Annotated in this window: 49 protein-coding genes and 1 pseudogene; 24 read left to right on the forward strand and 26 right to left on the reverse strand. The window is 72.5% G+C overall.

The annotated features are described in order from the left end of the window. From GGE06_RS38300 to GGE06_RS38335, 8 genes are all read right to left on the reverse strand, one after another. On the reverse strand, window positions 1-404 hold a 404-nt coding region (locus GGE06_RS38300), incomplete at its 3' end, for a GPR1/FUN34/YaaH family transporter (protein WP_221518992.1). A 13-nt stretch (window positions 405-417) separates the two neighbouring features. Continuing rightward, complete coding sequence (locus tag GGE06_RS38305) at window positions 418-2,304, reverse strand: amidohydrolase (RefSeq protein WP_246533018.1); 1,887 nt, start codon at window positions 2,302-2,304, stop codon at window positions 418-420. Beyond that, window positions 2,301-3,254 (reverse strand): alpha/beta hydrolase, encoded by a 954-nt coding sequence (locus GGE06_RS38310; protein ID WP_116157569.1) that lies wholly within the window; start codon window positions 3,252-3,254, stop codon window positions 2,301-2,303. Before GGE06_RS38310 ends, GGE06_RS38305 begins: the two co-directional genes overlap by 4 nt. A gap of 46 nt (window positions 3,255-3,300) precedes the next feature. Next, window positions 3,301-4,122 (reverse strand): alpha/beta fold hydrolase, encoded by an 822-nt coding sequence (locus GGE06_RS38315; protein WP_116157570.1) that lies wholly within the window; start codon window positions 4,120-4,122, stop codon window positions 3,301-3,303. Between the two features lie 79 nt (window positions 4,123-4,201). Further along, a complete protein-coding gene (locus GGE06_RS38320; protein ID WP_184932985.1) occupies window positions 4,202-5,626 on the reverse strand; it encodes a dihydrolipoyl dehydrogenase family protein in 1,425 nt (474 codons plus the stop codon). Then, on the reverse strand, window positions 5,626-6,204 hold the full coding sequence (locus GGE06_RS38325) for a Dps family protein (RefSeq protein ID WP_116157572.1): 579 nt from the start codon (window positions 6,202-6,204) through the stop codon (window positions 5,626-5,628). The genes GGE06_RS38320 and GGE06_RS38325 overlap by 1 nt, the downstream gene beginning before the upstream one ends. 90 nt (window positions 6,205-6,294) lie before the next feature. Further along, window positions 6,295-6,804: a DoxX family membrane protein gene (locus GGE06_RS38330; protein WP_116157573.1), complete on the reverse strand. Its 510-nt coding sequence runs from the start codon at window positions 6,802-6,804 to the stop codon at window positions 6,295-6,297. Window positions 6,805-6,809: 5 nt separating this feature from the next. After that, window positions 6,810-7,472, reverse strand: coding sequence for a hydrolase (locus GGE06_RS38335; protein ID WP_116157574.1), 663 nt, complete (start codon window positions 7,470-7,472; stop codon window positions 6,810-6,812). 376 nt (window positions 7,473-7,848) lie between these two features. On the opposite strand from GGE06_RS38335, the gene GGE06_RS38340 reads away from it, so the two are divergent. Then, window positions 7,849-8,934, forward strand: a complete 1,086-nt coding sequence (locus GGE06_RS38340; RefSeq protein WP_184932986.1) for an aldose epimerase family protein — start codon at window positions 7,849-7,851, stop codon at window positions 8,932-8,934. A 97-nt stretch (window positions 8,935-9,031) separates the two neighbouring features. Here the strand turns inward: GGE06_RS38340 and xylB are convergent, their stop codons facing one another. Further along, complete coding sequence (gene xylB / locus GGE06_RS38345; protein ID WP_184932987.1) at window positions 9,032-10,513, reverse strand: xylulokinase; 1,482 nt, start codon at window positions 10,511-10,513, stop codon at window positions 9,032-9,034. Window positions 10,514-10,690: 177 nt separating this feature from the next. Here xylB and xylA point away from each other — a divergent pair, with 177 nt between their 5' ends. Both xylA and GGE06_RS38355 read left to right on the forward strand, forming a co-directional pair. Next, on the forward strand, window positions 10,691-11,860 hold the full coding sequence (xylA, locus tag GGE06_RS38350; protein ID WP_116157577.1) for a xylose isomerase: 1,170 nt from the start codon (window positions 10,691-10,693) through the stop codon (window positions 11,858-11,860). Between the two features lie 81 nt (window positions 11,861-11,941). Next, on the forward strand, window positions 11,942-13,261 hold the full coding sequence (locus GGE06_RS38355; protein ID WP_220378521.1) for an ROK family transcriptional regulator: 1,320 nt from the start codon (window positions 11,942-11,944) through the stop codon (window positions 13,259-13,261). Here GGE06_RS38355 and GGE06_RS38360 read toward each other — a convergent pair. Beyond that, on the reverse strand, window positions 13,258-14,289 hold the full coding sequence (locus GGE06_RS38360; protein ID WP_116157578.1) for a LacI family DNA-binding transcriptional regulator: 1,032 nt from the start codon (window positions 14,287-14,289) through the stop codon (window positions 13,258-13,260). The two genes, GGE06_RS38355 and GGE06_RS38360, sit on opposite strands and share 4 nt — an antisense overlap. Window positions 14,290-14,441: 152 nt before the next feature. On the opposite strand from GGE06_RS38360, the gene GGE06_RS38365 reads away from it, so the two are divergent. From GGE06_RS38365 to GGE06_RS38380, 4 genes are read left to right on the forward strand one after another with little or no spacing between them, the layout of a single operon-like run. Next, the gene (locus GGE06_RS38365) at window positions 14,442-15,749 is read left to right on the forward strand and encodes an ABC transporter substrate-binding protein (protein ID WP_184932988.1); all 1,308 of its coding nucleotides are present in this window, start codon (window positions 14,442-14,444) and stop codon (window positions 15,747-15,749) included. 18 nt (window positions 15,750-15,767) lie between these two features. Further along, on the forward strand, window positions 15,768-16,715 hold the full coding sequence (locus GGE06_RS38370) for a carbohydrate ABC transporter permease (RefSeq protein ID WP_116157580.1): 948 nt from the start codon (window positions 15,768-15,770) through the stop codon (window positions 16,713-16,715). Next, window positions 16,715-17,524: a carbohydrate ABC transporter permease gene (locus tag GGE06_RS38375; RefSeq protein WP_184932989.1), complete on the forward strand. Its 810-nt coding sequence runs from the start codon at window positions 16,715-16,717 to the stop codon at window positions 17,522-17,524. The genes GGE06_RS38370 and GGE06_RS38375 overlap by 1 nt, the downstream gene beginning before the upstream one ends. Beyond that, window positions 17,521-19,908, forward strand: a complete 2,388-nt coding sequence (locus GGE06_RS38380; RefSeq protein WP_116157582.1) for a beta-xylosidase/alpha-l-arabinosidase — start codon at window positions 17,521-17,523, stop codon at window positions 19,906-19,908. Before GGE06_RS38375 ends, GGE06_RS38380 begins: the two co-directional genes overlap by 4 nt. 76 nt (window positions 19,909-19,984) lie before the next feature. Here GGE06_RS38380 and GGE06_RS38385 read toward each other — a convergent pair whose 3' ends face one another. Next, window positions 19,985-20,986 carry a Gfo/Idh/MocA family protein gene (locus GGE06_RS38385; RefSeq protein WP_116157583.1) on the reverse strand — a complete coding sequence of 334 codons (1,002 nt, stop codon included), beginning with the start codon at window positions 20,984-20,986 and terminating at the stop codon, window positions 19,985-19,987. A gap of 290 nt (window positions 20,987-21,276) precedes the next feature. Between GGE06_RS38385 and GGE06_RS38390 the strand changes: the two genes are divergently transcribed. Further along, window positions 21,277-21,810, forward strand: a complete 534-nt coding sequence (locus GGE06_RS38390; protein ID WP_116157584.1) for an EF-hand domain-containing protein — start codon at window positions 21,277-21,279, stop codon at window positions 21,808-21,810. 67 nt (window positions 21,811-21,877) lie between these two features. Here the strand turns inward: GGE06_RS38390 and GGE06_RS38395 are convergent, their stop codons facing one another. From GGE06_RS38395 to GGE06_RS38410, 4 genes are read right to left on the reverse strand one after another with little or no spacing between them, the layout of a single operon-like run. Beyond that, a complete protein-coding gene (locus GGE06_RS38395) occupies window positions 21,878-22,837 on the reverse strand; it encodes a class I SAM-dependent methyltransferase (protein ID WP_184932990.1) in 960 nt (319 codons plus the stop codon). Continuing rightward, window positions 22,834-23,946, reverse strand: a complete 1,113-nt coding sequence (locus GGE06_RS38400; RefSeq protein WP_184932991.1) for an NAD(P)-dependent alcohol dehydrogenase — start codon at window positions 23,944-23,946, stop codon at window positions 22,834-22,836. The genes GGE06_RS38395 and GGE06_RS38400 overlap by 4 nt, the downstream gene beginning before the upstream one ends. After that, window positions 23,943-25,352, reverse strand: coding sequence for an aldehyde dehydrogenase family protein (locus tag GGE06_RS38405; protein WP_116157587.1), 1,410 nt, complete (start codon window positions 25,350-25,352; stop codon window positions 23,943-23,945). The genes GGE06_RS38400 and GGE06_RS38405 overlap by 4 nt, the downstream gene beginning before the upstream one ends. An 8-nt stretch (window positions 25,353-25,360) precedes the next feature. Then, a complete protein-coding gene (locus tag GGE06_RS38410) occupies window positions 25,361-26,116 on the reverse strand; it encodes a (5-formylfuran-3-yl)methyl phosphate synthase (RefSeq protein ID WP_116165188.1) in 756 nt (251 codons plus the stop codon). 335 nt (window positions 26,117-26,451) lie between these two features. Between GGE06_RS38410 and GGE06_RS38415 the strand changes: the two genes are divergently transcribed. Then, window positions 26,452-27,783, forward strand: a complete 1,332-nt coding sequence (locus GGE06_RS38415) for a DUF1254 domain-containing protein (protein WP_184932992.1) — start codon at window positions 26,452-26,454, stop codon at window positions 27,781-27,783. 30 nt (window positions 27,784-27,813) lie between these two features. Here GGE06_RS38415 and GGE06_RS38420 read toward each other — a convergent pair whose 3' ends face one another. Then, on the reverse strand, window positions 27,814-29,430 hold the full coding sequence (locus GGE06_RS38420; protein WP_184932993.1) for a purple acid phosphatase family protein: 1,617 nt from the start codon (window positions 29,428-29,430) through the stop codon (window positions 27,814-27,816). Between the two features lie 176 nt (window positions 29,431-29,606). On the opposite strand from GGE06_RS38420, the gene GGE06_RS38425 reads away from it, so the two are divergent. Then, window positions 29,607-30,230, forward strand: coding sequence for a TetR/AcrR family transcriptional regulator (locus GGE06_RS38425; protein ID WP_116157590.1), 624 nt, complete (start codon window positions 29,607-29,609; stop codon window positions 30,228-30,230). A gap of 68 nt (window positions 30,231-30,298) precedes the next feature. Here the strand turns inward: GGE06_RS38425 and GGE06_RS38430 are convergent, their stop codons facing one another. Beyond that, window positions 30,299-33,514 (reverse strand): bifunctional cytochrome P450/NADPH--P450 reductase, encoded by a 3,216-nt coding sequence (locus GGE06_RS38430; protein ID WP_184932994.1) that lies wholly within the window; start codon window positions 33,512-33,514, stop codon window positions 30,299-30,301. Window positions 33,515-33,765: 251 nt separating this feature from the next. Between GGE06_RS38430 and GGE06_RS38435 the strand changes: the two genes are divergently transcribed. Next, entirely contained in the window at window positions 33,766-34,827 is a 1,062-nt protein-coding gene (locus GGE06_RS38435) for a zinc-binding dehydrogenase (protein WP_184932995.1), read from the forward strand. 82 nt (window positions 34,828-34,909) lie between these two features. On the opposite strand, the gene GGE06_RS38440 is transcribed toward GGE06_RS38435, so the two are convergent. Further along, window positions 34,910-35,809: a sodium:solute symporter family transporter gene (locus GGE06_RS38440; protein ID WP_184932996.1), complete on the reverse strand. Its 900-nt coding sequence runs from the start codon at window positions 35,807-35,809 to the stop codon at window positions 34,910-34,912. A gap of 292 nt (window positions 35,810-36,101) precedes the next feature. Here GGE06_RS38440 and GGE06_RS38445 point away from each other — a divergent pair, with 292 nt between their 5' ends. The 3 genes and pseudogenes from GGE06_RS38445 (at window position 36,102) to GGE06_RS38455 (ending at window position 39,726) form a co-directional block, all read left to right on the forward strand. Beyond that, window positions 36,102-38,255 (forward strand): SpoIIE family protein phosphatase, encoded by a 2,154-nt coding sequence (locus tag GGE06_RS38445; protein WP_184932997.1) that lies wholly within the window; start codon window positions 36,102-36,104, stop codon window positions 38,253-38,255. Between the two features lie 331 nt (window positions 38,256-38,586). Further along, window positions 38,587-38,712 (forward strand): annotated as a pseudogene (locus tag GGE06_RS38450) (lycopene cyclase family protein); the annotation flags it as partial. A 138-nt stretch (window positions 38,713-38,850) separates the two neighbouring features. After that, window positions 38,851-39,726 (forward strand): MBL fold metallo-hydrolase, encoded by an 876-nt coding sequence (locus tag GGE06_RS38455; RefSeq protein WP_184932998.1) that lies wholly within the window; start codon window positions 38,851-38,853, stop codon window positions 39,724-39,726. An 82-nt stretch (window positions 39,727-39,808) separates the two neighbouring features. Here the strand turns inward: GGE06_RS38455 and GGE06_RS38460 are convergent, their stop codons facing one another. Then, window positions 39,809-40,774 carry a pirin family protein gene (locus GGE06_RS38460; RefSeq protein WP_116157596.1) on the reverse strand — a complete coding sequence of 322 codons (966 nt, stop codon included), beginning with the start codon at window positions 40,772-40,774 and terminating at the stop codon, window positions 39,809-39,811. Window positions 40,775-40,850: 76 nt separating this feature from the next. Here GGE06_RS38460 and GGE06_RS38465 point away from each other — a divergent pair, with 76 nt between their 5' ends. The 4 genes from GGE06_RS38465 (at window position 40,851) to GGE06_RS38480 (ending at window position 43,517) form a co-directional block, all read left to right on the forward strand. Continuing rightward, the gene (locus GGE06_RS38465; protein WP_184933026.1) at window positions 40,851-41,222 is read left to right on the forward strand and encodes a tetratricopeptide repeat protein; all 372 of its coding nucleotides are present in this window, start codon (window positions 40,851-40,853) and stop codon (window positions 41,220-41,222) included. A gap of 51 nt (window positions 41,223-41,273) precedes the next feature. Next, window positions 41,274-41,693, forward strand: coding sequence for a DUF6153 family protein (locus tag GGE06_RS38470; RefSeq protein ID WP_184932999.1), 420 nt, complete (start codon window positions 41,274-41,276; stop codon window positions 41,691-41,693). Between the two features lie 99 nt (window positions 41,694-41,792). Next, a complete protein-coding gene (locus GGE06_RS38475) occupies window positions 41,793-42,437 on the forward strand; it encodes a DUF305 domain-containing protein (RefSeq protein ID WP_184933000.1) in 645 nt (214 codons plus the stop codon). A 228-nt stretch (window positions 42,438-42,665) separates the two neighbouring features. Further along, window positions 42,666-43,517: a F510_1955 family glycosylhydrolase gene (locus GGE06_RS38480; RefSeq protein ID WP_184933001.1), complete on the forward strand. Its 852-nt coding sequence runs from the start codon at window positions 42,666-42,668 to the stop codon at window positions 43,515-43,517. 6 nt (window positions 43,518-43,523) lie between these two features. On the opposite strand, the gene GGE06_RS38485 is transcribed toward GGE06_RS38480, so the two are convergent. Both GGE06_RS38485 and GGE06_RS38490 read right to left on the reverse strand, forming a co-directional pair. Further along, window positions 43,524-45,185, reverse strand: coding sequence for an amidohydrolase (locus tag GGE06_RS38485; protein ID WP_184933002.1), 1,662 nt, complete (start codon window positions 45,183-45,185; stop codon window positions 43,524-43,526). Between the two features lie 33 nt (window positions 45,186-45,218). After that, a complete protein-coding gene (locus GGE06_RS38490; protein ID WP_116157602.1) occupies window positions 45,219-46,625 on the reverse strand; it encodes a purine-cytosine permease family protein in 1,407 nt (468 codons plus the stop codon). A 161-nt stretch (window positions 46,626-46,786) separates the two neighbouring features. On the opposite strand from GGE06_RS38490, the gene GGE06_RS38495 reads away from it, so the two are divergent. After that, entirely contained in the window at window positions 46,787-47,407 is a 621-nt protein-coding gene (locus GGE06_RS38495) for a TetR/AcrR family transcriptional regulator (protein ID WP_116157603.1), read from the forward strand. Between the two features lie 42 nt (window positions 47,408-47,449). Here GGE06_RS38495 and GGE06_RS38500 read toward each other — a convergent pair whose 3' ends face one another. Continuing rightward, window positions 47,450-48,892: a dihydrolipoyl dehydrogenase family protein gene (locus GGE06_RS38500; protein WP_116157604.1), complete on the reverse strand. Its 1,443-nt coding sequence runs from the start codon at window positions 48,890-48,892 to the stop codon at window positions 47,450-47,452. Between the two features lie 114 nt (window positions 48,893-49,006). On the opposite strand from GGE06_RS38500, the gene trxA reads away from it, so the two are divergent. After that, window positions 49,007-49,372, forward strand: coding sequence for a thioredoxin (gene trxA / locus GGE06_RS38505; RefSeq protein ID WP_116157605.1), 366 nt, complete (start codon window positions 49,007-49,009; stop codon window positions 49,370-49,372). Window positions 49,373-49,441: 69 nt separating this feature from the next. Here the strand turns inward: trxA and GGE06_RS38510 are convergent, their stop codons facing one another. From GGE06_RS38510 to GGE06_RS38520, 3 genes are all read right to left on the reverse strand, one after another. Beyond that, the gene (locus GGE06_RS38510; protein ID WP_184933003.1) at window positions 49,442-50,629 is read right to left on the reverse strand and encodes a thiolase family protein; all 1,188 of its coding nucleotides are present in this window, start codon (window positions 50,627-50,629) and stop codon (window positions 49,442-49,444) included. 143 nt (window positions 50,630-50,772) lie between these two features. Continuing rightward, entirely contained in the window at window positions 50,773-51,042 is a 270-nt protein-coding gene (locus GGE06_RS38515; RefSeq protein WP_184933004.1) for a hypothetical protein, read from the reverse strand. A gap of 272 nt (window positions 51,043-51,314) precedes the next feature. Next, complete coding sequence (locus GGE06_RS38520) at window positions 51,315-52,349, reverse strand: LacI family DNA-binding transcriptional regulator (protein WP_116157608.1); 1,035 nt, start codon at window positions 52,347-52,349, stop codon at window positions 51,315-51,317. A 156-nt stretch (window positions 52,350-52,505) separates the two neighbouring features. Between GGE06_RS38520 and GGE06_RS38525 the strand changes: the two genes are divergently transcribed. The 4 genes from GGE06_RS38525 (at window position 52,506) to GGE06_RS38540 (ending at window position 56,304) form a co-directional block, all read left to right on the forward strand. Then, window positions 52,506-53,759, forward strand: a complete 1,254-nt coding sequence (locus tag GGE06_RS38525; RefSeq protein ID WP_184933005.1) for an MFS transporter — start codon at window positions 52,506-52,508, stop codon at window positions 53,757-53,759. An 87-nt stretch (window positions 53,760-53,846) separates the two neighbouring features. Then, entirely contained in the window at window positions 53,847-54,554 is a 708-nt protein-coding gene (locus GGE06_RS38530) for an alpha/beta fold hydrolase (RefSeq protein WP_184933006.1), read from the forward strand. Window positions 54,555-54,595: 41 nt separating this feature from the next. Then, window positions 54,596-54,799, forward strand: a complete 204-nt coding sequence (locus GGE06_RS38535) for an NfeD C-terminal domain-containing protein (RefSeq protein ID WP_403537084.1) — start codon at window positions 54,596-54,598, stop codon at window positions 54,797-54,799. A gap of 83 nt (window positions 54,800-54,882) precedes the next feature. Further along, window positions 54,883-56,304 (forward strand): flotillin family protein, encoded by a 1,422-nt coding sequence (locus GGE06_RS38540; protein ID WP_116157611.1) that lies wholly within the window; start codon window positions 54,883-54,885, stop codon window positions 56,302-56,304. 73 nt (window positions 56,305-56,377) lie between these two features. On the opposite strand, the gene GGE06_RS38545 is transcribed toward GGE06_RS38540, so the two are convergent. Next, window positions 56,378-56,548: a hypothetical protein gene (locus tag GGE06_RS38545; protein WP_181924426.1), complete on the reverse strand. Its 171-nt coding sequence runs from the start codon at window positions 56,546-56,548 to the stop codon at window positions 56,378-56,380. Window positions 56,549-56,607 lie beyond the last annotated feature (59 nt).

Raw genomic sequence — 56,607 nt, forward strand, 5'->3', positions numbered from 1 at the left:
CAGAGGAGCGCCAGGTTGAAGACGCCGAGCACCTTCAGGCCGTCGGCGGCGCCGCTGAGCATGATGAGCGAGTAGGGCAGCCAGCTGCCGGCGAACACCGCCATCAGGGTCGCCGCGATCACGTCACGGGCACCGAAGGCCAGGAAGCTGACCAGGAGTTGGAGGACGAAGGCCGGCAGCACGGTGAAGGCGACGGCGGTCCGGGCCTCCTCGCCGAGGATCCCGAGCTGGAGGCAGCCCGTCATCACGGACGCGATGGCGATCGTGAAGAAGCCGAGCGGCATGGGTGAGGCGATGGGGCGCAGGTTGATCCGGGTCATCGACCGGAGGTCCGGCTCGAAACGGCGTCCGGGCGGGGTGTCCGGGGCGTCGTCTCCGTCGGCGGCCGGGGAGGCTGTACTCATCGTGGGGTCTCTTTCAGTGCTCGAAGCAGGGGTCGACGAACGACGGCTGTGTGTCGGGGAGGGAGCCGCGCGCGACGCGCCACCGGCGGTGCTGCTCGGACTCGGCGACGGCCTCGGCCACGAGCGAGGCCTGGCGGGCACCGCTCTGGTAGCCGCCGAAGTGGGCCACGGGGCTCCACTCGGGGCTCACCGGCGGGACGGCCTCGTCGAGACCCTCGTACTCCGCGGTCGCGTAGACGATGCGGCCGCCGACGACGGTGAGGACGGACTCGATGTCGGGGATGACGTCCTCGGGCACGGTGAGGTAGTCGTCGGACAGGATCGCGAGGTCGCCGTACGAGCCTTCTCGCAGGGTTCCCTTGACGTCCTGCTCGCCGGTGAGCTGCGCTCCGCCCCGGGTGTAGAGGCCGAGGGCGGTCTCGCGGTCGAGCAGGTTCCCCGCCGGATGGAGCGCGGTGCCGCCGACGGTGCGCCCGGTCACCAGCCAGTGCAGTGCGACCCAGGGGTTGTACGAGGAGACGCGGGTGGCGTCGGTTCCGGCGGCGACCGTCAGGCCGCGGTCGAGCATGGCCCGGACCGGTGGGGTGTGGGCGGCGGCCTCGGCGCCGTAGCGGTCGAGGAACGCGGCGCCCTGGAAGGACATCCGGTTCTGGACCGAGACGGCGCCGCCGAGGGCGGCGATCCGGTCGAGGCTGCCGGCCGAGACGGTCTCCGCGTGGTCGAAGAGCCAGCGGTTCCCGCCGGGGAACAGCCCCTCGGCCGCGAGCTTCTCGAAGACGGCCAGGTCGCGGCGGATCGTCTCGTCGTAGGTCGCGTGGAGCCGGAAGCCCCAGCCGTTCTCTAGCAGGAGCCGTACGGCGCTCTCGAACTCGGTCTCGTAGCCCGCGGCGAGCTCGGGCCGGGGCTCGGAGAAGTTCTCGAAGTCGGCTGCGGCCCAGGTGAGGTTCTCACCCGCTCCGTTCAGTCGGAGCCACTCGTCCCCGTCCCCGGGCTTGACCGTCTCGGTCCAGCGCTTCAGGTCGGCGAGTTCCTGCCCGGCCGTCTGCGGGAAGAGGTGGTAGGCGATCCGGAGGGTCAGCTCCCCCGACCCGGCGAGGTCGGTGACCGTCGCGTAGTTGTCGGGGAAGTTCTGGAAGCCGCCGGCGGCGTCGACCGCGGACGTCAGTCCGAAACGGTTCAGCTCGCGCAGGAAGTGACGCGTCGACGTGCGCTTGTCGGCCTCGTCGAGGGCGGGTGCCTTGGCCAGCGTCGAGTACAGGACGAGAGCGCTCGGCGCCGCGAGGAGGACGCCGTTGGGTTCGCCGTCCCGGCCCCGGACGATCTGCCCGCCCCGGGGGTCGGGGGTCTCCCGGGTGAACCCGGCGGCCTTGACCGCGGCCCGGTTCATCAGGGCCGACTGGTACAGGTGCAGGACGAACACCGGGGTGTCGGGGGCGGCGGCGTTCAGCTCGGCGACGGTCGGCATCCGGCGCTCGGCGAACTGCTCGGCGGTCCAGCCGCCGACCACCCGGATCCACTGCCCCTTGGGCGTGCGGCCTGCCTGCTCGCGCAGCATGGCCAGGGCCTGGCGGAGGCTGCGGACGCCGTCCCAGCGCAGCTCCAGGACGTAGTTCAGGCCGCCCCGGATGACGTGCAGGTGCGAGTCGTTCAGGCCGGGGATCACCCGTCGGCCCAGCGCGTCGACGACCCTGGTCCCCGGCCCGACGAGGTGGGCGAGGTCGTGGTCGTCGCCGAGGGCCGCGACCCGGCCGTCGCGGAGGGCGACGGCGCGGGCCTCGGGGCGGGAGGCGTCACCGGTGAACACCTTGGCGTTGCGGACGAGGAGGTCGGCGTGCGCCTGTTCCCGCCGCGGGGCGGGGACGAGGCCCGCGACCGGCATGCTCGTGGAGGGCCCGGTCATGCGAGGGCCTTGCGGAGGATGTCGGTGGCGACTCCGATGGCGAGCTCGGCGCCGTGCGTCTCGCGCAGGGCGTTCAGCATGACGAAGTCGTGGATGACGCCCTGGACGCGCAGGGCGGTGACGGGGACGCCCGCGGCCCGCAGCTTGGCCGCGTACGCCTCGCCCTCGTCGCGCAGGACGTCGGCCTCGGCGGTGATGACCAGGGCCGGCGGCAGGCCGGTGAGCTGCTCGGTGGAGGCGCGCAGCGGGGAGGCGGTGAGCTGGGCGCGCTCGGCCTCGTCGGTCGTGTACTGGTCCCAGAACCACTTCATGGCGTCGCGGCGCAGGAAGTAGCCCTCGGCGAACTGGTGGTAGGAGTCGGTGTCGAAGCTCGCGTCGGTGACCGGGTAGAAGAGGACCTGCTGGACGAGCGTGACGTCGCCGCGCTGCTTGGCCATGAGGGTGAGGGCGGCGCTCATGTTGCCGCCGACGGAGTCGCCGGCGACGGCGATCCGGGTGCCGTCGAGGTCCTTGTGGTGGCCCTCGCGGGCGACCCACTGGGCGACGCTGTAGTTCTGCTCGATGGCGACGGGGTAGCGGGCCTCGGGCGAGAGGTCGTACTCGGGGAAGACCACGGCCGCCCCGGTGCCGACGGCGAGTTCGCGAACGAGCCGGTCGTGGGTGTGGGCGTTGCCGAAGACCCAGCCGGCGCCGTGGATGTAGAGGACGACGGGGAGCGCGCCGGTGGCGCCGCGGGGGCGGACGATCCGGGCGCGGACGTCGCCGGTCGGGCCGCCGTGGACGGTGATCCACTCCTCGTCGACGTCGGGCAGGGCGACGCCCTCACCGCTCTGGACGTCGTCCACGGCCTTGCGGCCGTCGGCGACCGGGATCTCGTAGAGGAACGGCGGCTGGGCGGTGGCGTCGGCGAAGGCCTGGGCGGCGGGTTCGAGGACCGGACGGTTCTTCATCAGGGGTTCTCCTTCGGAGGTGTACGGGACGGGCGGGGTCGGAGCGTCAGCGGGTCGCCCGCGCGGCGGCGAGGATCACGTGGGTGACCACGGCCGGGCGGGAGACCGCCACTGCATGGGACGCGTCCACTTCGGTGATGTGCGAACCGGCACGCCGGGCCATCCACCGTTCGGCGGCGGGTGGGATGTTCTTGTCGGCGGTGGCGATCAGCGCCCAGGAAGGGATCGTCTTCCAGGCCGGCTCCCCGGCCTTCTCCTCCAGCGCGGCGGTGGCGACCGGGCGCTGGGTCGCGGCCATGACCGCCGCTTCGGCGGCGGGTACGTCGGCGGCGAACTGCCGGTGGAACTTGGCCCGTTCGATGACGAGTTCGGTGCCGGTGCCGCCGCCGGGCAGCGGGTACGACCGCGGGTTCACGGTGTCGCCGAGGGTGGAGCCCGGGAACTCGGCGGCGAGCTCGGCCGCGCTCTCGCCCTTGTCCGGGGTGAACGCGGCGATGTAGACGAGGGCCTTCACACGGCTGTTGCCCACCGCTGCGCCACTGATGACGGCGCCGCCGTAGGAGTGGCCGACCAGGACGACGGGTCCGTCGACGGCGGCCAGCACGCTGCGCAGGTAGGCGGTGTCCGCGGCGAGACCGCGCAGCGGGTTGGCGGGGGCCAGGACGGGGTAGCCGACGTGCTGCAGCCGCCGGATCGTGCCGCTCCAGCTGGAGGCGTCCGCGAACGCTCCGTGGACCAGGACGATCGTGGGTTTGGGGTCGTGCCGGTCGGTGCCGGCCGGGGCCGGGCGGCTCGCGGGGGCGGCGCCGATCAGGGCGGCCAGCGTCGCGGGCATGGCGAGGGCGAGGGTGCGCCTCGTGAGGTGCATGGGTGGGTGTTTCCTTGTCGGGTGGGGAAGCGTGGGGGTGTGCTCGGTCGAGCGGGGCTCGGGAGAGGGGGACCGGAGCTCAGAGGCCGTACGCCTCCAGGAGCCGGAGCCAGACCTCGCTCACCGTCGGGAAGGCGGGCACGGCGTGCCACAGGCGCTCCAGGGGGACCTCGCCCACGATGGCGACCGTGGCCGTGTGGATGAGCTCGGTCGCCATCGGGCCGGTGAGCGTGCAGCCGACGACGACCCCTCGGGTCTCGTCGACGACGAGCTTCGCGAAACCGCGGTAGTCGTCCGCGTGGAGCGCGGCACCGGCGACGTCGTCGATGCGGTACTCCACCGCGCGTACGGCGAGACCCGCTTCGCGTGCCGCGCGTTCCGTGAGGCCGACGCTCGCGACCTCGGGACGGGTGAAGACGGCCTGGGGGACGGCGAAACGGTCGGCTTCCGCACTCCACGCCTGCCGGCCTCCGGTGCCGGCCGGTCGGCCCGCGGCACGCTCGGCGATCGCGGCGGCGCAGGCACGTGCCTGGTACTTGGCCATGTGGGTCAGCGGCGCCCGGCGGTTGACGTCGCCGACGGCGTAGAGCCAGTCGCCCTCGACCGCGGTGACCCGACAGGTGTCGTCGACCGGAAGCCACTCGCCGACGGGCAGTCCGACGGTCTCCAGGCCGAGGTCGGCCGTGCGCGGGCGACGGCCCACGGCGGCAAGGACCTCGTCGCAGACGAGGGCGGTGCCGTCGTCGGTCTCCACCGTCACGGTGCGCGTGGTCTCGTCACGGGCGACCCGGACGGCCGACACCCCGAAGCGGATGGTGACGCCCAGATCCCCCAGCCCCCGGGTGACCTCTTCGCCGGCGCACGGCTCCCAGCCGGTGAGCAGGGCCTGGTCGCGGACGAGGAGCGTGACGGAGGCGCCGAGCGAGCGCCACGCGGTGGCCATCTCGCAGGCCACCGCTCCCCCGCCGATGACGACGAGCCGTGCGGGCACCGCGTCGGCGGTGGTGGCCTGCCGGTTGGTCCAGGCGCCGATCCGGTCGAGCCCTTCGACCGGTGGAAGCGCGGGCTCCGTACCGGTGCAGACCACGACCGCGCGCCGGGCCTCCAGGGTCCGGACCGTGCCGTCGGCCCCGGTCACCTCCACCCGGCGCTCACCGGCGAGCCGTCCGTGCCCCCGTACGAGCGCGATGCCCGCGCCGTCGAGCCAGTCGGCCTGGCCGGTGTCGTCACCGCGCCCGGTGAAGCGGTCCCGGCGGGCCAGCACCCGCGCCGGGTCGAGTGCCGCCGTGACCGCCTGCCGGGCCCCGTCGACTGAGCGGGCCTCCGCCCGTGCGGCGCCGGGACGCAGCAGGGCCTTGCTCGGCACACACGCACGGTAGGAGCACTCGCCGCCGACCGCCTCGGCCTCGACGACGACGGCGGTCAGCCCCGCCCCGACGGCCCGGCCGGCGACGACCTCGCCGGCCGGCCCGCCGCCGACCACGACGACGTCGTACGTGTCCATCAGCCGTGCACCAGCGGGGTGTCCACGAGGTGCTCGGCCAGGAACCACACCTGCGCCTCGCCGGTGCGGATGACGTCGGAGACGAGCAGGTCGGCGCTGCCCTCGTCGCCCTCCTGGGAGAGCCGGGCGGCGGCGTCCCGGGCGTCGATCAGGATCCGCTCGTGCGCGTCGAGGAGCCGCGACAGCATGACGGGCACCGGCTCGACGCCGTCCGGCGGACGGGGGATCGCCGTCAGCTCGGCGACGTGGCGCGGGTCCCCGACGGCGACGCCGCCGAGGCTCTGGACCCGCTCGGCCAGCGCGTCCACGATGGCCAGCTGGGCCTCCGCGTGCTTGTCCAGCATCAGGTGGAGCGAGTAGAAGGTCGCCCCCCGCATGAGCCAGTGGTGCTTCTTGTAGAGGGAGTGGAGGATCTGCGTGTCGGCGAGGACGCGGTTCAGCCGCTGGCAGGCGTACATGCGGGTGTCGTGGCCGAGGCCGATCGGCAGTTGCTTGAGCGTGCCGAACGCCTGGGTCTCGGCGCCCTTCTGGTGCAGCAGCGGCTGGCCGCCGCCGTGCGGGTTCGTGAGGGTGTCCATCGAGTGCTCCTGAGGGGGAAGGGGTGGGAAGGGCCCGGCCGCCCGGTCGGGGGTACACGAGCGACCGGACCCGGTCTGGGTGGCTCGCGCTCAGCGCTCGGCGATCGCCGGGGCGGCGGGGGTCCGGTGCAGGACGAGCCGGGTGAGGAGTCCGCTGCCGAGACCGGCCGCGAGCGCGAGGGCGGCCCACCACAGCGGGTACGGCGTGAGGCCGAGGACCGCGTCGAGGGACCAGGCGCCGGGCCCGGTGGCGGCGAGGGCGGCGGCGGTGCCGATGAGGACGAGCGGGTACTCGTAACCGTCGTTCTGCACCCAGAGCCCGTGACGCCACTTCACGGTGAGGGCGACGGTCATGACCCCGATGGCGCCGGTCGCGGCGAGCGGGGTCAGGAGGCCGGCGGCGAGCAGCAGGCCGGAGCCGATCTGGCCACCGCCCGCCGCCAGGGCGGTGAGGACACCGCCGCGGAAGCCGTCGCCACGGAACTCCTCGGTGCCGCCCTCGAGTCCCTTGCCGCCCAGGTGCCGGCTGACCTTCTGCACACCGTGGCCGGCGACGAGCAGTCCCACCAGCAGACGCAGGATCAGAATGCCGGTGTCCACGGGGATCAGCCGGCCGCGTGCGCGCCGATGACCGACTGCGCGTACACGACACCCAGGCCGTACGCGCCCGCGTGGGCCTTGACGATCTCCATGACGTCGCCGTACGTCTCCTGGCGCGCCCAGTCGCGCTGCAGCTCCAGGAGGACCTGGACCCAGGTCACCGGGACGGCGCCGGCGGCGATCATCCGCTGCAGCGCGTGCTCGTGGGCGGCCGGGCTGACGCCACCGGAGGCGTCGGTCACGACGTACACCTCGTAGCCCTGCTCGAGCGCGGAGAGCGCGGGCAGCACGAGGCAGACCTCGGTCCACAGACCCGACAGGATGATCTTCTTGCGACCGGTCGCCTTGACCGCCGCGACGAGCGCCTCGTCCTCCCAGGCGTTCATGGTGGTGCGGTCGATGATCTCGTTCTTCGGGAACACCTCGGCGAGCTGCGGCAGCAGGGGGCCGGAGAAGGACTCGGCGGCGACCGTGGTCAGGACGGCCGGAACGTCGAACGCCTTGGCCGCCTTGGCGAGACCCACGGTGCTGTTGATGATCGCGGCACGGTCACCGCTGCCGGTGCCGAAGAACATCTGCGGCTGGTGGTCCACGAAGAGCATGACCGAGTTGTCGGGCGTGAGCAGGTCCTTGCTCGGGGCGGCCTGCACCTTGTCGATGTCGAACATGAGGGGTCCTTTCGAAGCTGTCGGAAACGTGCCCACCGCCTCTGCGGCCCGGCACTTCTTCAAGCTACGAGCGATCCCACCGACCGCTTTGACCTCCCGCGCCCAGGCGTTGGCACGACAGCGCACAGCCTGCTCCCGCGGTCGTCCGTCCTGGGCGGCAGGTCAGCACGACCAGAACGGGGACGACTCTTTCGCACGCCCGTCCTGGACCGGGAAGGTGCGCGCCACCTGCCCGAAACTCTTTCGTAAACTACTGCGAATATATGATTGACCAGAGTCGTGCACCGGTTCCAGAATCGCTCGGAGCCGCCAGAACCCGGTCTTCCCGCTCGGCGGTCGGAAGGCCGCCGCGCGCCACCTTCCCCGAGGCACGAACATGACGACACACACCGATCCCCAGACGAGTCCCCCCGTCTCCGAACCGTTCGCCCGGCTCGACGACGGCTCCGAGGTGCGGCGCTGGCACCTGCGGAACGGCGGCACGCGCCTCTCCGTGCTGAGCTACGGAGGCATCGTGCAGTCCCTGGAGCTCCCGGACCGGCACGGGCGCCACGCCAACGTGGCCCTCGGCTTCGACGGCCTGGACGGCTACCTCGCCTCCGAGGGATTCCTCGGCGCGCTCGTGGGCCGTTACGGCAATCGCATCGCCCACGGCCGGTTCGAGCTCGACGGCACCCGCCACTTCCTGTCACTCGCCGACGGCGCCCACACCCTCCACGGGGGCGCGCAGGGCTTCGACCGGCGCAACTGGCAGGTGCACGGGTTCGCCCGGGGCGGCGACGTCGGCCTCGTCCTCACCCTGACCAGCCCCGACGGGGACATGGGCTTTCCCGGAACACTCCGCGTGCGCGTCGTGTACACCCTCACCCCGCGCGGCGACTGGCGCATCGACTACGAGGCCGTCACCGACCGGCCCACGGTCGTGAACCTCACCAGTCACGTGTACTGGAACCTGGCCGGGGAGTCCGCGGGTTCCGCCCTCGACCACGAGCTGTCGATCGCCGCGTCCCGGATGACACCCGTCACCACCGGCCTGATACCGACGGGGCGACTGGCCCCGGTGACCCGTACCCCCTTCGACTTCCGCGTGCCCCGACCGGTCGGGGCACGGATCTCTGCCGATGATCCCCAGCTCCGGCACGCCGGCGGGTACGACCACAACTGGGTCCTCGACAAGGGCCTCACCGCCGCTCCCCTCCCCGTGGCCACGCTCAGGGACCCCCGCTCGGGGCGCACGCTGCGGATCGCGACGACGGAGCCCGGCATCCAGTTCTACTCGGGCAACTCGCTCCCCGGCACCCTGGTCGGCAGCGGCGGTCGCACCTACGGGCCGGGCGACGGTCTGTGCCTGGAGACCCAGCACTACCCCGACTCGCCGAACCGGCCGGGCTTTCCCAGCACGGTACTGCGCCCCGGTGAGACCTATCGGTCCTCGACCGTGCATTCCTTCAGCGCCGCCTGAGACAGGATCGACGAACGCCCGGCCGGATCACCCCGGCCGGGCGACGACGACTCGGCACCGTATTCCTTCACACTCGACCGCCGTCCACCGACCACCCTCAGGAGCGGTCGGCAAGCAGTCCCGAAGCCCGGCCCAAGGTGGACTCCATCCGGTCCCAGGCGGCGATGTCCCGCTCCAGTGGGGGCAGTTCGGCCCCCTGGCCGGCACCCCACCCGATGGCCACCCTCACCGGGTCGTCGCCCGAGGCGGCTCCCGCGGCGAGCGCCGCGGCGCCGGTGGCGACCAGCTCCTCGCCTGCGGGCAGCACGACCGGCCGCCCGGACAGCCTGCGGATCGTCTCGATCCAGACCCGCCCCTTGGCTCCGCCTCCGATCAGCCGCAGCGGCCGCTCCCGTACGGCCGTGTCCCGGGGGTCGAGTCCGGCCGCGGTGAACAGCTCGTCGAGCGCCCGGAGCAGGGTGAAGGCCGCCCCCTCGTACGCGGCTCCGAGGAGCTGCTGCGGGGAGGTCGCGTGGCGCAGACCGGTGATGAGGCCGGCGGCGTGGGGCAGGTCCGGCGAGCGCTCGCCGTCCAGGTAGGGCAGCATCACCGTCTCGCCGCCGGGGAGGGCGTCGTCGCGGTCGAGCCGGAGGAGCGCGGCGACCTTGTCGACGGCGAGGGTGCAGTTCATGGTGCAGCCGAGCGGCAGGTACGTGTTGTCGGCGGCGGCGAATCCGGCGATCCCGGGGGCGGCGGGGCGAACCCGGGTGGAGGCGAAGGCCGTTCCGGAGGTCCCGAGGCTGATGACGGGGTGGTCGAGGAGCCCGGCGGCGCCAAGGCCCAGACCGACGGCCGCCGCCATGTTGTCCCCGGTGCCGGCGGCGACGGCGATACCGGGGCGCAGCCCGAGGAAGGCGGCCGCCGCCGTGGTCAGCGACCCGACGCGGGAGGCCCCGTTCCGGGCGACGGTGGGCAGGAGGTCGGCGTCGAGGCCGACGAGGTCGAGCAGTTCGGGGTCGTAGCCGCCGGTCCGGGTGGAGTACCAGCACGTTCCCGACGCGTCGCCGGGATCGGTCGCGGCGACGCCCGCCAGGCGTTCGGTGAGGAAGTCGTGCGGCAGCCGCACGGCGGCCGTCCGGGCGGCGACGGCCGGTTCGTTCTCGCGCAACCACTGCCACTTGGTGGCCGTCATCGACGCCACCGGCACGGAACCGGCGCGCGCGAGCCACTCCGCCGGGCCGCCGAGCGCGTCCGTCAACGCGGCGGCCTGGGGCGCGGACCGCGTGTCGTTCCAGAGCAGGGCCGGGCGCAGGGGGCGGCCCGCGCCGTCGAGGACCACGAGGCCGTGCTGCTGCCCGGCGACCGCGATGCCCACGACCGCGTCCGGTGTCACCGCGGCGGCTCGGAGCGCCTCGCCCGTCGACGCGCGCAGCGCGTCCCACCACGCCTCCGGATCCGTCTCGCGAGCGCCCTGCTCACCCGTGACGACGTGTCCCGCCCGCCCGCTCCCGAGGACGACGCCGGTCCCGGCGTCCACCACGAGGACCTTCGTCGACTGCGTGGAGCTGTCCACGCCGATCACCACAGGGGACGCAGCCACTGCGCACCTCCAGAGTTCTGTCTAGTCATCTAACAAACTCGCGCAGTGTATGTCCGCATGCCGGCCCCATCAATACCCGTCTTTCACACACCGGAGCCTCCTTCTGGGGGCTTGCCGGGGCCATGGGGCCTGAGCTATTAGTTTTGAGGCACAACAAATACGCCCCAAGGAGCACCCATGCCCGAGCGTTTCTCCCCCCGCCCCGAGGACCGGTTCACCTTCGGCCTCTGGACCGTCGGCTGGCAGGGCCGCGACCCCTTCGGCGACGCGACCCGCCCCGCCCTCGACCCGGTCGAATCGGTCGAGCGGCTCGCCGCCCTCGGCGCGTACGGCGTGACCTTCCACGACGACGACCTGATCCCCTTCGGCGCGCCGGAGGCCGAGCGCGACACGATCGTGAAGCGCTTCCGGGCGGCGCTCGACCGCACCGGGCTCGCGGTGCCGATGGCGACCACCAACCTCTTCACGCACCCGGTCTTCAAGGACGGCGCGTTCACGGCGAACGACCGCGACGTCCGCCGCTACGCGCTGCGCAAGACCCTCCGCAACATCGACCTCGCCGTCGAGCTCGGCGCCACCACCTACGTCGCCTGGGGCGGCCGCGAGGGCGCCGAGTCCGGCGCCGCGAAGGACGTCCAGGTGGCCCTCGACCGGATGAAGGAGGCCTTCGACCTGCTGGGCGAGTACGTCACCGAGCAGGGCTACGACCTGCGCTTCGCCATCGAGCCGAAGCCGAACGAGCCGCGCGGCGACATCCTGCTCCCCACCATCGGACACGCGCTCGCGTTCATCGAGCGCCTGGAGCGCCCCGAGCTGGTGGGCGTGAACCCGGAGACCGGCCACGAGCAGATGGCGGGCCTCAACTTCCCGCACGGCATCGCGCAGGCCCTGTGGGCGGGCAAGCTCTTCCACATCGACCTGAACGGACAGTCCGGCATCAAGTACGACCAGGACTTCCGCTTCGGCGCCGGCGACCTGCGCCAGGCCTTCTGGCTGGTCGACCTCCTGGAGACGGCCGGCTACACCGGTCCGCGCCACTTCGACTTCAAGCCGGTGCGCACCGACGGCTTCGACGGGGTGTGGGAGTCCGCGAAGAACTGCATGCGGAACTACCTGATCCTCAAGGAGCGCGCGGCGGCCTTCCGCGCCGACCCGGAGGTCCAGGCGGCCCTGACGGCCTCCCGCCTCGACGAGCTCGCCGTCCCCACGGCCGCCGACGGCCTCACCGCGCTGCTCGCCGACCCCACCGCGTACGAGACCTTCGACGTGGACACGGTCGCCGCCCGCTCGATGGCCTTCGAGCGGCTCGACCAGCTCGCCCTGGACCACCTGCTCGGCGTGCGTTGAGCAAGCGGGAGAATCGGTACGAGGCCGGTCGACGTGCCGCCCGGCCTCCGCGCCCCGCTCTTTCAGCCCCAGGGAGACTCCGTGCCCACCAGCGCCGACAAGCCGGCCACCGTCCAGGCGACGCCCATGGACCAGGTGGCGGTACGGCGTGCCAATCTCGCCCTGGTCCTGGCCGAGGTCCGCACGGCAGGCCCCGCCTCGCGGGCCGATGTGGCCCGTCGCACCGGCCTGACCCGGCCCACCGTCTCCAGCCTGGTCGGGGAGCTCCTCGACCGCGGCCTGGTGCGCGAGGCCGATCTGCGGCAGGACGGCTCGGTGGGGCGCCCCGCACGCCGTCTTGAGCTCGACGGACGTACGGTGGCGGCGCTCGGCCTGGAGATCAACTCGCGCTATCTCGCGGCCTGTTCCGTGGACCTGGCGGGACGGACCATCCAGGAACGCCGTCTCGTCCACGACGCGACCGAGGAGGGGGCCGATGCCACCGTCCGCGCGCTCGCGGTGCTGACCAGGGAACTCCTGGACCACGCGACCCGCTCGGGTGCGCGGGTCGCGGGCGTCGGGATCGCCGTGCCCGGCCCGGTGGCGGTGGCCACCGGGCGGGTGTACGCGGCCCCCAACCTGGGCTGGAAGGACGTCCCGGTCGCCGAGCGGCTGAGGGAGGCGGCCGGCCTGCCCGGGGAGACGAGCGTGGTGGTCGACAACGAGGCCAACCTCGCCGCGCTCGCCGAATGGGAGACCGCGCACCCCGGGGTGACGGACCTGATGTACGTCACCGGAGAAGCGGGCCTGGGCGCCGGCATCGTCGCCGGCGGGCAGTTGCTCCAGGGCGCCTCGGGTTTCAGCGGCGAACTCGGGCACATCCAGATCGACCCGGACGGGGACGTCTGCGCCTGCGGCCGGACCGGCTGTCTGGAGACGAAGGTCTCGCTTCCGGCGGCGCTCAGGACGGCCGCGCCCGATCTGCTGCTCGCGGAGGGAAGCGGACCCCGTGCTCCGTGGGGCCCGCAGGAGCAGGCCGCCGAACTGCTGCGCCGTGCCGCCGCCGGGGACCCACGCACGTTGAGCGGTCTGGACGAGATCGGCCGGTGGCTCGGTACCGGTCTGTCCGTCCCGGTGAATCTGCTCAACCCTCGCGTGGTCGTCCTGGGCGGCTACTTCGCGGCGGTGGCACCGTACCTGCTGCCGGCGGCGATGCGGGAGATGCGCGCCCGGATCGTGGCCGGCGACGAGGCGCTGTGCCGAGTCACCGGCTCCCTGCTCGGCTTCGGCGCCGCGGTCCGCGGCGCCGCCGGAGTCATCGTGAAGGAGGTGTTCGCCGACCCCGGACGGGCCGACTCAGGACGTGCCGACTCGGGACGGACCGACTCGGGACGGACCGACTCGGGACGGACCGTCCGCTAGCGGACGGCGGTCTCGGTCGCCGGTGGCGCCGTGCTGTTCCTGACCACGAGACTGGTCGCGAGCTCCAGGCGGGTCACCGACGGCTCCCCGGCGCGCAGCCGGAGCAGCATCTGGACCGCCTCCTCGCCCATCGCGCGCAGCGGCTGGTGCACCGTCGTGAGGGCGGGGCTCGACCAGCGGGCGATCATCACGTCGTCGTACCCGACGACGGAGAGGTCCTCGGGCACGCGCAGCCCGCAGACCCGGGCCGCCTCCAGGACGCCGAGCGCCTGGAGATCACTGCCCGCGAAGATCGCGGTGGGCCGGTCCGGTGACTGGAGGAGGTCCATGGCGTGCCGGAGACCGCCTTCGACGTGGAAGTCGCCGAAGCGGACGAGGGAGGTGTCGGGGACGATGCCGGCCATGTTCAGGGCGGAGCGGTAGCCGTCGAGGCGCGCCAGGGAGCACAGCATGTCCTCGGGGCCGGTGATGATGCCGATGCGCCGGTGGCCGAGATCGACGAGGTGCCGGGTGGCGGCGACGCCGCCGGACCAGTTCGCGGAGCCCACGGACGGCACGTCGGGTTCGGGGTCGCCCGCGGGATCGACGATGACGAAGGGGATCGACCGGGCGCCGAGCTGTTGCTTGACGGCGTCCGGGAGGGAGGAGAAGACCAGGACCACACCGATCGGCCTGCGCTGGAGCACGCCCTCGATCCAGTCGGCCGCGGGCGCGTGCCGGGTGCCGCTCTCGGTCAGCACCACGCTCGCCTGGTGCGCCTTGGCGAGGTTCTCCACGCCCCGGATCAGCTCCATCGACCACACGCTGTCCAGCTCGTGGAAGACGAGCTCGATCAGCGGCGCCTCGCCCGCCGCCCGGGTGGTCCGCCGGTAGGAGTGCGCTTCGAGGAGGCGCTCCACCTTGCCGCGGGTGACCTGCGACACGTCCTGCCTGCCGTTGAGGACTTTCGAAACTGTCGAAAGTGACACGCCGGCCTTCTCGGCGACCTCGGCCAGGGTGATCCGTCGCATGTCCTCGTCATCTCGCATCCCAAGAGGGTAAGGCACTTCTCCCCCACCCCACCGGCGTCACGCTTCGATAACGCACCCCCAGAGGGTTGACCGGTCCACCACCCCAACCTTAGCGTCCCGACACATGAAGTTTCGGAAACATGACCGAAACTCTTTCGAAAGGTAAGGCGATGAAGCGACCCGCACAGCTCCTCAGAACCGCTGTCGTCGGTGGAGCGTCGCTGGCCATGGCCCTGTCCCTGGCGGCCTGCGGCGGCTCCGCCGCCTCGTCCGACGGCGGCTCGGACACGATCCACGTCCTGGTGTACGGCGACGCGACGAACAAGGTGGAGAAGCAGCTCGTCGACACCTTCAACAAGACCTCGAAGGTCAAGGCCGTCCTCGACACCATCCCGGGCGCCGACTACCAGTCCAAGCTGCAGACGGTGATCAGCGGCAAGCAGGCCCCGGACCTGTTCTTCAACTGGGGCGGCGGCAGCATCAAGCCGTACGTCGACGCCGGCCTGCTGATGCCGCTCGACGACTTCATCGCCAAGAACCCGGACCTCAAGTCCAACTTCCTGCCGTCCGTCTTCAACACCGCCGTCGTCGACGGCAAGCCGTACGGCGTCCCCATGCGCGGCACCCAGCCCGTCCTGCTCTTCAGCAACAAGAAGGCGCTCCAGAAGGCGGGCGTCACCGCCCCGCGCACCTGGGCCGAGCTCCTGACCACCGTCAAGACCCTCAAGGCCAAGGGCGTCACCCCGATCGCCCTGGGCGGCGGCGACAAGTGGCCCACCCAGATGTGGTTCCAGTACATCTACGACCGGGTGGCCGGCCCCGAGCTCTTCCAGAAGGCCGTCGACGGCGACAAGCAGGTCTGGGCGAGCGAGGACAGCAAGAAGGCGCTCGGCATGCTCAAGGAGCTGATCGACGCCGGCGCCTTCGGCACCAACTACGACTCGGTGAAGTTCACCGACGGCGGTTCCCCCGCCCTCCTCGCCACCGGCAAGGCCGCCTTCGAGCTCATGGGCTCCTGGGAGTACTCCACCCTCCAGGACGCCTACCCGGACTTCGTGAAGAGCGACCTGGGCTACGGCACCTTCCCGACCGTCGAGGGCGGCAAGGGCGACCCGGACAACCTCGCCGGCAACACCAACAACTTCTACTCGGTCCTGAAGTCCACCGAGCACCCCGAGGCCGTGGCCGAGTTCCTGAAGCTCATGTACTCCGACCAGTTCGTCAAGGACCAGCTCTCCATCGGCAACCTGCCGACCACCACCAACACCCCGAAGTTCCTGGACGGCTCGGCCAACCCCGCCTACTCGACGTTCCAGTACGACCTGGTGAAGAAGGCCCCCGCGTTCCAGCTCTCCTGGGACCAGGCCTTCCCGCCGGCCGCCACGACCACGCTGCACCAGGCCATCCAGCAGTTCTTCAACGGACAGATGGGGACCGACGCCTTCATCGCCGCCATGCAGAACCTGCCCGCGGCCTGACCACCGGACATACCTGACATGACCACTGCCACAGCCCCCGCCGTGGACAGCGTCGAGAAGCCCGGAGCCCGGGAGCGCGCGAAGCGCCCCGGCACCGGTGTGGGCCGCCCGGGCTTCGCCTGGGCGGCGCCCGCCGCCGTCTTCTTCGGCCTGTTCGCCCTCGTCCCGCTCGCCCTGGTCGTCGTGCTCTCCTTCACCCGCTGGAACGGACTCGGCTCCCCCGAGTTCGCCGGCCTGGAGAACTGGAGCAAGCTGCTCGACGACCCCGTGATGGTGAAGAGCCTCTGGCTGAGCCTGCTCCTCACCGTCCTCGGCGTCCTCGTCCAGACCCCGATCAGCATCCTGCTCGGCGTCTGGGCTGCCGGCCACCAGCGCAACCGGGCCGTCCTCTCGGCGATCTACTTCGTCCCGCTGCTGCTGTCCATCACCGCGGTGTCCGTCCTGTGGCGCGCCGTGCTCGACCCCAACTTCGGCGTCCCCTCCCAGGCGAAGTGGCTGTTCGGCGACGGCAACCTCTTCGGCGTGCAGGCCAGCGCCCTCGGTGTGCTCGTCTTCGTCAGCACCTGGCAGTTCACGCCACTGCACACACTGCTCTACCAGGGCGCGGCCAGGGCGATCCCGCAGGTGCTCTACCAGGCCGCGCAGATCGACGGGGCCGGCCGGTACCGGCAGTTCTTCCACATCACCCTGCCGCAGCTGCGCAACACGATCATCACCTCGACGATCCTGATGGTGGTCGGCGGACTCACGACCTTCGACACCGTCCTCATCCTGACCCAGGGCGGACCGGGCACCGACACCACGAACAGCGCGTACTACATGTACCAAAAGGCCTTCAAGAGCTTCGACTTCGGCATGGCCTCCGCGATCGCGCTGCTCCTCGTCCTGGTCGCCAGTCTCGTCTCCCTCGTCATGGTCCGCCTGAGCGGCTACGACAAGATGCGCAGCACCATGGAGGGCGTGTGATGCGGAAGCGCCCCCACTACCTGGCCGGATTCGGCTCGCTCGTCTGGCTGTTCGTCGTCGGCCTGCCGCTGTACGTGATGCTCGTCGCCACCTTCCAGTCCCGCGCGGACTACGCGGCGAACGGCCCGCTCGGCCTCCCGAAGAAGCTCACGTTCGACAACTACCTCAACGACGGCTTCGCGCAGTACTTCCTCAACACCGTGATCGTCACCGTCTCCGTGGTGGCCATCATCCTGCTGCTCGTGCCGCCGCTCGCGTACGCCATCGTCCGCAGCGACGGCAAGGCCACCGGCCGGGTCTTCCGGCTGTTCCTGCTCGGCCTGGCCATCCCCTCCCAGGCCGTCATCGTGCCGATGTTCTACCTGATCAACGAGGCCGGCCTCTACGACAACCTGATCGGCGTCATCCTGCCGACGGCGGCGTTCGCCATGCCGGTCTGCGTCCTGATCCTCACCGGCGTCATGCGGGACATCACCCCCGAGCTGTACGAGGCGATGACGGTCGACGGGGCGGCCCCCTGGCGGATCTTCCGCCAGCTGGTGCTGCCGCTGTCCAAGGGCGGCCTGTCGACGGTGATCGTGTTCTCCTCGCTCCAGGCGTGGAACGGCTTCCTGTTCCCTCTCGTGCTCACCCAGTCCGCGGAGAACAAGGTCATCACCATGGGCCTGTACGACTTCCAGACCGAGCACGGCGTCGACATCCCGGGCCTGCTCGCGGCCGTCGTCCTCTCCATGCTCCCCATTCTGCTCGTCTATCTGTTCGCCCGTCGTGCCCTGATCCAGGGGCTGATGGGAGTCGGAGGAAAGTGACCGACAACGTGGCAACAGAGCCTCAGCCCCCGCTCCCGGCCTGGAACGACCCCTCGCTCGGCACCCCGGAGCGCGTCGACGCCCTGATCCGGGCGATGACGCTCAAGGAGAAGGTCGCCCAGCTCTTCGGCGTCTGGGTCGGAGCGTCCGACGAGGGGGCCGAAGTCGCCCCGCACCAGCACGACATGGAGGAGACCGTCGACCTGGACGCCCTCCTGCCCGACGGTCTCGGCCAGCTCACCCGCCCCTTCGGCACCGTCCCCGTCGACCCCGCCGTCGGCGCGCTGTCCCTCCTGCGGACCCAGCGGCGGATCGCCGCCGCCAACCGGTTCGGCATCCCCGCCGTGGCGCACGAGGAGTGCCTCGCCGGCTTCGCCGCGTGGGGCGCCACCGCCTACCCGGTCCCGCTGTCCTGGGGCGCGACCTTCGACCCGGAGCTGATCCGGGAGATGGCCGCGGTCATCGGCGGGGACATGCGCGCCGTGGGCGTGCACCAGGGTCTCGCCCCCGTCCTCGACGTCGTGCGCGACGCCCGGTGGGGGCGCGTCGAGGAGACCATCGGCGAGGACCCGTACCTCGTCGGCACCCTCGCCACCGCGTACGTGCGGGGCCTGGAGTCCGCGGGGATCGTCGCCACCCTCAAGCACTTCGCCGGCTACTCCGCCTCCCGCGCGGGGCGCAACCTGGCGCCGGTCGGCATGGGCCGCCGGGAGCTCGCGGACGTGATCCTGCCGCCGTTCGAGATGGCGGTCCGGGAGAGCGGGGTCCGGTCGGTGATGCACGCCTACACCGACACCGACGGCGTCCCCTCCGCCGCCGACGACGAGCTGCTCACCGGCCTGCTCCGGGACACCTGGGGCTTCACCGGCACCGTCGTCGCCGACTACTTCGGCATCGCCTTCCTCAAGACCCTGCACGGTGTGGCCGGCACCTTCGGCGAGGCGGCCGCGGCGGCGCTCGCCGCCGGTGTCGACGTCGAGCTGCCCACCGTCAAGACCTTCGGCGGCCCGCTCCTCGACGCCGTCGAGAAGGGCGAGCTGACCGAGGACCTCGTGGACCGCGCGGTACGGCGGGTGCTCACCCAGAAGGTCGAGCTCGGCCTCCTGGACCCCGACTGGACCCCGGTCCCCGCCGCGCTCCGAGGCGTCGACACCACGGCGGACCCCGAGACGCTCCGTGGCGCGATCGTTCTCGACCCGGCCGCGAACCGGGAGCTGGCCGGCAGGGTCGCCGAGCGTGCCGTGGTCCTGCTCCGCAACGACGGCACCCTTCCGCTGGGCGCCGGCACCCCCCGTCGGATCGCGCTGATCGGCCCCAATGCCGACACCCCGAAGGCCGTCCTCGGCTGCTACTCCTTCCCCGTCCACGTCGGCGGGCAGCACCCGGACGTCCCCCTCGGCATCGACCTGCCGACCCTCCGCGACGCGCTCCTGGCCGAATTCCCGTCCGCCGAGCTGGTGTCGGCCCCCGGCTGCGGCGTGGACGACCCCGACACCTCGGGCTTCGCCGAGGCCGTGGCCCTCGCCCGCGGCGCCGACCTGGTGATCGCGGCGCTCGGCGACCGCGCCGGGCTCTTCGGCCGCGGCACCAGCGGCGAGGGCTGCGACGCGGAGTCCCTCGCCCTCCCCGGCGTACAGCAGCAGCTCCTCGACGCCCTGCTCGACACCGGCACACCGGTCGTGACCACCCTGCTCGCCGGACGGCCGTACGCGCTCGGCCGGGCGACCGGCGAAAGCGCCGCGATCGTCCAGGCGTTCTTCCCGGGCGAGGCCGGCACCGCCGCCGTCGCGGCGGTCCTGAGCGGGCGGACGAACCCGAGCGGCCGACTGCCCGTCAGCGTGCCGCGGCACCACGGCGCCCAGCCGTCCACCTATCTGGCCGCCCGCCTGGGCCACGCCAGCGAGGTCTCCGACATCGACCCGAGCCCGGCCTACGGCTTCGGCCACGGACTCACGTACACCACGTTCGAGTGGACCGACCTCGCCGTCGGGAACGAGACCGCGGCCACGGACGGCGCGTTCGAACTCGCCCTCACCGTACGCAACACCGGCCCCCGCGCCGGCACGGAACTCGTCCAGCTGTACCTGCACGACCCGGTGGCCTCCGTGGTCCAGCCCGTCCAGCGTCTCATCGGCTACCGCCGGCTCGAGCTCGCCCCGGGCGAGAGCCGCCGCGTCCACGTCACGGTCCCCGCCGACCTGGCCTCCTTCACCGGCCGCGACGGCACCCGCCGCGTCGAACCCGGCGCCCTGGAGCTCGCGTTCGGCGCGTCGAGCACCGACCACCGGCTCACGGCCCGTGTCACCCTGACCGGCCCGGTCCGGACCCTGGACCACACACGACGCCTGCACGCGACGTTCGAGGCCGGCTCACCGGCCGCCTGAACAAACCCCCTGAACACCCCCTGAACGACAGCTCTGTCCGGCCCCTCGTGGCCGGACAGAGCTGTTCCGCGAGGTCTCACACCCGCGCGGCCACGGCCTCCTGCGGATAGCGGACGCCGACGCGGTCCCGCACGGCGTCGAGCGTCCGCATCACCGCGAGCGTGCCGTCCAGCGGGACCAGCGGGGACTCCGTCTCACCGGCCCGCAGGCAGCGCATCACCTCGGCGGCCTCGTGCCGCATCGAGTGCGGGTGGTCCGTGTTCACGAACTCCTCCGGCTCGGCGCCGTCCCTCACCAGCGTGAACCGCTCCGGGAAGAAGAAGCCGCGCGGCACGTCGATCCGGCCCTTCGTGCCCGTCACCGAGGCGGTGAGCGGGGTGTCCGCCTCCAGCGAGCAGGACAGCAGCGCCGAGGCGCCCGAGTCCCAGCCCAGCAGCATGCCGGTGTTGAGGTCGACGCCCTCGGGGGAGATCCGCGCGTGCGCCTGCACCGAGTCCGGTTCGCCGAGCAGCAGGTGTGCGAGCGACACCGGGTACACGCCCACGTCGAGCAGGGCGCCGCCGCCGACCGCGGGGTCCCGCAGCCGGTGTTCCGGAGGGAAGGGCCCGGCCAGACCGAAGTCCGCCTGCACGGTCCGTACGTCTCCGATCGCCCCGTCCCCGACCAGCTCCGCGAGCCGCCGGATCAGCGGATTGCAGTACATCCACATGGCCTCCATCAGGAAGAGACCACGCTCCCGGGCGAGCCCGACCAGCTCCTGCGCCTCCCGGACGTTCAGCGTGAACGCCTTCTCGCAGAGGACCGCCTTCCCCGCCTCCAGGGCCCGCCCGGCCGCCTCCCGGTGGGCATGGTGCGGCGTCGCCACGTACACCACGTCCACGTCCGGGTCGGCGAAGAGCCCGTCCCACTCCCCGTACGCCCGGGGAATCCCGAACCGCTCCGCGAAGCCCCGCGCCGGCGCCTCGCTCCGGGACGCCACCGCCACCACCTCGGCACCGTCCAGATCCGTGAGATCCGTCGCGAACCGCTCGGCTATGCCGCCGGTCGCGAGAATCCCCCACCGCACCGCTTCGTTCATGTCCGTCCACCCTGAAGGTCCGGTTCCGCCCCGCCGCGTGGAGAGCATAGACAAACTTTCAACGAATTGGGGAGGGGGATGCCAACGGGGAGGGGATACCGGAGAGCAACACCCGTTGCGCGCCTGTGCGACCGCGCCCGCTGCGGGCCGCCCGGACTGATTGTCGGCGAACTCATTCCTTCCGGTAACGGCGGCCGCCTCACCGTCACGGCTTTCTCCCCAGCGCGTTACGTAGAAGCACTCATTGAGCCAGGCCCTGACCGACGGGCCGTACGAGACAGGTGACGGACATGCGCACTGAGGCCGCCAAGCGGGTCGAGCTGGTCTTCTCCCTCTTCGACGCCAACGGCAACGGAGTCCTCGACTCCGGCGACTTCGACCTCATGACGGGGCGCGTTCTGGAGGCGGCGGTCGCCTCGGACGCCGGTGCCAAGGAGGCCATCCGGGCCGCGTTCCGCCGCTACTGGACGACGCTGGCCACCGAGCTGGACGCCAACGGCGACGGGGTGATCACCATGGACGAGTTCCGCCCCTTCGTGCTCGACCCCGAGCGTTTCGGCCCCACGATCAGCGAGTTCGCCACGGCGCTCTCCGCACTCGGCGACCCGGACGGGGACGGCCTGATCGAGCGCCCGCTCTTCCTGTCGCTGATGACGGCTATCGGCTTCGAGGAGGCCAACATCCACGCGCTCTTCGACGCCTTCGGCCCGGACTCCGAGGACCGCATCACCGTCTCCGCGTGGGCCGTCGGCATCGAGGAGTACTACGCACCGGACCTGGCCGGGATTCCCGGCGACCGGCTGGTCGGCGCCCCGGCCGTCTGACCCGGTCCGGTAGCGGGTGTTCCCGGGCGGCTCCGACCGTCCCGGGACCCCGTCGGCCCGGCGGACGTCACGGCCCGGGCTTGCGGGCGAAGACCCACCGGTTCCCCTCCAGGGCGTCGTTCGGCTCGGGAAGGGGGCCGCGTCCGTGCCGGCGGGCGAAGTCGAACGGCGTGTGCATCGACGTGGACCAGCCCCTGGCCGTCAGGTGCCCGGCCGAGTCGGGGCGCGGCCCCAGGTCGAAGAGGTCGAGCAGGTCGATGCCGATCTGTTCCCGCGTCGCCGTGTAGATCGCGCTGTCGCGGTACGCCAGCAGGTCCTTCTCCAGCTTGGCCTCGAAGGCCAGGGCGCTGCCCCCGGCGGTCAGCCGGTCCACCGTCTCGACGAGGTGCGTCTCGGTGGGGCTCGGCAGGTAGAAGAGCAGCCCCTCGGCCAGCCAGACGCTCGGTGCGGCCGGGTCGAAGCCGGTGGAGGTCAGCGCGGTGGCCCAGTCCGCGCGCAGGTCGACCGGTACGGGAACGCGCTTCGTCCTCGGGGCGGCCGACAGGTCGTTGAGCACCTGCTGCTTGAAGGCCAGCACCCCCGCCCTGTCGATCTCGAAGACCACGCAGTGGGGCGGCAGGTCAAGGCGGAAGGCACGCGTGTCGAGACCCGCGCCCAGCAGGACCACTTGACGGGCGCCGTCGTGGACGGCCCCGAGGACGAAGTCGTCGAGGACCCGGGTCCGTAGCCCGAAGTACCGGGCGAACCTGCCCCACAGCGGGTTGGCGTCCCCCTCCGGGACCTGCCCGATGCGCACCGGCCAGTCCACGCACGCCGGGGCCGCGCGCACGAAGTGTTCGGCGTGGACGTCCTGGGCCAGGCTGTCGTGGCGGTGGGTCTCGATCGCCCGGGCCGCGGCGACCAGGAGGGCGGTCAGCCCCACGCCTCCGTCCACGCCTTCCGCGCCGGTCTGCCGGGTCGCCGTGGCGGCCGTGTCTCCTTCGGTGGCGGGATCGGGGGACGCCTCGGTGGTGAAGGTTTCGCTCATCGGTCTCTTCTCTCCGGCAGCAGGACGGGTTTGACCACGCGGCCGGCGTCACAGTCGCGTTCGGCCTCGTTGATGTCGGCCAGCGGGTAGGTCCGGATCAGCTGGTCGAAGGGGAAGCGCCCGGCCTGCCACAGGCCGGTCAGCCGGGGTATCAACAGTCCGGGCACCGCGTCGCCTTCGCAGATGTGGCGGATGCCGCGGCCTCGGTCGAGCGCGCCCGGTTCGAGCGTCAGCGGGGTGTGCAGGCGCGCCACGAGGCCGAGGGTGCCGGTGGGGCGCAGCGCTTGGAGCGCGTCGTTGATGAGCGGGGCCGAGGCCGTGGTGTCCAGGGCGTACTGGACTCCGCCGTCGGTGAGTCGGCGGATGCGCCCGGGCAGGCCGTGCGATCCGGCGGACAGCGGGGTCGCGCCGAACCGTTCGGCCAGCTCCAGCCGCGCGGGATGCCGGTCGACGGCCACGGTCCGCAGGCCGGCGGCGGTGGCCGCCATCACGGCGGCCAGGCCCACGGCTCCCGCTCCGAGGACCGCGAGGGTGTCGCCGGGTCCCGCGGCGAAGGTGTTCAGTACGGCTCCGGCACCGGTGAGGAAGCCGCAGCCGAGCGGTCCGAGCAGTTCGAGCGGCAGGGCGGGGTCGACCCGGACGGCGTTGCGGGCCGGGACGAGCGCGTACGCGGCGAAGGAGGACTGGCCGAACCACCGGGGAGCCAGCGCCTTTCCGGCCGCGTCCGTGAGGCGCGGCGGTTCCTCCGCGCGACCGCCGAAGAGGTTGAGGGAGGCGAAGGAGTCGCAGTAGGCGGGGGCGGCGGCCCGGCAGTTCCGGCAGTGTCCGCAGGAGTCGAAGCTCAGCACGACGTGGTCGCCGACGCCGAGCGCGGTGCCGGGGCCGCCGCCCGTCGCCACCACGACCCCGGCGCCCTCGTGGCCGAGGACCGCCGGCAGCGGGCTGCGGCCGGCCGATCGCCGTACCGCGAGGTCGGTACGGCACATTCCGGCTCCCGCGATCTCGACGAGGATCTCGCCGGGGGCGGGCTCCGTGGACAGGGCCACCTCCTCGACCGTGAACGGGTCCCCGTAGGAGCGCAGTACGGCCGCCTGGAACCTCGTCGTCACGCTTCCTCCTCCCGCGGGCGGTGGACGACGAACGGCCGGAGGTTGCCGTAGAGGCCCCACGGTCCGCCCGCGACACCGACACCGCTGTCCTTGACACCGGTGAAGGGCTGGGCGAGGGAGAGTTCCGCGTGGTGGTTGATCCAGGCCGTGCCGCATTCGAGCCGGTCGGCCACCGCCTCGGCCCGGTCGAGATCGGTGCCCCAGACCGAGCCGCCGAGGCCGAAGCCGGTGCCGTTGGCCGCGTCGACGGCCTCGTCGAGGTTCCGGTACGGCAGGACCGGCAGGACCGGTCCGAACTGTTCCTCGGTCACCACCGGACTGTCGGGCGGGACGTCGCTGAGGATCGTGGGGGCGAAGAAGTAGCCCGCTCCGTCGAGTCGGTGGCCACCGGCCGCGGCCCGGGCACCGGCCGCCAGGGCCTGCCTCGTGACCTGTTCGACCCGGGCCAGCTGGGGAGCGTTGTTGACCGGGCCGATCCGGGTGTCCGGGTCGAGCCCGGATCCGACCGCGACGGTCTTCGCGCGCTGGGCGAGGGCTTCGACCACCTCGGCGTGGAGCCGGGCGGGGACGTAGACGCGTTTGACCGCCATGCAGACCTGCCCGCAGTTGCGGAACGCGGCCCAGAACAGCCGGTCCGCGATCCGGTCCACGTCGGCGTCGTCCAGGAGGACGGCGGCGTCGTTGCCGCCCAGTTCCAGGGTGACCCGGGCGAGCGAGGCCGCCGCGGACCCGGCGACGGCCCGGCCGGTGGGCACCGAGCCGGTGAAGGTGACGTGACGGATGCCCTGGTGGGCGGCCAGACGGGCACCGAGGGGTTCGCGGCCGGTGACGACGGTCAGGACGTCCTCGGGCAGGACGGTGGCGAGGACGGAGCCGAGCAGCCGGGTGGCGAGCGGGGTGTGGGGGGACGGTTTGAGGACCACGGTGTTGCCGGCCGCGAGCGCGGGCGCGAACTTCGCCGCCGCGAGCTGGAGCGGGAAGTTCCACGGCACGATGGCGGCGACGGGCCCGACGGGCCGCCAGCGCACCACGCTGTGCACGGGCCGGCCGTCGTCGATCCGGCGCGTCCGGGGAGCCAGGTCGGCGAAGTAGCGCAGCCGGGCCGCCGTACGCGCGATTTCGGCGTACGACTCGGCCAGGGGCTTGCCCTGTTCCCGCGTGAGCAGCCGGGCGAGGTCGTCGCCGGCTTCCTCCACGGCGTCGGCGGCGGCGCACAGGGCGGTGGTGCGGGCGGCGGGGTCGGCGCGCCAGCCGTGCCAGGCCCGCCGGGCCCGGGTGATCACCCCGTCCAACTCGTCCGGCCGCTGGTCGGGGGCCTCGTCGAAGGGCTCCCCGGTGGCCGGGTCGACGACGGCGAGGGATGCGGCCCGGTGTCCGGGGACGTGACCGGCTTCTGGTGTCGGCATCCCGGTGGTCAGTTCACGGCCGGGGTGCCGACGGCGTGCTCCCGGGCCTGCCGGTCCATCTCCGCCCGGAACGCGGCGACCAGATGCGGCTGGATCCTCCCGGTGTTGCGGTCACCACCGGCGCAGACCGCTCCCCGCACGCCCACGATGTCCGTGCCGATGCGGGTCAGCGCACCGAGATCGGCCTGCTTGACGCTGCCCGCGAGGGCGGCGAGCAGACCGGACGCGTGGGCGCGCCGGACGAACTCGGCGCAGGCGTCGGGCGGGACGTGGTCGAAGAGCCGCGTGCCGTCCTTGATCGCGGTGTCCAGCATGGCCGCGTCGGCACCGGCGCGAGCGGCGATGTCGGGCAGGGCGAGCGGGTTGACGCAGCCGATGCGGTGGGCGTCGGCGTAACCCGAGGCGACGACGAGCGCCTCGGGGCGGTGGTCCTTGACCGCGCGGACGACCCCCCGCATGACCTCGACGCCCTGCTCGGGAGTCGTGCAGCCGTACAGCCCGACCTTGATGTACGTGGCGCCGGAGACGACCGCGCCGAGCGCGGCCTGCGCCACCGTGCCGGGCTTGTACGGCACGTCCCCCACGGTCGCGGACACCGGCTTGTCCGCCGGCACCGCGTCGCGGATCTCCCTGATGACCCAGGGGAAGTTGGCGCCCAGCGAGCCCTCGTCGGGCTTCTTGACGTCGACGATGTCGAGGTGTTCCGCGGCTTTCGCGCAGTCGAGGGCTTCCTCGACGCCGTCCGGGGAGATGAGAAGCAACACCATGAGCTCCTTCCGCCGCGTGCCCACCCGGCCGAGGACAGGGGTGCGGATCACGTGGTTCATGTGCGGTGCGCTCATCCTTTCCGGCGCCCGTGGGCACCGGTAGGGCGCGCGGAGCTTCCAGGAGTCGCACGAGGGCACGCGCACGACGCGGCGTGCACCGGCGCCTGCCGGTGCACGCCGTTCCCTGCCGACCGCTCCTCATGCGCACTTGCGCGCGCCGTGCGGTCCGTTCCGTCCGCATCACCCGTTCGGCGGACCGGCCGCGCGGTGGGCGGGCAGCGCTCGTAGCGTCGGGCCCGGACCGAGACCGCCGTAGCACCTGGGAGAAGCCGATGACGGACGAAGCGATGGAGCAGCTGGCCACGGAGGCGTGGCTCTACGGGTACCCGCTGGTCACGGCGGCCCTCACGAAGGAGTCCATGACGGCGGTCCCGGCCCGGGACGACGCGCGTCGAAAAGCCCCGGTCAACCAGTTCTGCTGCATGCGCTCCACTCCGGACGCCTCCTTCACCGAGGTCGTCTCGCCGAACGCCGACACCCTGTACTCCAGTGCCTGGCTCGACCTGTCCCACGAGCCCCTGGTGCTGACCCTGCCCGATTTCGGTGACCGTTTCTGGATGGTCCCGATCCTGGACGCCTGGTCGAACATCTGCGCCGTCGTCGGCCGGCGCAAGAACGGTTCCTCCGCCGGCCCGTTCCTGATCGCCGGGCCCTCCTGGTCGGGAGCGGTCCCCTCCGGCCTGACCCTGTTGAAGTCGTCCACCGCCGTGAACTGGATCATCGCCCGGTACGCGACCAGCGGCCCGTCGGACTTCCCGGCCGTCAACCGGCTCCAGGACGGCACGCGGCTGATTCCGCTGTCGGAGTGGACCGGCGACCCCGACGACTACTCGCCTCCCACCGACGTCCCCGTCCCCGCCGGCGCCGACACCACGACGCCGCCCGTGGACAGGGTCCACGGGCTCAGCGGCCGCGCGTACTTCACCCTCCTCAACCGGATGCTGGTCGACAACCCTCCCTCCCCCGCCGATGCCCCGTTCCTGGGCCGCGTCGCCAAACTCGGCATCGCACCCGGCGCGAGCCTCGACGACCTGTCCCCCGAGGAACTCGCCACCCTGGAGGCGGGTGCGCGGCGCGGCCCGGAGGTCCTTCGTGAGCTGCTCGCCCGGGCGGAGTCCGCGGGCGTCGGCGGTTGGGCCGTGCACCGGGGCCTGGGGGACTACGGAACCGACTACGCCAAGCGCGCGGTCATCACCCGGTTCGGGTACGGAGCCAACCTGGACGCCGACGCCCTGTACCCGCACGCCACCACGGACGCCGACGGCCGACCTCTCGACGGTGCCCACGCGTACGTGCTGCACTTCGCCGCCGGCCAGACGCCGCCCGTCGACGGCTTCTGGTCCCTCACGATGATGAACGAGCGCCAGCTCTTCGCCGACAACCGGCTGAACCGCTACGCGATCGGCGACCGCAGCGACATGCGGACCAACGCCGACGGCTCCCTGGACATCTACGTCCAGCACGACAGCCCCGGACCCGACCGCGAGGGCAACTGGCTCCCGGCACCCGCCGGCAGCTTCAACGTCTTCCTGCGCCTGTACTGGCCGCAGGAGCCCGCCCTCACGGGCGGCTGGACCCCGCCGGCCCTGCAACGCACCAGCTGAGCCGGCAGGCCCGCACAGGACGGCCCGGCCTCAGTGCCGGGCGTCCGCGCGGGGGCGTTCCAGGGTGAAGGTGTCCACCGGGGTCAGCTCTCCGTAGGGGCCGTCGAAGGTGTAGTACGTGACGTGCATCCGGGTGCGTCCGGTGCCGCGCGTACCCGGGTCGACGTCGAAGGCGGCGAAGCCGTGGGGGTGGACGCGGTCCTGCACCGCGCGCCAGGGGGCGTCCTCGGTGAGGTAGACGGCCTTGCGGTGGCGGCCCTCGGGTTCCTTGCCCACGTCGACCACGACACGGCCCTTGGGTTCTTCGAACAGGTCGTCCTGGGTGGTGGCGAAGTTGCCGCCGCCCCCGATGATCATGTGCACGGTGCCCTGGGCGGTGTCGGCGACATCGGTCCTGGTGGAGACCGGGATCGGGGTGCGGGTCTCGTTCGGCAGGGTGCCGCGCAGGGGCAACGAGCGCTCGTAGTAGTGCTCATGGCCGCAGAGCACCAGGTCGACCCCGTACGCGTCGAACAGGGGTCCCCATGCCTCGCGGACTCCGAGGTCGCTGCCACCGCTGCGGTGGCTGGAGATCATCGGGTGGTGCATGAAGACCACGATCCAGTCGATCTCGGAGCCGGCGCGCGCCGCCCTCAACTCGCGCTCCAGCCAGCGCCGTTGAGCGCCTTCGGAGTATCCGCGCAGATAGATGTCGCCGGTGTCCACGATCGCCACGTCGTCGTTGGCCAGACTGATGAAGCGGACCGCGCCGACGGTGAAGGCGTACCACAGTCCCTGGGTGTCGGAGTCGGAGGCCGTCGTCTCGCCCGGCAGCGTGAAGTAGGTCTGGTAACCCGTGAGGCCCAGGGGGCCGTTGCCCTTCTCGGTCTCCCCGTTGCCGACACAGGGCATCCAGGGACGCAGCCGGGCCGAGCGGCTGTTGCCGATGAACCAGTCGGCCCAGGTGGCCACGCGGTCCTCGCCGATGGCACCGGCCACGCCCGCGTAGCACAGGTCGCCGTTGACCAGGTTGAACAGCGGACCGACCCGTTCCACCGCGGCCACGATGTCGCCGGACGCCTCGGTGCCGCCCTGGGTGCTGGTGTAGAGCGGGAAGGGACCGAGGGGCGGGGGCGTGTCCGGCGTGGGCCACTTGAGGGACCGGCGCAGGTTGGGCGTGCCCTGGTCGCCGAAGCTGGTGAAGGTGAACGCGGTACGACCGCGCGGTGCCGTGGTGAACGACCCCGTCTCGGGCGCGGCACCGTCGTGCCCGGCCGAGTACAGGTAGGTGGTGTCCGGCCGCAGGCCGGAGAGGCGGGCGTGGTGGACGTACACCTCCTGCCGGGAGAGCCCGTCACGGTAGGTACGGGTCTCGGCGTCGAACGACCGCCCGGTACCACCGTCCGGCGACCCGAGGTGCACCCGAGGACGCCGGACGGACTGGGGACTGATCCAGGAGACGGTCATCTCGGTGGCGGGATCGGTACCGAACTGGAGGTGCAGCCCGGCCACGCCCGGCACCCCGATGCGGCTGGGCGTGCGCTGCAGCAACGGCGACGCCGCCGGCGCCGACCGGGTGTCGGCTGCGGCGCCTCCCGCACCCGCGACGACGGCTGCGGCCGCACCGGCCGTCGTACCCGCCAATAACGCCCTGCGCGGAATCGACACGGAATGCCCTTTCGTCGAAGGAAGTTGATCGTGTGAACCCTAGGCGCGATCGACTGTTCCGACTCTCCTGCGACGAACACTCTTGAACGAAAATTTTCCGGCGGAGGCCACGGCGGCTTGCCCTATCTACTTGTTCTACCGACTTGATCGATGGACCAAGTCGATATAGTGCAAGTATGGCTCATGTCTCCGCGGCCGAGCGCCGCCCTCAGCTCATCAAGGCGGCCATCGACCTCATGACCAGGGAGGGTGTCGCCGCCGGCAGTACCCGTGCCATCGCTGCCGAGCTCGGGGTCGCGCAGGCCACGGTCCACTACACCTTCGGCACGAAGGAGGACCTGTACCGGGCGGTGATGGACCAGATCACCGAGGACCTCGTCGCGCAGGTCGAGCGGGCGGCGCCGGAGGGCGCCGGGTTCGAGGAGACGATCGCCGCGCTGGCCGGCGCGCTCTGGCGCACCATGTCGGAGCCGGCCACGAACCACCAGCTGCTCACCGAGCTGACCATGTTCGCCCTGCGCACCCCGCGCCTGGGCGAGGCCCGGCAGGGTCACTACCGGCAGGTGATAGAGGTGACCGCGCAGGTGGTGACCGAGACGGCGGTGCGGACCGGATACGAGCTCGCGCAGCCCGCGGAGACGGTCGCCCGCTTCTTCCTCTCCGGCTTCGACGGGCTGACGATGCAGCACCTCTGCCTGCCGGACGAGACCGCCGAGCGCATCGGCCTGCGGGCTCTCGTCTCCGCGACCGTGGCACTGGCCGGAGGCCGGCTGAACCTCGCGGACGTACCGGTCGACTGACAGGACGGCGGAAGGACAGCCATGGGCGCGCCCCTCAGTCGCGCCCATGGCTGTCCGGCGGGCTCCGGTCAGCCGGCCCAGACGTCCTCGACGTAGCGGCCGGACTCGACGAGCTCTGTCAGCCAGGCCACGGATTCCTCGTCGCCGGCGCCGGTCCGCTCGCGGTGGATCGCCATGAACGCCTCCCGTACGGCGGGGGCCATGCGGCGGCCGTCGCCGCAGATGTAGACGCGTCCGCCGGCCTCCAGGGCGGCCCAGACCTCGTCGCTCTCACGCGCGATCCGCTCCTGGACGAAGCGGGCGCCGTTCTCGGGCGCGTGCATGAAGGTGGGGCGCATGCTGACGGCGCCGGCCGCCTCGGCCACCTCGAACTCCTCGCGGTGGAGGTAGTCGACGTCGGGGTGGTCGCAGCCGAAGTAGCACAGCAGCGTTCCGGCCGAGTCGGTGTGGAAGCGGTCGAGGACCGCGCCGCGGAAGGGCGCGAGGCCGGTGCCCGCGCTGACCAGGATGACCGGTACGGACTGGTCCTCGGGGAGCCGGAAGGACTCGCTGCACGGCAGCACCCGCGCCTGCACCGTGTCACCGGCCCGGACCGTCTGCACGTAGTGCGAGGCGATGCCGTGGAAGGTGCCCTCGCCCGCACGGTGGGGTGCGGCGAGCAGCGACACCATCAACTCCACCTCGCCGGGGGAGGCCGCGGCCGACGAGGAGATGGAGTAGTGGCGCGGACGCAGGACCGGCAGCAGTTCCAGGAAGGCCTCGAAGGGCAGTTCGCAGGAGCGGTGGCGCTCCAGCAGGTCCAGGACGCTGTGTCCGGCGGCCGTCACCTGCTCCCGGAAGGCCTCGGGGTCCGCCGTGGCGAGTGCGGCCAGGGGCTGCTTCTCGGGCGGGCAGGAGGTGTGCTCGGCGAGCACGGCGACCTGCTCCTGGGTGGCGGTGTCCTGGAGCTCGACGAAGTCGGTCAGCAGGCGGCGCAGGGTCAGCGGGCGGTCGACGGGGAGCGCGTTGCGGCTCCGGCGGCGGGCGCGCAGCCGGACGGTGCGGTCCAGGTCGAGGGCGAAGCGGTCGGCGACCCGCTGGACGAGGGTGTCCGGGTTGCTCGGCAGGACGGCCAGGTGGTCGGCGGTGCGGTAGGTGACGCCCTCGGGCAGGCGCAGCCGCAGGAAGCGCTTGGAGCGGCCGAGTTCGTGGCTCGTGTCGACGAGTTCGTACGCCTCGAGGACCTCCATCGGCTGGACTCCGTGCCGGGCGGCGAGGCCGTCGATGACCGACTCGGTGGTGTCCTGGAGTTCGTACAGGCCCTGGTCCTCGTCCTGCGTCCCGGCGGTCGGGGCGACTCCTTCCACCGCCTCGCCGTACTGGTCGAGCAGCGCGGTCCACAGTTCGGCGGTCCAGCGGTCCACCGTGCCGGCGAAGTCGCCGGAGGCGTCGGCCGCGCCGCGCTCCAGGAGCGGGGTGGCGCCGGCGGCGGTGAGGCGCTCGTGGACGAGGGTGGGGACGCGCTGGTAGGTGGCGGCCCAGTTGCGGTCGCCGACGCCGAGGACGGCGTAGCGGAGGCCGTCGAGGAAGCCGGGTTCCAGGACCTCCAGCCAGGCGACGAACTCGGCGGCGTCGTCGGTGGGGCGGCCGTTGTAGGAGGCGGCCACGATGACCACGGGGCCTTCGGCGGCGGCGAGCTTTCCGGTGTGCTCGTCGAGGGAGGCGACGGCCGGGGTGAAGCCGCGCTCCTCGCCGTCGACGCCGAGGTCTCGGGCGATGCCGGCGCAGGTGCCGAGGTTGGAGCCGTGCAGCAGGGTGAGCGCGGTGCCGGTGGCGCGGCGGCCCGCGGTGCCGATCCGGTCGCCGGTGGCGGCGGTCGCGGTGACCTCGGGCACGCGCCGCTCGTCGCCGGTGCGGCGGGCGAGCTTGAGGGTGAACCCGTCGGGCTTGATGGTGAGCGAGGACTTGATCTTCAGCTGGTAGTCGGCGTGGTCGATCAGGCGGTAGCGGTGCACCAGGAGGCCGAGCAGCAGGGTGGCCTCGTGGAGGGCGAACTGGCGCCCGATGCAGGCGCGTTCGCCGTTGCCGAACGGCTTGAACGCGTGGACCGAGCGGGCTCCCTCCCGCTCCGGGGTGAAGCGCTCCGGGTCGAACAGCTCGACGTTCTCGCCCCAGGCGGGGTCGCGGTGCAGGGCCGGGGTGATCACCATGAGCGACTCGCCCTTGCGTACGGCGTACTTGCCGCCGATGACGGTGTTCTCGATGGGCTCGACGGCGAAGGCGGGTGCGGTCGGCCACAGGCGCAGGCTCTCGTTGAGCACCTGGCGGATGTACGCGAGCTTGCCGATGTCGCCGTACTCGGGGTCCGGGTTCTCCGTGTCGCCCCACAAGGCGTCCACCTCGGCCTGGGCCCGCTTGAGCACCTCGGGGTGCTTGGTGAGGTAGTAGAGCGCGAAGGACAGGGCGCCGCTGGTGGTCTCGTGGCCGGCGATGAGGAAGGTGATCACCTGGTGGCGGATGTTCACGTCGTCCAGGGGCCGGCCCGTCGCCGCGTCCTTGGTGTGCAGCATCAGGCCGAGCAGGTCGTCCGTGCTCGTGTCGCCCGAGGCCTTGCGCTGCCGTATGACCTCGTCGACGAGGTCGGTCATCAGGGCGGCGTCCCGGTGGAAGCGCTCGACCTGCCTGCGCTTGAAGAACTCCGTGCCCGGGATGGACTCGCTCTTCTCCTGGGTGAAGCCCAGGGCCCGGGCCATCGCCTCGACGAAGGGGTGCAGATCGCCGCGGCGGAACGACTCGAAGTCGTAGTCGAAGCCGCACAGGCCGATCGCGTCGAAGGTCAGCCGGGTCATGTCGTCCGGAACGTCCACCGCCTGCACGCCGGCGAGCCGGTCCCACTTGCCGATGAGGGACCGGGCGACCCGGAGCATCGTGCCGTGGTAGCTGCGCATCGCGCCGAGTGAGAACGCCGGCATGAGGATGTCGTGCGCCTTGCGCCAGTTCGGTTCGTGGTTGAAGGCGGTGAACAGGCCGTCCCCCGCGATCTGGCGGACCTCCACCAGGTCCCCGTGCACGTTCTTGCGGAAACGGGTCTCGTCCGACAGTTCTTCGACCAGGTCGAGGCCGCCGACGACGACGGTCTCGGTCCCGAAGAGGCGGACCCGGTACACCGGCCCGAGTTCCTTGACCTCCTTCATCAGGTGGGCAAGGCCGTCGGCGCCTCCCGGGAAGGTGAGGGCGTGTCCGATCAGGGGCAGCGAGGGGCGCTCAGGGATCGCCTGGGCCCTGCCAACGGACGTCTGAGTCATGAACGTGCCTTTCGTCGCACACCAGCAGTCGCACGCTCACCGTACACACGACTTGGTCACCCGATCATGTCGGTCGACTATTGCACTCGACACGGTCGGGTGCGGGAACTAAAACGGACGGCGGAACGTCGGGGCGGAACCGCTTGACAGGCGACCTTGTCCATCGACACGGTTAAACGACTTGTTCATTCGAACAAGTCGCCTTCGCACCGTCACACGGGTGCGTTTCCCCGCAGAGAATCGAGATCCCCATGAGCACGATGCTCGCCGGACGGCTCCACCTGGAAACCCGGACCTTCGCCGTCGAAGAGGTCCCCGTACCCGTCCCCGGGCCGGGCGAGGTCCTCGTCGAGGTGCGGGCCGCAGGCGTCTGCCTGTCGGACGTCCACCTGATCGACGGCAGCCTGAGCCCCTTCTTCCCGGTCGACGCGGTCACGAAGGCGGGCGCCGTCACCCTCGGCCACGAGGTCGCCGGCGTCGTCCACACGCTCGGCCCGGACGTGAGGGGCGACTGGGCGCCCGGTCAGCGCGTGGTGCTCCAGGCCGGCGAGGCCTGCGGCGACTGCGCCGGCTGCCTGCGCCGCATGATGTGCCACCGGCCGCTGACCCGCGGTCTGGACTACGACGGCGGCTGGGCCCAGTACACGATCGCCCGCGAGGACGCCCTGCTGCCGATCCCGGACGACCTGCCCTTCGACCAGGCCGCGATCATCCCGGACGCGGTCTCCACCCCGTACGCCGCGATCATCGGCACGGGCGCGGTCCGCCCCGCCCAGGCGGTCGGCATCCGGGGTGCGGGCGGCCTCGGCGCCCACGCCGTGCGGCTGGCCCGCATGGTCGGCGCGGCCCCGATCATCGCCGTCGACCCGCTGCCCTCGGCGCGCGAGCGCGCCCTCGCCTTCGGGGCGGACTTCGCGTTCGACCCGCTCGCGCCGGACTTCGCCGAGTCGGTACGGGAGGCCACGGCCGGGCGCGGTCTCGACGTCGCGTTCGACTTCGCGGGTGTGGGCGCGGCCCGCGCCCAGGCCGCCGCCGTCCTCGGGCCGTTCGGAAAGCTGGTCCTGGCCGGGCTGACCCCCGAGCCGGTCACGATCGCCGACAGCATCGGCTTCTGCTTCAACATCAACGAGGTCCGCGGCCACTACGGGTCCGAGCCCGAGCACGTGGAGCAGCTCGTCGGCCTGGCCTCGGCCGGGCGCCTCGACCTGGCGCCGTCCATCACCGCCCACGTGCCGCTGGCCGAAGCGGCCGACGCCGTCGCGCGTCTGGAGAAGAAGATCGGCGACCCGATCCGTCTGGTGCTCACCCCCTGAGCACGGGCCTGTAGCGGAAAGAGCCCTTCCGGTGGCCGATCGGCCACCGGAAGGGCTCTGGCGTGTTCGCCCGCGCGCGGGGTCAGGGGTGCCGGGGAACGGGTGCGGTCGCCGCCCGCGACCTCCTGCTGCCGAGCCACCCCAGCAGGAACGCGGCCGGCACGGAGACCAGGCCCGGCGCGTGGAGGGGGTACCAGTCGAAGTCCGCCCGCGGCCAGAGGGCGTAGTCCGTTCCGGAGACGGTGGGCGAGAAGAACGTCAGCACGGTGCACAGGAACAGGCCCCCGTAGACCGACCACTGCAGTCCCCGGTGGTCGAACCCTCGCCAGAAGAAGGAGTACACGAGGACGGGGAAGACACACGAGGCGGTGACGCCGAGGGAGAAGGTGACGAGGAACTCGATCGGGTAGCCGTGGAAGGCGACGAGGAAGCCCATCATGATCATGCACGCCACCTGGGCCGTGCCCGTCGGCATGCCGATGAGGAGCGCCGCGCTGATGTCGCCGGCCCGCAGCTGGACCATGAGCAGCGGAGGCGTGATGACCAGGGTCACCACGGGGGCGGCGCGGCGCGGCCCCGGTCCGGACGCGCGCTGGGAGAAGAAGTCGCCGAGCGTGTATCCGCCGGTGTCGCGGATCTTCTGCGCGAAGGGGATCAGGACGGCGAGGGCGATGACGCTGTCGACGGCGGAGCTGAACCCGTCGCATCCGAAGAGGGCGACCACCCCGGTCACCGCGACCAGGACGACGATCGTGATCTGCTCGCCCGCCAGGGCGAGACCGTCGAGCAGGGGCGAGAGGGAGCGGTCGGCGACGTGGAGCCGCTCCGGGCGGTCGTCCTGGGAGGCGAGGGTGAAGACCCACAGCAGGCACAGGCCGACGGACACCAGGAAGGCGCTGATGACGGGGGCCCGGGCGGCCGTGCCGAATCCCCCGGACGAGGCCCAGCGTGAGCCGCCCGTACACGGGCGCCGCGGCGCCATCCCGGGGACGCAGGACAGCAGGATGCCGATGGCGAGGGGAACGGCGTTGGCCGGCGGAACCCGCGCCGGTTGTCGTGCAGGACCTTGCGGAGGGCTTCCGCGTGCTGCGGTGGGACGTCGGGCGGCCGCTGGGGGGGGTGGGGCGCGATTCGAAGGCGGAGCGCACAGGGACCTCTCAGAGAAATCGATCTCGATTCGATTTCAGTTTCTGGAGTTGACGGCTCCGGTGCGGCGCTGTCAAGATCCCGCCGGTCGGCGGGCAGGGAGATCGGCCGGAAGGTACGTTTCCGTTATGGAGACGGATGTCGCCGCGTTCCTGCGTCGCCTGGCTCAAGAGCTCCGGCCGCGGATCGACAGCTCGGCCGACACCTTGCTGCGTCGGATGCGCGAGGAGCTTCCCGAACTGGAGGAGCACGGGGATCTGGCCCTCCTCACGGCGGTGGAGACGGCCGGGCACGTGGCCGCCTTCCTGGACATGATCGAGCGGGGCCTCGATGCCGCCGAGCTCGTCTTCCCTCCCGAAGCCCTGGACGTCACCCGCGAGTCCGCCCGGCGCGGGGTGCCCCTGAGCCTGCTCCTGCGGGCCTACCGGCTCGGCCACCTCACCCTCCTCGAACAGGTGCGGGAGCAGGCCACCCGGCTCACCGACGACTGGCGGCTCATCGACGACGCGACGATGCGCCTGGTCGCCATGGCCTTCGCGTACGTGGACCGGGGATCGGAAGAGGTCGTCACCGCTTACCAGGAGGAGCGCGACCGCAGGCTGCAGCGGCGACTCCTCCTGACCAACGAGGCGAGCGCGCGCATCGGGAGCACGCTCGACATCGCCCGCACCGCCCAGGAGCTGGCGGAGGTCGGCACCGAGGATTTCGCCGACCTCGTCGCCGTCGACCTCCTCGACTCCGTCCTCCACGAGGACGGCACGACACAGCCGGCCGAGGCCCAGCCGTCGCTGCGCCGCGTCGCGCAACTGCCCGCCCCCCACAAGGCCCTCCCGGTCGCCACGGGGCGCACGCACGCCTTCGCGGCGGAGTCGGAGCCGGCCGGGGTCCTGAGCACCGGGCAACCCCTCCTGCACCAGGTGACGGCACCCCCCGCCCCCGCGTGGTGGACCCCGGCCGAGGAACGGGAGGCACCCCACGACGACGACGCGTTCCACTCCGCCCTGCTGCTCCCCCTCCAGGCGCGCGGGCAGACCCTGGGCCTCGTCCACTTCTTCCGCGGCCGGGCCGCGGCACCGTTCGACGAGGACGACCTCCTCCTGGCCCAGGAGATCGCGGCCAGGGCCGCGGTGTCCACCGACAACGCCCGCCGGTACACGCACGAGCGGCTGACCGCGCTCACGCTCCAGCGCAGCCTGCTGCCCCGGCACACGGTGGAGCAGTCGGCCGTCGAGACGGCTTCCCGCTACCTGCCCAGCGGCTCCCGCGCGGGCGTGGGCGGCGACTGGTACGACGTGATCCCGCTGTCCGGGGCCCGCGTGGCGCTCGTCGTGGGCGACGTCGTCGGCCGCGGTCTCCACGCCGCCGCGACCATGGGACGGCTGCGCACGGCCGTCCGCGCCTTCGCCGACATCGACCTGATGCCCGACGAACTGCTCACCCACCTCGACGACGTGGTCATCCGGCTGCAGCGCGAGGAGGCGCGGGACGACGGCGAGCTCAGCGCCACCTGCCTGTACGCGATCTACGACCCGGTGTCCCGCGCGTGCTCGCTCGCCAGCGCCGGACACGTACTGCCGGCCGTGGGCACGCCTCCGACCGCCGGCGCGCCCCGCTCGGTCGACTTCCCCGAGATGCCCATCGGACCGCCCCTCGGCCTGGGCGGACTGCCGTTCGAGACTGCCCAGTTCGAGCTTCCGGAGGGCAGCCTCCTCGCGCTGTACACCGACGGCCTGATCCAGAACCGGACGCGTGACGTGGACGCCGCGCGCGCCGTCCTGAGCGACGTCCTGGCCCGGGCCCCGGAGGAACCGGGGGAGGTCTGCGACCGGCTGTTGTCCGAGCTGCTGCCCGAGCAGCCGACGGACGACGTCGCCCTCCTCGTCGCCCGCACCCGGGCGCTCGACCCGGAGCACGTCGCCACGCTCGACGTGCCGTCCGATCCGGCCGCGGTCGCCGGGGCCCGCGCCTTCGCGTCCGAGCGGCTCACCGCCTGGGGACTCGACGAACTGTCCTTCGCCACGGAACTCGTGGTCAGCGAACTGGTGACGAACGCGATCCGCTACGGCAGACCCCCCGTCCAACTGCGACTGATCCTCCAGACCACGCTCACCTGCGAGGTCTTCGACGCCAGCAGCACCGCCCCGCACCTGCGCAGGGCCCGGACCTTCGACGAGGGCGGCCGCGGTCTGCTGCTCGTCGCCCAGCTGGCCGAGCGCTGGGGCACCCGGCACAACCGCGAGGGCAAGGTCATCTGGGCCGAACAGGCCCTTCCCCCGGCCTGATCCGCACGACGGGACTCGGGCACGGCAGGCCCGGCGCATCGCGGCGGTCGTCTCGCTGACGCCCGCGACGGACGGCGTCGCCACGCTGACGCAGCTCGTGCGGCACGGCGGCATCGGCCGGCTCGCCCGCCTGGCCGGGGCAGCAGCAGACGCTCGCCGATCAGCTCGAGTTCCTCACGCACGCCCTGGATCCGGTGCGCTCGCCCCGGCAGCGGGGCAGCCACCGGGCCGGCGGGATCTGACGGTCCGGTGGCCCGCCGGGCCACCGGACGACCGCTCCACACGCCTTCGTCGGCGACCACGCACCATTCGTTCAAGGGACGGAACGAACATGTACGACTACGTCATCGTCGGTGCCGGATCCGCGGGCTGCGTCCTCGCGTCGCGCCTGTCCGAGGGCCCGGACGTCCGGGTCGCGCTGATCGAGGCCGGCGGCCCCGACACCCGGCGTCACCTGTTCCTCCTGGGCGGTGCCGGTCCGCTGATCGCCCCTCCGGTCCGCTTCGTCATGCCGGAGCCGGTGCGCCGGCAGGCGTCCCAGGGTGTTTCCTCGAAGGGGTCACCACCGACAGCGCCCCAGTCAGAAAGGTAGGAGATGCAAGAGGAATACGACGGGGTCCGTGTGCTCGTAGGACCTCACCGAGGCGCGTATCCCCACGCCAACTCGCTGCTCGTGCGCGGCACAGCCGAGTCGCTGGTCGTCGACCCGTCGCTGTCTCTGGTCACCGACCCCCCACCGGCGGACGCGGTCCTGGTCAGCCATGCCCACGAGGACCACATCGCCGGCCTGGCCGGCTACGACGCGCCGGTCCGGGTCCACCGCGCCGACCTCGACGCACTGCGCTCCCGCGAGAGCATGGTCGCGGGCCTCGGCCTCCCGCCCGAGGCCGTGCCCGCCGTCGACCGGATGCTGCGCGACGAGTTCCACGTCCACGGCCGCCCGGACGCCCAGGGCTTCGATGACGGCACCGTGTTCGACCTCGGCGGGCGCACGGTGACGGTCGTCCACCTCCCCGGCCACACGGCCGGCCACAGCGGCTTCCTCGTCGAACCCGACGGCTTCCTCTTCGTCGCGGACATCGACCTCACGTCCTTCGGCCCGTACTACGGCGACCCCGGAAGCAGCCTCGACGCCTTCGAGGCCTCGATGCGCCGCTGCCGCGAGATCGACGCCCGCTGGTACGGCACGTCCCACCAGAAGGGCGTGATCGAGGGCGCGGCGGAGTTCCGCCGCCGCCTCGACGCGTTCGAGGAGGTGGTGCGGAAGCGGGACACCGCGCTCCTCGGCCTCCTGCGCGAACCCCGCACGGTCGAGGACATCGTCGGACACCGCCTGGTCTACCGCCCCCATGTCGAAGCCCCGCACGTGGAACCGGTGGAACGACGGACGGCGGTACGCCACCTGGACCGGCTGACTCGAGCCGGACTCGTCACCGAGGTGGAGGCGGGGAGGTACCGCGCCTCCCGCTGAGTGGTCGCCTGGCCGACGGGGGTTCGCCGAGACTCCGTCGGCCACCCCGCCCCTGCATCGACTCGGGAGAGGAAACCCCAGGTCAGCGCACCCGCCCCCGGGCCTTCAGCTGCGTCGCCGGGACCTCCGGGGCGTCCAGGCGGTCGCCGTCGTAGCCCTTCACCTCGCCGAAGCGGTCGCTCTTCATCCAGTCCTCGCGGGCCTGGCGGATCTCCTCGTCCGTGCGGCCCACGAAGTTCCACCACATGACGAGTTCCTCCTCGAAGGGCTCTCCGCCGAGGAGCATCAGGCCCGCGTCCGAGAGGGCGCGGAGGGGGAGCCCGGTGCGGCCGCAGCCGAGGTAGAGCATGGAGCCGGGGAGGACGGGGACGCCGTCGACGTGGGCCTCGCCGGACATGGCGAGGACCGCGTACTCGAAGTCGGGGTCCAGGGGCAGGTTCGTCTCGGCGCCCGCCGTGAGGGCGAGGTCCGCGCCGACGAGCGGGGTGTACGTGGTGCCGGGCGAGGTGGCGCCGTCGAGGGTGCCGAGGATGACGGTGGCGGTGAGGCCCGGGGCGGTGACCCGGGGCAGTTCGGCGTGGTGCTGGAAGTGGGGTTCGACGTGCCGGTGGGTGTCGGGGAGGGCGACCCAGAGCTGCGCGCCGTGCAGGAAGCGGGCGTGCGGCCGGGGACTCTCCTCCGAGTGGGAGATCGCCCGGCCGGAGGTCATGAGGCCCAGTTCGCGCGGGCGGATCGTCTGGAGGCTGCCCGTGGAGTCGCGGTGGAGCACCTCCCCCTCGTGGAGCCAGCTGACGGTCTGCAGGCCCATGTGCGGGTGCGGCGGGACCTGCATGCCGGGCTCGTCGGCGATGTCGTCGGGGCCGTAGTGGTCGACGAAGGCCCAGGCCCCGACCATCCGCCGGCCCAGGTTCGGGAGCAGCCTGCGGACCTCGGTCGATTCGCCGAGCTGGACGCGGCGGGGGCTGAGCAGCTCCCGTACCGGCTCGGCGACGACGAAGCCACGGCCGCCGCACACGGTCAGCGCGGCCTGACGATCAAGATTGCTCATGTCACTCAACCCATCCTTGATGGAATGTTCAACTAGATGGCGGTGTTGACCTGGTCGACACCCCACAGGGTGGCAGATCCGGAGCTCTGGAAAGGGAGAGCAAGTGAGCGACACGTACTACGAGTTCGGAACGGCCGGGGAACGCTGGGAGCGGGCGCAGCTGTTCTTCGACGCGAAGGAGTACGGAACCGCCGTCCGCATCCTGCGCGGCCTCGTCGCCGAGCACCCGGAGCAGACGGCCCAGCGGCTCCTCCTCGCGCGGGCCTACTACCACTCCGCCCAGCTCTCCCGCGCCGAGACCGAGCTCCGCGCCGTCCTGGAGCGCGACCCGGTCGAGCACTACGCCCGACTGATGCTCGGGCGCGTCCTGGAGCGCCAGGGCCGCAAGGACGAGGCCGCTCCGCACCTGCGGATGGCCGCCGCCATGACGGGCGATACCCCGTCCTGACGCGCGGCTGATACCCCCGCACGGTATATTCGGCGGTCAGGAGGCCTGGCTGTGCGGACACACCGAGCGGAACGCGGTGCACGAGCAGGAGGTGCCGTCGGGCACCTCCTGCTCGTCGTCGTGCTCGCCCTCGGGGTGTTCCTCATGCACGCCGTCGGTCATCCCGAGGGCTCCGGCGGCGGCATGGACGCCGCTTCCGCCCCGCACCACAGCGCCTCCGCGCAGGTCGCCGCCCCGCACGACCACGGGGACTCCGACGCCCGGCACGAGCCGGGTTCCGGGATGGACATGACCACCCTCTGCGTGGCCGTCCTCGGCGCCTGGCTGCTCGCGGGGCTCCTCCGGGCCGCGCTCGGACGCCGCCCCGACTGGCTCGCCCTCCTCCTCGCGCGCCTCACACCCGCGCTCGGGCCGCACGCGCCTCCTCCGAGGCCCCCGGACCTCGCCCAGCTGTCCGTCCTGCGGATCTAGACCGAACCCGACGCGCGCCACGGGTCGCTTTCCGATGCCCCCGCGCGTCCGCGGTCTTCTCTTCCGTCTGTACGTACACACAGCACACGAGGTATCACCATGCGCGCCTTCACCTCCCGCACCACCCGCAAGCTCGCCCTCGTCGGGGCGCTCGCCGGAGCCGGACTGCTCCTGACCGCCTGCGGCAGCGACGACGGCATGAGCGGAATGGACCACGGCGGCACGTCCGCCACGTCCTCCGCCACCGCCTCCGCCTCGGCTCCCGCCGCCGGCGCGGACTCCGCTCCCGGGGCCTTCAACGACGCGGACGTCATGTTCGCGCAGATGATGATCCCCCACCACGAGCAGGCCCTGGAGATGGCGAAGCTCGCCGACGGCCGGGCCGAGGACCCCGAGGTCAAGAAGCTGGTCGCCGCGATCGAGCAGGCCCAGGACCCGGAGATCCAGAAGATGAAGTCCTGGCTGAAGGGCTGGGGCAAGCCGGAGTCCGCCGGGCACGGCGGTCACGCCATGGCCGGGATGATGTCCGACCAGGACATGAAGGACCTGGCCGCGACGAGGGGCAAGGCCTTCGACCGGAAGTTCGCCGAGCTGATGATCGCCCACCACGACGGCGCCGTCGCCATGGCGAAGGACGAGCAGAAGAGCGGCGGCAACGCCACGGCCAAGAAGCTCGCCGACGACGTCGTACGGACGCAGTCCGCCGAGGTCGACCAGCTGAAGAAGATCCTCGACCGGCTCTGACCCGGCCCCCGCCCCCGGCCCAGAAGGCCCGCTGCTCCACGCTGCCGATCCGGTCCGCTGATCCGGTCCACTGATCCGCCGCGAGCATCCGGCCCCTGAGCCGCCGCGCGCATCCGGCCCCTCGGCCGCCCGCTGATCCGGTTCCCCGGTCCAGCCCCCGGCGGCCCGCCCCGACCCATCGGGGCGGGCCGCCCCCTCGACGTACCCCGCACCCCTCGCGAAAGAACGATGAACCGGTACTTCCCCCGCCTCGCGGCCACCGCCGCCGTGGCCGTCCTCGCCCTGACCCTCACCGCCTGCTCCGGGGACGCCGCCCCCGACACCCCCGCCCTCAGCCACATCCACGGGCTCGGGCTCCGCGGCGACACCCTGTACGTCGCCACCCACCAGGGCCTCCACACCCCGGACGCCGACGGCCGGCCGGTGCTCGTCGGTGACCGCCGTGACGACTTCATGGGGTTCACCGTCACCGCCCGGGGCGACTTCCTCGCCAGCGGGCACCCGGCCCCCGGCAGCGACGGGCCCGCCGACCTCGGGCTCATCGCGTCGACGGACTCCGGCCGCACCTGGCGCGAGAGGTCCCTCGCGGGGAAGGTCGACTTCCACGCGCTCGACACCGCGTCCGACGCCACCGTCTACGGCTACGACAGCGCCCGCGGCCTCCTGCGGGTCAGCGCCGACGGTGTCGCCTGGGAGGAGCGCGCCTCGCTGCGCGCCCTCGACATCGCCGTCTCCCCCGCCGCCCCGGGCACCGTCCTCGCGACCACCGAGACCGGCGTCGTCCGCTCCACGGACGGCGGCCGGACCTTCGCGCCGGCCTCCGGGCGGGTCCTCGCGTACGTCTTCTGGGCCGCCCCCGACGCCCTCTTCGGCATCGACCCGGACGGCGTCCTCTTCCGGGGGACGGACAGGGGCGCCTCCTGGACCCGGGTCGCCCCCGTGCCCGGCGGCGCCCCGCAGGCGCTCACCGCCGTGGACGCCCGCCGGCTGCTCGTCGCCACCCAGGACGGGGTGTACGAGTCACGGGACGGCGGCCGCCGCTTCGACCGGCGCATGGCGGTGGAGTCCGGGGAGCACTGACAGGCCCTACGCCTTCGCCCGCCGGTCCACGACCACCTCGCCGCCGACCACGACCGCCTCCGCGACCGTGCCCGGGATCTCCTCCGGGGCGATGCGGAGGACGTCGCGGGAGAGGACGACGAAGTCGGCCAGCTTGCCCACCGTCAGCGAGCCCCGCTCGTGCTCCAGGAAGTTCGCGTACGCCGAGCCCATCGTGTAGCCCTCGACGGCGGTGGCGACGTCGATCGTCTCGCCCGCCGTCCAGGCCTCGCCGCCGCCGGGCGGGCGGCGGGTGACGGCGGCGTGGATGCCGACCATGGGGTCCATCTCGGCGACGTTCCAGTCGCTGGAGAGGGCGAGGACCGCGCCGGCCGCGTGGAGGCTGCGCAGCGGCCAGGCCTTGTGCCAGCGGTCGGGGCCGACGTTCTCGGCCCAGTCCTGGCCGGGCCCCGCGATGTCGGGGGCGGCGTGCCTCGGCTGCATGCAGGCGACGACGCCGAGCGCGGCGAAGCGCGGGGTGTCGGCCGGGTCGAGGCACTCGACGTGGACGACCTGGTGGCGGGCGTCGCGCGGCCCGTTGACGGCGCGGGCCCGCTCGACGGCGTCGAGGACGGTACGGATGCCCCGGTCGCCGGTCGCGTGGACGAAGCACTGGAAGCCGCGCGCGTCGAGCCGGGTGAGCAGCTCGGCGAACTCCTCGGGCGGGTAGAAGGTGTCACCGCGGTGGTGGGAGCAGCCGGCGTACGGCTCCAGGAGGGCGGCGGTGCGGGGTTCGACGACGTCGTCGATGTACAGCTTGAGCGGGCCGACCCGCAGCCGGTCGTCGGCGTACGCGTCGGCCGCCGTCTCGAAGGCGTCCAGGTCCTCCTCGGTGGTGCCGCGCGGGTGGAAGAGCGCGGCGACGATCCGGGAGCGCAGTCGGCCCTCGTGGCGGGCGCGCTCGTAGAGGGCGAGGTCGTCGAGGGAGTTCTGCGGTTCGACGACGGTGGTGATGCCGTAGCCGATGGCGTCGTCCAGGCTCTTGGCGAGCCGTCCGTACTGGCGGTCGGTCGAGGCCCAGGGCAGGCCGAGCTCGCGGAGGGCGCGGTGGCCGTCGCGGGAGAGGCCCTTGACGGCGAAGTCCTTGACGAAGCCGGTGGGCTCGCCGGTGGCGGGGTCGGTGACGGCCCGTCCGAAGGGCAGCTCGGTGTGGTCGCGGTCGACGCCGAGGCGGCGGAGGGCGGCGGTGTTGAGCCAGGCGGTGTGGACGTCGTAGCTGAGGACGAGGGCCGGGGTGTCGCCGGTGGCCGGGTCGAGGTCGGCGGCGGTGGGCATCCGCCCGTCCGGGATCGCGGAGTAGTCGAAGGCCTCGGCCTCGATCCACCCGGCGTCCGGGTGGGCCGCGTGCCAGGTGCGGATGCGCTCGTGGATCGCGTCGAGGCTGCGGGCTCCGGCGAGCTGGACGCAGGCGTCGTCGGAGCCGAGGCGGACGTGGTTGTGGGCGTCGACGAAGCCGGGCAGGACGAGCCGCCCGCCGGCGTCGAGGATCCGGGTGTCGGGCCCCGTCCAGTCGGCGGCTTCGGCGGCGGCGCCGATCCAGACGATGCGGCCGGCACGGACGGCGAGGGCCTCGGCCTCGGGGAGCGCCGGGTCGACGGTGTGGATGCGGGCCCCGGTGAGGACGAGGTCGGCGGGGGCGGTGCGGTTCATGGGGCGGGACTCCGTGTCGTACGAACGAGGGGGTTACTGGAGGGGGGCGACGGTGCGGCGGGCGAGGAGCACGTACACCAGGGCGGAGACGACGGCGCCGAGGAGCGTGAGGTCCGCGCCGCCGAGCGGGGCGACGAGGGGGCCGGTCCACAGCTCGGAGTCGCAGGTGAGCGCGGAGAAGGCGAGGCCCGCGAGGAGGGCGGTCATGCCGGCCGGGTGCCAGCCCGAGCGGTACCAGTAGGCGCCGCCGGTGTCCGCGTGCAGGCCGGCGGAGTCGTAGGTGCAGCGGCGGAGCACCATGTCGGCGAGGAACACCCCGCCCCAGGGGGCGAAGACGATGATCAGGAGGGAGAGGAAGGAGAGGAGGGAGGTCGTGAAGTCGGTGAGGAAGAGGGCGCCGAGGGAGCCGGCGGCGGTGACGGCCGCGCTGATGACGATGGCGCGGGCCCGGCTCCAGGGGATGCCGAGGACCTGGAGGTTCAGGCTCGACGAGTAGAGCGTGATGATCGAGTTGGTGACGGAGCCGCCGAGCACCAGGGCCAGGAAGAGCGGCTGGAACCAGCCGGGGAGGAGGCTCTCGGTGCCCGCGACGGCGTCGGTCATGTCGGCCTGCGTCGCGGCGGCGACCCCGGCGACGCCGAGGGCGACGGAGGAGACGAAGCCGCCGAGGGCGCCGCTCCAGGTGACGGCCCTGAGGCTGGTGGTGCGGGGCAGGTAGCGGGTGTAGTCGGCGGGCATGGGGAGGTACGAGAAGGGGCCGGCGAGCATGACGACGAAGGCGAGGCTCCAGCCGGAGGCGCCGGGCGCGGCGGCGGGGGCGGAGGTGTCGGCGCCGGGCAGGACGAGGACGAGCAGGGCGGCGAAGCCCGCGGCGAGGACGTACGCCATCCAGCGTTCGGCGAACTGGACGGTGGCGTGGCCCCAGAGGGCGACGACGAAGGTCAGCGCGAGGGTGACGGCGAGCGCGAGGGCGCGGGCGGCGTGTCCGCCGTTCCAACCGAGGTCGGTGAAGAAGGCTTCGAGGGCGAGGGTGCCCACCACGGTGTTGACGATGGTGTAGCCGATGCTGACGATCCAGTTCAGCAGGCCGGCGGGCCAGTTGCCGCGGCGGCCGAACGCGGCGCGGGAGATGACGAGGGTGGCGGTGCCGGTGCGCACGCCGCTGAGTCCGGCCGCGCCGATGGCGAGGAACGAGAGGCCGCCGAGGACGACGACGGCGGTGGCCTGCCAGAAGGAGAGCCCGAAGGCGACGGCGAGGGCGCCGTTGATGACGTAGGTGAAGGTGAGGTTCGAGCCGAACCAGAGCCAGAAGACGTCCTTGGCCCCGCCGTGGCGTTCGGCGTCGGGGATGGGGTCGATCCCGTGTTCCTCGACCTGGAAGACCTCGTCGGTCGCTGTCCGGCCGCCCGTGGTCACGGGCACCGTCTCGTGTTCGAGCACACCGCGCTCCTGTCTTGAATGCCGTTCTAAGTTTTAGAACGGCATTCAAGATGTGCGATGGGTTCAGGCCACGTCAAGACCCTCGGAGGTTGCGGTTAAGGTCGATCCCGCACGGCACGGGACGCCGGGCGACACGGAACGGCGGGACGGGAGCGGCGACGGTGGCAGGCACGGCACGACGGCGGGACGGGAACGTCACGCAGGAGCGGATGCTGGAGGAGGCCATGGCGGCGATCGCCGAGGACGGCCTCGCCTCCCTCACCATGTCGGCACTCGCCGAGCGGCTCGGCACGAGCGGCGGCCACATCCTGTACTACTTCGGCAGCAAGGACCTGCTGCTGCTCGCCGCCCTGCGGTGGAGCGAGGCCGCGCTCGCCGAGGAGCGGCGCGCGCTCCTCGCCCGGCGGATCACGGCCGAGCGCAAGCTCGACCTCTTCCTCCGGCTCTACCTCCCGCGCGGACCGCGCGACCCGCGCTGGACGCTGTGGATCGAGCTCTGGGCCCGCACCCCCGGCAACCCGGCGCTCCGCGAGGCCCAGGCCGAACTGGACGCCGGCTGGCAGGAGGACCTGGAGGCCCTGCTCACGGCGGGCGCGGCGCGCGGGCGCTTCGCCCCGCTGGACGCCGACGCCCGCGCCTCCGAACTCCTGGCCCTGCTCGACGGGTTGAGCACCCGGGTGGTCCTCGGCCAGGAGCCGGGCCGGGATCCCCGGCCCGCCCTGGAGATCGCGCGCTCGGCGGCGCGCGCGCTGATCCCCGTCACCACCGAGCCGGGCACCTGATCTCCGTCAACACCGCACCGGAGAGCGGAGAGTGACAGGGCGTCAGCCCCGATAGGCCTCAAGGAGTCGCAGCCACGCCTCGCTCAGCGTCGGATACGCGGGGACGGCGTGCCACAGGCGGGCGATCGGCACCTCTCCCGTGACGGCGATCGTCGCCGAGTGGAGGAGCTCTCCGATGCCGGGCCCGACGAAGGCGGCCCCGAGGACCACCTCCCGGTCCAGGTCGACGACCATCCGGGCGTGCCCCCGGTACCCCTGGGCGTAGAGGCCGGCCCCGGCGACGGACCGCATGTCGAGGTCCACGGCCCGGACCCGGTGTCCGGCGCGCTCCGCCTCGGCGAGGGTGAGCCCGACGGCGGCCGCCTCCGGGTCGCTGAACACGACCTGCGTCACGGCCGCGTGGTCGGCGGTCGCCGCGTGGGCGCCCCACCGCCCGGTGTCGAGGGACGCGTCGCCGCGCGCGCGGGCGGCGATCGCGGCGCCCGCGATCCGCGCCTGGTACTTGCCCTGGTGGGTCATGAGCGCGCGGTGGTTGACGTCGCCGACGGCGTAGAGCCAGTCGCTCCCGGTGACCCGGAGGGTGTCGTCGACGTCGAGCCAGGAGCCCGGTGTCAGACCGACCGTCTCCAGGCCGATGTCCTCGGTGCGCGGCTTCCGGCCGGTCGCGAAGAGCACCTCGTCGCCCTCGACGTGGTCGCCGCCCTCCAGGACGACGGTGACCGGTCCGGTGCCCCCGTCGCGCACCACCGCGCTCACCGCCACGCCCGTACGGACGTCCACGCCGCGCGTGGTGAGCGCGGCGGCCACGTGCTCGCCGAGGAACGGCTCCATGCGCGGCAGCAGCCCCCCGCCCCGTACGAGCAGGGTCACCTTCGACCCGAGGGCCTGCCAGGCGGTGGCCATCTCGACGCCCACCACTCCCCCGCCGACCACGACGAGCCGCTCCGGCACCCGGTCGGAGCTGGTCGCCTCCCGGCTGGTCCAGGGATGCGCGGCGGGCAGTCCCGGCAGCTCCGGCAGCAGGGGACGGGTGCCGGTGCAGACGGCGACCGCGTGCCGGGCGGTGAGGACGTGGCGCTCGCCCTCCGGACCCGCGACCTCGACCCGGCGCGGCCCGTGGAGCCGTCCGTGCCCCCGGTAGGCCCGGACGCCGATGGAGTCCAGCCAGTCGACCTGGCCGTCGTCCTTCCAGTGCCCGACGACCTCGTCCCGGTGGGCGAGGACCTCCATCGCGTCCAGCGGGCCGTAGACCGACTCCCGCAGCCCCGCCACCTTGCGGGCGTCGGAGCGGGCGATCGCGGGGCGGAGCAGCGCCTTGCTGGGCATGCACGCCCAGTACGAGCACTCGCCGCCGATCAGCTCGCCCTCGACGATCGCCGCGGTGAGGCCGCCGGCCCGCACCCGGTCGACGACGTTCTCGCCGACCGGGCCCGCGCCGATCACCACCACGTCGTACGCGTGCTCGTCTTCCACCGTTCGTGTCATGGCTCCCAGTCTGGTGCCCGGGGCGCGGAATAGCGCGGCTCGATACGCCGTTGTGCCGGGCGAGTCCCCAGGGGACCGTGAGGACACCGCCAGGAGACCCGAAAGGTAGGCAGCATGAGCACCGTAACGCTCACCAAGGACAACTTCGACGAGATCGTGAGCGGGAACGAGTTCGTCCTCATCGATTTCTGGGCATCCTGGTGCGGTCCCTGCCGTCAGTTCGCCCCCGTCTTCGAGGCGGCGTCCGAGCGGCACCAGGACCTCGTCTTCGCCAAGGTGGACACCGAGGCGCAGCAGGAGCTGGCGGCCGCGTTCGAGATCCGCTCGATCCCGACCCTGATGATCGTCCGCGACAACGTGGCCGTGTTCGCGCAGCCCGGCGCGCTGCCGGAGGCCGCGCTCGAGGACGTCATCGGGCAGGCCCGCAAGCTCGACATGGACGAGGTCCGCAAGTCCATCGCCGAGGCGCAGGCCAAGTGACCCACGGCGAGGGGGGTACGGGAGACGCTCCCGTACCCCCCTCGCGTCGTGTCGGGAGTCCTGTCGGCGTCAGCGCTCCAGGACCAGCGCGAGGCCCTGCCCGACGCCGATGCAGAGGGCCGCGAGACCCGTGCCGGAGCCGGCCGCGGCGAGCTGGTGCGCCACCGAACCGGCGAGGCGGGCGCCCGACGCCCCCAGCGGGTGACCGATCGCGACGGCTCCACCGCGAGGATTCACGATTTCGGGGTCCAGTTCCGGCCATTCCGCGAGGCAGCCGAGGGACTGGGCCGCGAAGGCCTCGTTGAGCTCGAAGGTCGTCAGGTCGGCGAAGGAACGCCCGGCCTTCCCCAGGGCTCGGCGGACCGCCTCGACCGGGCCGAGACCGAAGAGCTGGGGCTCGATCCCGGTGACCGCGGAGGTGCGGATCCGGGCGAGGGGCTCTCGGCCGGTCTCGCGCAGCCCGTCCTCGTCGACGAGGAGCAGCGCCGCCGCGCCGTCGTTGAGCGGCGAGGAGTTGCCCGGCGTGACCGTGCCGCCCTCGGTGCGGAAGGCGGGCTTCAGCTTGGCGAGGGCCTCCATGGACGTGCTGTCGCGGATGCACTCGTCACGGGTCAGCTCCGCCCCGGGGTACGGGACGACCTCGTCGTCGTACAGACCCTTCGCCCACGCCTCGGCCGCCTTCCGGTGGCTGGCGAGGGCGAAGGCGTCCTGCTGCTCGCGGGTGATGCCGTGCTTGTCGGCGACGAGCTCCGCGCCCTCGCCGAGGGAGACCGTCCACTCGGCGGGCATCCTCGGGTTCGTCATGCGCCAGCCGAGGGTCGTGGAGTGGAGCTGCTGGTGGCCCGCGGGGAAGGCCCGCTCGGGCTTCTGCAGGACCCAGGGGGCGCGGGACATCGACTCGACGCCGCCCGCGATCGCGACGGAGGCGTCGCCGAGGGCGATGGCGCGGGCCGCCTGGATGACGGCCTCCAGGCCGGAGCCGCAGAGGCGGTTGACGGTGACGCCGGGGACGCTGACCGGCAGGCCGGCGAGGAGGACGGCCATGCGCGCGACGTCGCGGTTGTCCTCGCCCGCGCCGTTGGCGTCGCCGAAGTAGACGTCGTCCACCCGCGCGGGGTCGAGCGCGGGCGAGCGGTCGACGAGCGCGCGGACGACATGGGCCGCGAGGTCGTCGGGGCGGACGGAGGCGAGGGCGCCCCCGAACTTCCCGATCGGGGTGCGGACGGCGTCGACGATGTAGACGTCGCGGATGCTCATCGGTTCTCTCTCCCACGTGACCTTCGGAACGACACTGTTCGCCTGGTGAAGCAATCTTCGCTCCATTGGGCGCGCAGAGTCTCTGCCCGGCGGCCCGTCGTGTCAACGGGCCGTTTCCGGAAGCCGGGGAGGTCGGGGGGCGGTCAGCGGGCCGTGGCGGGGCGCGCGAGGACCGTGAGGCCGTAGTCGAGCTCGTGACCGTCGACGAGCAGCGCCTCGACCACGCCCGTCCCGGGGTCGATGTCGGCCCGGATGCCGTGTCCCTCGTAGATCGGGTAGCCCGACTCGCCGTGGCGGCCGGTGGCCTCGACGACGGCCGTGCGGACGGCGCTGTCCTCGACGGTGGCACCGCCGCGGTCCTCGACGTGCTCGGGCACCAGCAGGATCTCGAACCGCTTCGGAACTGTGCTCATGCACCGAAGCTAAGCGCTCGACGGGACTCCCGCCGGACGACGGCGCACCGCCGGCTCGGCTCGCTCCGGACGGCAGCTCGACGGCTCGACGGCACACCCTCGGCTCACCCCCGCCGCACGGCCGTGCCCGCCGGTCCCCTGGACCCGGCTTGCACCGGACAGTCGTGCACGCAGGACCCTCGACCCGGCTCGCGCCAGGTGACGGGTCCCGGCGGACCGTCGGCTCGGTTCCCCCGGGCGACCGGCGCCGGCGACCGGCGCCCCGTCTGCCCTCAGCTCGACTCCCTCCGGACGATCCGCGAGTCGAGCAGGTCGCGGGAGACGGGCGGGGCGTCCGTCTCCCGTACGGCGTGGTCGACCAGCTCCGCGAGCTCGCGGCCGAGCACCATGTCGATGCGTACGGTGCTGAGCCGGGGCCGCAGCAGCCGCCCGAGGAGCAGGTCGTCGGCGCCGACGACGGCGGTCTCGTCGGGCACGGAGATCCCGGCGTCCTGGAGCGACCGCATGAGGAGCATCGCGTACTCGTCGTTGTACGCGAAGACGCCGTCGAGCCCGAGCTCGCGCCACCGCGCGGCCAGCGCGTCCGCCGACTCCTCCTCGTACCGCAGCGGCAGCGGTACGACGGTGGCGCCGGCGCGCTCGGCGGCGCGGCGCGCGCCGTCGAGGCGGGGTCCGGAGAACATCCCGAGGCCCGGCTCCTCGGGCACGACGACGCCGATCCGGCGCCGGCCGGTCTCCAGGAGGTGCTCGGTGGCCACCTCGCCGACCCGCCCCTGGTCCATGACGAGGGCGTGGGTGCCCTCCACGCGCTGGGTGCCGAGGGTGATCACGGCCCGGGCCCCGGACCGCTTGAGGATCTCGACGCCCTGCCCGGTGAGCTCGACCTCGCCGAGGGAGACCACGGCGACCGGCCGCAGCTCGGCCCAGGCGCGGGCGGCCTCCTCGGCCTCCAGGCCGACGCTGCCGTACTGCACGACCGTGTAGTCCAGGCGGCGCAGGGCCCACTGGAAGTCGTTGAAGAACCGGCTGTACAGCGGTCCGACGGGGACGTGGGAGCTGGGGATCAGCACCATGCGGCTGTGGCCCGCGCGCAGGCTGCGGGCCGCGGCGTGCGGCACGTAGCCCAGCTCCTCGGCCGCCTCGCGCACCCGCTGCCGGGTGGGCTCGCTGATGCGGACGGCCGAGGTGTTGTTCAGGACGTACGAGACGGTGGCCCGGGAGACGCCCGCGAGGCGCGCGACGTCGGCGCTGGTCGGGACCGCGCGCCCGGAAGAGCGTTCGGGGGACTGTTCGGTTGGCTGGCTCATCGATCCGGCATCTTTCCAGAACGATCCGGCCGCAGGTCTGGCGGATGGCCGGAATGGGGTGCTACACAATGCCTACACCTGTCACTGACACGTGTCACCTCCCCCGTTCCATCCGTTTCCCGCCCCCGCACCGGGCGATCTCCCCAGGAGGGCACAGTGGCCCTTTCCTCCCCAGGCCCCGCCACCGGCACCGCCGCCCCCGGCTCCCCCGCCGCGCCCCGGCCGACCCGCGGGCTGCTGCCCCTGCTCCTCGCCGGCAACACCGCGATGTACGCCCTCTACATCGGCGTCGCCGGCATGCTCCTCGCGCTCCAGATCGAGGACATCGACCCCGCCGGCAAGGTGGCGAACTTCGGCCTCGTCGCCGGCATATCCGCGATCTTCGCCACCGTCTTCAACCCGGTCGCGGGCGCCCTCTCGGACCGCTCGGGCCGCCGCAACCCCTGGATCCTCGCCGGCGGCCTGCTCGCCGTCCCGGTGATGCTGCTCCTCGGCAGCGTCCACACGATCCTGCTGGTCACCATCGCCTGGTGTCTGGGGCAGGCCGTCATGAACATCTACCAGGCCGCCATCACCTCCGTGGTCCCCGACCGGGTCCCGATGGCCGCACGCGGCAAGGCCTCGGCCGCCGTCGGTCTCGGCCTCCCCATCGGCTCCACGATCGGCGCCCTCGTCGGCGCGGCCTTCTCCGAGCACTACCGCACCGGCTACCTCGTCTTCGGCGCGATCGTCGCCGCCACCGCCGTGCTGTTCACCACCTGCGCCCGCGAGGAGCGGATGCCCCCGAAGCCCCCGCTGCCGGTCAGGCAGCAGCTCGCGGCCTTCGGCAACGCCCTCGGGAACCACGACTTCCGCTGGGCCTTCATCGGCCGCGCCCTGCTCGTCCTCGGCTACTTCGCCGTGGCCGGCTTCCAGCTGTACATCCTCAAGGACCACACCGACCTGCCCGCCGGGCTGAGCGCCGAGGAGGCCGTGGCCATCCTCATGCCGGTCAACTCCGTCGCCATGGTCGTCTCCACCGTGCTCGGCGGCTGGCTCTCGGACCGGTTCGACCGCCGCAAGCTCTTCGTCGGCGCCTCCGCCGCGCTCGCCGCCGTCGCGCTGGTCATCCCGGCCGTCTCCAGCAGCTGGCCCGCGATGCTCGCCTTCTCCGTCGTCAACGGCCTCGGCTTCGGCTGCTACATGGCCGTCGACACCGCCCTGGTGACCATGGTGCTGCCCAAGGCCGAGGACGCGGCCCGCGACATGGGCGTCCTCAACGTCGCCAACGCCGGCCCGCAGATCGTCGCCCCCTTCGTGGCCTCGCTCATCGTGTCGCTCAGTGGCGGATACACGGCGCTCTTCCTGGTCGCGGCCGTACTGTCGGTACTCGGCGCGCTGGCCGTGCGCCCCATCCGCAGCGTGCGCTGACCCCCGGTCGGCGTTCCGCCGCGCACCATCCGCAGCGCGCGTCGACCCCCGTCGGCGCACGCCGAACACCGCAGGAGAGGCGGCACCGTGCGCCTGCACACGACCACCTGGGGATCCGGTGACCGGACGGCCCTGCTCGTCCACGGCATCATGGCCGACCACCGCACCTGGCGCCGGGTCGGACCCGCGCTCGCGGAGCGCGGCTACCGGGTGATCGCCGTGGACCTGCGGGGACACGGGGCGAGCGACCGGGCCGCGGGCCCCGAGGCGTACCGGCCCCAGGACCACGCCGACGACCTCGTCGCCTCCCTCCCCACCGGCGCGGACCTGGCCGTCGGGCACTCGCTCGGCGGGCTCGTCCTCGCCGGGGCGGTGGAGCGTCTGGCACCGGCCCGGGCGGTGTACTCCGACCCGGCCTGGCACCTGGCGGCCGGTCCCTGCGGCTACCGCGCCGACCTGTTCGTCCGGGGCAAGTCGATGACCCGGGAGCAGATCAGGGGGTTCAACCCGCACTGGTCGGACGAGGACGTCGACGTCGAGATGGCGTCGGTACGGGACTGGGACGAGCGCAGCGCCCACGGCCTCACCCCGTTCGTGGGCGCCGACCTGTGGCCGGCCCGGCCCGTGGTGCCCTCCCTCGTCACCCTCGCCGATCCCTCCACCCTCGTCCGGCCGGAGCACGCCCGGATGCTGGCGGACCGCGGATTCGAGCTCCGTACGGTGAAGGGCGCCGGGCACACCGTCCACCGGGACGACTTCGACGGGTTCATGACCGCCCTGGACGGCTGGATCTGACGTACCGTTCAGCCATGGACGACACGTCGATGGACAGCTCGATGGTGGGACTGCTCGGCCGCGTGACCGGCACCGTCGGCCCCGGCCTCGTCGGCGAGGTGATCGTCCGGATCCGCGGCGGCGCCGAGCACTTCCTCGCGCATCCCGCCTCGCCGAAGGAGCGGATCGAGGTCGGCACGGTCGTGATGGTCATGGAACATCTCCCTCCGCGCACCGTCTATGTCACAGCCGCGTACGACAGTTGACCGAACCGTTGAGTGTGCGCCCGCCCCGGGCGCACACTCCCTTCACCGGATCCGCACGGCTCCGGTGAAGGGGGACCTTGTCCATGAGCATCGGCATTCTGGCGGGCGTCGTCGTCGGCGCGCTCGCCGTTCTGATCGGTGTGTTCAAACTGATGTGGCGCGTCGCGGAACCCAACGAGGCGCTGATCATCTCCGGTTCCAACCACAAGAACGAGGGCCTCGGCGACGGCATGGGGTTCCGCATCGTCACCGGCCGCGGCACCCTCGTGCTCCCCGGCGTCCAGGCGGTGCGGAAGCTGTCACTGGACCTCAACGAGACGCAGTTGTCCGTCGAGTGCGTCACCCACCAGGGCATTCCGCTCAAGGTCCGCGGTGTGGTGATCTTCAAGGTCGGTGACGACTTCGTGTCGATCGCCAACGCCGCCCGCCGCTTCCTCGACCAGCAGAAGCTGATGAGCGAGCGGGTGCACATCGTCTTCGCCGGTCATCTCCGCGCCATCGTCGGCGGGTTGACCGTGGAGGACATGATCCGTGACCGGGAGAAGCTGACCGGGCAGGCGCGTTCGGCCTGTGGCACGGAGATGGAGAAGCTCGGTCTGATCGTCGACTCGCTGCAGATCCACGAGATCGAGGACCCCACCGGGTACATCAAGAACCTGGCCGCCCCGCACGCGGCCGCCGTCCAGCGGGACGCGCGGATCGCGCAGGCGGAGGCGAACCGGCGGGCGACCGAGGCCGAGCAGCAGGCCGCGGCGCGCATGTCGGAGGCGACCCGCGACAGCGAGATCCTCCAGGCGGGCTACCAGGCCGAGCGGGACCAGGCCTCCGCCCGGGCCCGGCAGGCAGGCCCGCTCGCCGACGCCGCCTCGCGCCAGGAGGTCGTCGTCCAGGAGACCCGGGTCGCCGAGCTGGAGGGCCTCCGCAAGGAGCAGCAGCTCCAGGCGGAGGTCCGCAAGCCGGCCGACGCGATGGCGTACGAGACCCGGACGCTGGCCGAGGCCGAGCGTGACGCCCGGATCTCGGCCGCCGAGGCCGAGGCGAAGGAGACCGAGCTGGCGAGCGCCGCGAAGGCGACGGCGACCCGGCTCACCGGTGAGGCGGAGGCGGCGGCGCAGCACGCCAAGGGTCTCGCGGTCGCCGAGGCCACGCGCGCGAAGGGCCTGGCGGAGGCCGAGGCGATCAAGGCACGGGCGGCGGCGCTCGCGGAGAACCAGGAGGCCGTGGTCGCGCAGCAGCTGGCCGAGAAGTGGCCGGAGATCGTCTCCGCGGGCGCCTCCGCCTTCGGGAACGTCGACCAGATGGTGCTGCTCAACGGCGCCGACGGCATGGCGGACGTCTTCGCCAAGGCGCTGACCATGGGCGGGACCGGTCTGGGCCTGGCCCGGCAGCTCCTCGCCACGATGAACCCGGCGGCGCAGGAGAAGCTGGGCGGGGCGGCGCTGTCGGTGCCGCCCGCGCAGCGCTCGGAGGAGAGTGTGGAGATCCCGGTGGGCGACGGGCGGTAACCGCACACGAAAGGACGAAGGGGCCCGCTGCCGCGCATCGGCACCGGGCCCCTTCCGTACGATCCGCTCGGCCTCAGTTGTGGCCGAACTTGCGTTCCTTGCGGTGGGACGCGTGCTCGACGAGGGGCATCGACGTCTCTCTCGTGGGGGTCGGTGCGCTCTTCTCCTTCGCGGCCGCGTCGGCGCGGTGCTCATGGCCGCCGGTACGGGCTCCCCGGTTGGTCCGGGTCTGTTTCTTGCCCACGATCGTGCCTCCCGTGACGGGTGTCGGACGGTGGTCCGTATGCCCTCAGCCTGGCACGG

The organism is Streptomyces nymphaeiformis (assembly GCF_014203895.1).
Classification (GTDB): Bacteria; Actinomycetota; Actinomycetes; order Streptomycetales; family Streptomycetaceae; genus Streptomyces; species Streptomyces nymphaeiformis.

Bases quoted from the DNA above. Each gene is read 5' to 3' on its own strand.
- GGE06_RS38415 (WP_184932992.1), top strand. From the start codon at position 26,452: ATGACGGACGAAGCGATGGAGCAGCTGGCCACGGAGGCGTGGCTCTAC.
- GGE06_RS38315 (WP_116157570.1), bottom strand. From the start codon at position 4,122: ATGCACCTCACGAGGCGCACCCTCGCCCTCGCCATGCCCGCGACGCTG.
- GGE06_RS38305 (WP_246533018.1), bottom strand. From the start codon at position 2,304: ATGACCGGGCCCTCCACGAGCATGCCGGTCGCGGGCCTCGTCCCCGCC.
- GGE06_RS38455 (WP_184932998.1), top strand. From the start codon at position 38,851: ATGCAAGAGGAATACGACGGGGTCCGTGTGCTCGTAGGACCTCACCGA.
- GGE06_RS38360 (WP_116157578.1), bottom strand. From the start codon at position 14,289: ATGCGAGATGACGAGGACATGCGACGGATCACCCTGGCCGAGGTCGCC.
- GGE06_RS38480 (WP_184933001.1), top strand. From the start codon at position 42,666: ATGAACCGGTACTTCCCCCGCCTCGCGGCCACCGCCGCCGTGGCCGTC.
- trxA (WP_116157605.1), top strand. From the start codon at position 49,007: ATGAGCACCGTAACGCTCACCAAGGACAACTTCGACGAGATCGTGAGC.
- GGE06_RS38340 (WP_184932986.1), top strand. From the start codon at position 7,849: ATGACGACACACACCGATCCCCAGACGAGTCCCCCCGTCTCCGAACCG.
- GGE06_RS38325 (WP_116157572.1), bottom strand. From the start codon at position 6,204: ATGGACACCCTCACGAACCCGCACGGCGGCGGCCAGCCGCTGCTGCAC.
- GGE06_RS38520 (WP_116157608.1), bottom strand. From the start codon at position 52,349: ATGAGCCAGCCAACCGAACAGTCCCCCGAACGCTCTTCCGGGCGCGCG.
- GGE06_RS38395 (WP_184932990.1), bottom strand. From the start codon at position 22,837: ATGAGCGAAACCTTCACCACCGAGGCGTCCCCCGATCCCGCCACCGAA.
- GGE06_RS38460 (WP_116157596.1), bottom strand. From the start codon at position 40,774: ATGAGCAATCTTGATCGTCAGGCCGCGCTGACCGTGTGCGGCGGCCGT.
- GGE06_RS38335 (WP_116157574.1), bottom strand. From the start codon at position 7,472: ATGTTCGACATCGACAAGGTGCAGGCCGCCCCGAGCAAGGACCTGCTC.
- GGE06_RS38500 (WP_116157604.1), bottom strand. From the start codon at position 48,892: ATGACACGAACGGTGGAAGACGAGCACGCGTACGACGTGGTGGTGATC.
- GGE06_RS38515 (WP_184933004.1), bottom strand. From the start codon at position 51,042: ATGAGCACAGTTCCGAAGCGGTTCGAGATCCTGCTGGTGCCCGAGCAC.
- xylA (WP_116157577.1), top strand. From the start codon at position 10,691: ATGCCCGAGCGTTTCTCCCCCCGCCCCGAGGACCGGTTCACCTTCGGC.
- GGE06_RS38365 (WP_184932988.1), top strand. From the start codon at position 14,442: ATGAAGCGACCCGCACAGCTCCTCAGAACCGCTGTCGTCGGTGGAGCG.
- GGE06_RS38310 (WP_116157569.1), bottom strand. From the start codon at position 3,254: ATGAAGAACCGTCCGGTCCTCGAACCCGCCGCCCAGGCCTTCGCCGAC.
- GGE06_RS38370 (WP_116157580.1), top strand. From the start codon at position 15,768: ATGACCACTGCCACAGCCCCCGCCGTGGACAGCGTCGAGAAGCCCGGA.
- GGE06_RS38510 (WP_184933003.1), bottom strand. From the start codon at position 50,629: ATGAGCATCCGCGACGTCTACATCGTCGACGCCGTCCGCACCCCGATC.
- GGE06_RS38535 (WP_403537084.1), top strand. From the start codon at position 54,596: ATGGTGGGACTGCTCGGCCGCGTGACCGGCACCGTCGGCCCCGGCCTC.
- GGE06_RS38435 (WP_184932995.1), top strand. From the start codon at position 33,766: ATGAGCACGATGCTCGCCGGACGGCTCCACCTGGAAACCCGGACCTTC.
- GGE06_RS38405 (WP_116157587.1), bottom strand. From the start codon at position 25,352: ATGCCGACACCAGAAGCCGGTCACGTCCCCGGACACCGGGCCGCATCC.
- GGE06_RS38375 (WP_184932989.1), top strand. From the start codon at position 16,715: ATGCGGAAGCGCCCCCACTACCTGGCCGGATTCGGCTCGCTCGTCTGG.
- GGE06_RS38440 (WP_184932996.1), bottom strand. From the start codon at position 35,809: ATGGCGCCGCGGCGCCCGTGTACGGGCGGCTCACGCTGGGCCTCGTCC.
- GGE06_RS38390 (WP_116157584.1), top strand. From the start codon at position 21,277: ATGCGCACTGAGGCCGCCAAGCGGGTCGAGCTGGTCTTCTCCCTCTTC.
- GGE06_RS38385 (WP_116157583.1), bottom strand. From the start codon at position 20,986: ATGAACGAAGCGGTGCGGTGGGGGATTCTCGCGACCGGCGGCATAGCC.
- GGE06_RS38485 (WP_184933002.1), bottom strand. From the start codon at position 45,185: ATGAACCGCACCGCCCCCGCCGACCTCGTCCTCACCGGGGCCCGCATC.
- GGE06_RS38445 (WP_184932997.1), top strand. From the start codon at position 36,102: ATGGAGACGGATGTCGCCGCGTTCCTGCGTCGCCTGGCTCAAGAGCTC.
- GGE06_RS38475 (WP_184933000.1), top strand. From the start codon at position 41,793: ATGCGCGCCTTCACCTCCCGCACCACCCGCAAGCTCGCCCTCGTCGGG.
- GGE06_RS38320 (WP_184932985.1), bottom strand. From the start codon at position 5,626: ATGGACACGTACGACGTCGTCGTGGTCGGCGGCGGGCCGGCCGGCGAG.
- GGE06_RS38425 (WP_116157590.1), top strand. From the start codon at position 29,607: ATGGCTCATGTCTCCGCGGCCGAGCGCCGCCCTCAGCTCATCAAGGCG.
- GGE06_RS38540 (WP_116157611.1), top strand. From the start codon at position 54,883: ATGAGCATCGGCATTCTGGCGGGCGTCGTCGTCGGCGCGCTCGCCGTT.
- GGE06_RS38430 (WP_184932994.1), bottom strand. From the start codon at position 33,514: ATGACTCAGACGTCCGTTGGCAGGGCCCAGGCGATCCCTGAGCGCCCC.